This window comes from Streptomyces sp. NPDC029152, from assembly GCF_055564355.1.
Window position 1 is genome coordinate 1 of sequence record NZ_JBVHWR010000001.1, and the last position, 57671, is coordinate 57671.

Consider the following 57671-nt stretch of genomic DNA (forward strand, 5'->3'; position numbering starts at 1 on the left):
AAACGCCCGGTTACATTCCGAACCCGGAAGCTAAGCCTTACAGCGCCGATGGTACTGCAGGGGGGACCCTGTGGGAGAGTAGGACGCCGCCGAACAATCATTGGGAGAACCCCGCACCTCACGGTGCGGGGTTCTCTGCGTTTACGGGCCCTTTTCAGGCGTGCAAGCGGGGCCGAAAGGCCCCGCTTCGGTCACAGGCGGCCCGCGGCCTTCAGCTCCAGATAGGCGTCGGCCAGGGCGGGTGCCAGTTCGTCCGGCGTCGCGTCGACGACCGTCACGCCGTGCCGGCGGAGCTGGTCCGAGGTGCGACGGCGCTCCGCCTGGGCCTGTGCGGCGGCGGCAGCCTCGTACACGGCCTCGGTGTCGCCGCGGGCCTTGGCCATCCGGGAGATGTGCGGATCCGCCACCGACGCCAGGAGGACCGTGTGGCGCTGAGTCAGTTGCGGCAGGACGGGGAGCAGTCCTTCTTCGATCGGTGCCGCGTCGAGCGTCGTCAACAGCACGATCAGGGAGCGTCGAGGGGCCGAGCGGAGCGCGGTCGCGGTGAGGCCACGCGCGTCGGTCTCCAGCAGTTCCGGCTCCAGGGTCGCCATCGCGTTGACCAGGGAAGGCAGCACGTCGCCCGCCGTCCTGCCCTGGACCAGGGCGCGTACCCGGCGGTCGTAGGCGAGGAGGTCGACGCGGTCGCCGGCGCGGGAGGCCAGGGCGGCCAGGAGCAGCGCGGCGTCCATGGAGGCGTCGAGGCGGGGGGCGTCGCCCACGCGGCCGGCGGACGTGCGGCCCGTGTCGAGGACGAGCAGGATGTGCCGGTCGCGTTCGGGGCGCCAGGTGCGGACGGCGACAGTCGACTGGCGGGCTGTGGCGCGCCAGTCGATGGAACGGGTGTCGTCGCCGGGGACGTACTCGCGGAGGCTGTCGAACTCCGTGCCCTCGCCGCGGGTGAGCACGCTGGTCCGGCCGTCGAGCTCGCGCAGGCGCGACAGCTTGGACGGGAGGTGCTTGCGGCTGGTGAACGGGGGCAGGACGCGTACCGTCCAGGGGATCCGGTGGGCGCCCTGGCGGGAGAAGAGGCCCAGGGGGCCGTACGAGCGGATCGTGACGCGGTCCGTCCGGCGGTCGCCGCGGCGGGTGGGCCGTAGGCGCGTGGTCACGCGACGGCGTTCGCCGGGGGGAATCGTCAGGCGGTGGCGGGAGGCCGCCGTCTCCGTGCCGGGTTGCCAGCTGCTGGGTGGCCAGGCGTCGCGGAGGTGGGCGCGGAGCGGGCGGTGGGAGGGGTTGGAGACGGTCAGGGTGACGTCGGCGCTCTCGCCCAGGCGTACGGAGGTGTCGCCGGAGCGGGTCAGGCGCAGGTGTCGTACCGGGGCGGCCAGGGCGTAGTCGCAGGCGCAGGCCAGCGCCAGCGGGGCGTTGACCGCGAGGATGCCCGTCCAGCCGGGGTCCCAGATGCCGACGGGGACGGAGCCGAGGGCCGCGAGGAGCGCGACGCGTCCGGTGAGTGCCATCAGCGGGGGACGGGGACGTGGGCGAGGATCGCGTTGATGACGGAGTCGGCGGTCACGCCCTCCATCTCGGCCTCCGGGCGGAGCTGGACGCGGTGGCGGAGGGTGGGGAGCGCGAGGGCCTTCACGTCGTCGGGGGTGACGTAGTCGCGGCCCGTCAGCCAGGCCCATGCCCGGGAGGTCGACAGCAGTGCCGTGGCTCCGCGCGGGGAGACGCCGAGGGTGAGGGACGGCGACTCGCGGGTGGCGCGGCAGAGGTCGACGACGTAGGCCGTGATCTCCGGGTGGACCGTCGTCCTGGCGACCTCGGCGCGGGCCGCTTCCAGGTCGGCGGCGTCCGCTACGGGGCGTACGCCGGCGGCGCGCAGGTCGCGCGGGTCGAAGCCCGCGGCGTGGCGGGTGAGGACGTCGATCTCGTCCTGGCGGGAGGGGAGCGGGACGGTCAGCTTGAGGAGGAAGCGGTCCAGCTGCGCTTCCGGCAGGGGGTAGGTGCCCTCGTACTCGACCGGGTTCTGGGTCGCGGCGACCAGGAACGGCTCGGGGAGCGGGCGGGGGGTGCCGTCGACGGTGACCTGGCGTTCTTCCATGGCTTCGAGGAGGGACGACTGGGTCTTCGGGGGCGTGCGGTTGATCTCGTCGGCGAGGAGCAGGTTGGTGAAGGCCGGGCCGGGCTGGAAGGAGAACTCGGCGGTGCGGGCGTCGTAGACCAGGGAGCCGGTGACGTCGCTGGGCATCAGGTCGGGGGTGAACTGGACGCGCTTGGTGTCGAGCTGGAGCGAGGCGGCCAGGGCGCGGACCAGGAGGGTCTTGGCGACGCCGGGGACGCCTTCGAGGAGGACGTGGCCGCGGCACAGGAGCGCGACGACGAGGCCGGTCACGGCGGCGTCCTGGCCGACCACGGCCTTGGCGATCTCGGCGCGCAGGGCCTCGAGGGCGGCGCGGGCGTCGCCCGGCTCCCCGGTCCGCCCGGCGTTGTCAGTGGTCGGGTCCATCATGGACGGCGTACCTCTCTTTCGAGGGCGTCGAGTTGGTCGGCTAGGGCTATGAGCGCCGCGTCGTCGCCGGGCGGCGGGCCGTGGAGGAGGGTGTGCAGGGACTGTCCGTCGCCGTGGAGGTGGGCGGACAGCGCGGGGAGCAGGGCCTCGGGCGCGTGCGCCTGGGCGACGGGGACGCCTACGAGGGGGGCGAGGCGGGTGCGGGTGGCGGAGCGAAGAGCGGTGGCGGCGCGGTCGCGGGCGTTGGCCTTGCGGTAGAGGCGGGCACGGCCTTCGGTGGTCTCGGAGGCGCGGATCGCCACGGGGAGCTGTTCGGGCACCAGGGGGCCGAGTCGGCGTGCCCGCCACAGGGCGGCGAGGGCGGCGGCGATGAGGAGTTGCAGGGTGCCCCAGAGCCAGCCGGAGGGGAGCAGGTCGAAGAAGCCGCGTTCGTCGTCCGGGGCGGGGGCGTCGGAGAGCGAGGGGAGGTACCAGACCAGGTGGGGGCGGGAGCCGAGGAGCTGGAGGGCGAGCGAGGCGTTGCCGTGCTCGTCGAGGCGGTTGTTGCGGAGGATGTCGTCTGCGCCGAGGACGATCGTGTCGCCCGGGGTCGCTTCGCCGGACGCTGCCGGTGTCTCGGGGATGCGGAGCAGGGTGGCCAGGCGCTGGCTGGGGTAGCAGACGTCCGCCCGCAGGTGGGTGCTGGTGTAGCGGATGCCGCCCGTGTCGGCGGTGCCCGCGCGGCGGGCGGCGGGCAGGTCGCAGCCGGGGGACAGCGTCGAGCCGAAGCTGAGTACGGGGTCGGCGGTGACGCCGGGGGCGAGCCGTTCGACGGAGGAGCCGCCGGGGGCGACGAGGACCGTACGTCCGCCGGAGCCGGCGGTCGCGGAACGCAGCTCGGTCTGCTGGTGTTCGGTCAGCAGGTCGGGAACGGCCACCAGCAGGGTGGTGTCCGGCCCGGCCGCGGCGCGGGCGTCGTCCAGGGTGGTGACCACCCGGGTGCTCACGCCCCGGTCGGCGAGGAGTTCGGCGACGGCCCGGCTGCCGTAGGGGTCGGCGGAGCGCGGGTCGAGTTCGCCGTGCCGGGCGTCGGAGCGGACGACGGCGATCGCGACGGCGCCGGCGAGGAGCAGCACGAGCGCGAGCGTGACGCCGCGCGCGCGGGTCCACAGCCGGCGGGCGGTGGGCGGGGCCGAGGTGGTGGGGAGCGTGGCCTCGGTGGTCATCCGGCGGCTCCCGGGCGGGTGTTCGAGCCGTCCGCGTTGTCGGGGGCGCTGCCGGCCAGGTGCGGTGTGCTGTGTTCCAGGTCGCGGTCGAGGTCGGCCAGGCGCCGGTACGACCGTTCGGTGCCGGGCCGGCCGCCGTATGCGACGTCGTCGAAGTCCCGGGCCGCGGTGCGCAGCCGGTCGCCGTGGGCGGGCAGGGTGCGGCCCGCTTCGATGGCCGCCTCGTCGGCGGTGCGGCCGGGGCGGACGTCGAGGAGGGCGCGTTCCTCCAGGGCGCGGACGACGGCCCGCATGCGTTCCTGGACGGCCTGGTTCCAGTGGCCCTGGGCGGCGTGCGCCTCGGCGGCGGCGCGGTGGTCGGCGGCGCTGCGGGGGCGGTCGTCGAACAGGGCGGGGGCGGAGGCGGGTGTGCGGCGCGGGGTGCCCAGGCGCCACCAGAGGGCGCCGAGCACCGCCAGGACGGCCACGATGACGGTGATCAGGCCGAGCGTTCCTCCGGGCGTCGCGGTGGAGGCCCTGCCGAACAGCTCGTCGATCCAGTCCCAGAGGGTGTTCAGGGCCCGCTGGAACCAGCCGGGGTCGTTCTCGTGGTACATGCGCTTGGACAGCTCGCGGCGCGCCGCCTCCCGGGCGGGGTCGCGTGGAGTCGTCACCGGCGGTTCGTCGCCGGAGCGTGCCAGGGACAGCACGGGGGTGTCGCCGGCGCGCAGCAACGTCCGTACGGCGGCGCGTGGCAGCACCTCTGTGAGAACTCCCCCCGCCGGTCTCACCGCATCAGCTCCCCGGGACGGCGCCGGGGCCGCCGGGGCCCTGGGTGCCGGCGGCGCGGGCCAGTTCGAGGTCGAGGGCCTCGCGGCGGATGCGCTGGTCGATGTAGAGGAGCACGGTGACGCCCGCCGTGATCGGGAAGGTGATCATGGAGCCGATCACCGAGCCGATGCCGCTGACGACGAGGAAGGTCCAGCCGAGGTCGCCGCCGCCCTCGAGGAACCCGCTGACCCCGTCGCCGCTGAGGGCGGCGGCGAGGAAGGTGAAGGGGATGACGATGATCGACGCGACGACGTTCGCGATGACCGTCGCGAGCAGCTGGATGCCGAAGATCCGCCACCAGGAGCCGCGCACCAGCTTGGTCGAGCGGCCCATCGCCTTCTTGATGCCCTGCTTCTCCAGCATCAGCGCGGGGGAGGCCAGGGAGAAGCGGACCATGAGCCAGACGGCGACGAGGCCGCCCGCCATGAAGCCCAGGACGGTCAGGGCCACGCCCGCCTCGCCGCCCGCCGTGGCGGTGACGAGGAGACCGGGCAGCATGCCGGTCAGGAGGAGGCCGGCGACCATCAGCAGCAGCAGGATGATCAGGCCGAACAGCTTGACCACCTGTGGGCGGGCGTCCCGCCAGGATTCGCGGGTGGTCACCGGCCTGCCGAGGACGGCGCGGCTGGTGACGGTGGTGAGCAGGGCCGTGGCGACGACGGTGCCGATCAGGGAGATCAGGAAGATGACGCCCGAGTTGACCGTGGTGGCGGTGAGCGCGTCGGCGAGTTCGCTCAGGGTGGCGTCGGGGTCTTCGAGGACCTCGGAGCCCGTGTCGTCCAGGACGAGACCCTGGAGGAGCACGACGATGATCTCCGTGAAGACCGCGACGGTCAGCGAGATGCCCAGGACCGTGCGCCAGTGGGTGCGCATGGTGGAGACCGCGCCGTCGAGGATCTCGCCGACGCCGAGCGGGCGGAGCGGGATCACGCCGGGCTTGGCCGCGGGCGGGGGGCCGCCCCAGCCCGCTCCCCAGCCGTAGCCGGGGCCGCCGTGGCCACCGCCCTGGCCGCCGTGCCCGCCCGGGGGCGGGGCGCCCCAGCCGGAGCGGGGCGGTGGGGGAGGCGGGGTCTGGCCGGGGCCGGTGGGTGCGGACCACCGGCCGGGTGGCGGCTGCTCCTTGGACCACTTCGTGCCGGGGCCCGTCGGTTCCGTGCTCGGCCGGTCCGCGGGCTCGTCGGTTCCCGGGCGGTCGGCGGGACCGGGCGCGCCGGGCTCCTGCCCGTCGGACGGGGCGGATCCGGGCGAGGTCCAGCCCGGAGTGTCGTTCATCGTCGCTCCTTCACGGTGCCCTTCCGCGGTCGTGGCGGCGGGTTGGCAGCCATCGTGCCATGGGGCGGTCGGCTGTGGACCGGGCGAGGTGGGGCAGCGCCCCTTCAATGGTCCGCCGGAATGGGGGCAGACTGACCGCATGGCTGATCTGTACGCGCAAAGCGGCGAGGACAAGCGGCCGACCGGGATACCTGCCCTCCGCTGGGAGGAACCCCCCGAGGGCCCGGTGCTGGTCCTGCTGGACCAGACGAGGCTGCCGGCCGAGGAGGTCGAGCTGGTCTGCACGGACCCGACCGCGCTGGTGGAGGCGATCCGCTCGCTCGCCGTGCGCGGGGCACCGTTGCTGGGCATCGCGGGCGCCTACGGGGTCGCGCTCGCCGCCGTCCGGGGTTTCGAGGTGGAGGAGGCCGCTGCCGCGCTGGCGGCGGCACGCCCCACCGCGGTGAACCTCGCGGTGGGCGTGCGCCGGGCGAAGTCCGCCCACCAAGAGGCGCTCGCCAGGACCGGCGACACCGGGCAGGCCGCCACGGCGGCGCTGGCCGCGGCACGGGCGCTTCACGCGGAGGACGCCGAGGCCAGTGCCCGGATGACGGAGCACGGGCTGGCGCTGCTGGACGAGCTGCTGCCCGCCGGCGGGCACCGCGTTCTCACGCACTGCAACACCGGGTCGCTGGTGTCGGGCGGTGAGGGGACGGCGTTCGCGGTGGCGCTCGCCGCGCACCGGGCGGGGCGGCTGAGGCGCCTGTGGGTGGACGAGACGCGTCCGCTGCTGCAGGGCGCCCGTCTGACGGCCTATGAGGCGGCGCGCAACGGCATTCCGTACACCTTGCTCACCGACAGCGCGGCCGGTTCGCTGTTCGCGGCGGGTGAGGTGGACGCGGTGCTGATCGGGGCGGACCGGATCGCGGCCGACGGCTCGGTGGCGAACAAGGTGGGCAGCTATCCGCTCGCGGTGCTGGCGCGGTACCACCACGTGCCGTTCATCGTGGTGGCGCCGGTGACGACGGTGGACGCGGAGACGCGGGACGGGGCGTCCATCGAGGTCGAGCAGCGCCCCGGCCACGAGGTGACCGAGGCCACGGTTCCCCAGGCCCCGGTGGCGGGACCGGGGGGCGGGATCCCGGTGGCCCCCCTGGGGACGCAGGCGTACAACCCGGCGTTCGACGTGACGCCGCCCGAGCTGGTGACGGCGGTCGTCACCGAGCGGGGCGTGGTCTCACCGGTGACGCGGGAGGCTCTCGCGGTGCTGTGCGCCGGGTCGCGGGGGCCGGCCACCGGCTGAGGGGGCTCCCCGGAGCGCCCGTGGGGGGCGGGCGAGCGGTGCCTGCGGTGCGTAGTGCGCCGCGGACGCGCTGTGAGACGGGCCCGTCCCGGGGCGGCAGCGGTGGAGCGGGGCAGACAGTGACGGCTCCGTACGACTATCGTCACAGGCCAGTGACCTCGCTCACCAGCACCTCTGTCGCTGTTACGAGAATGGGATGATGTCGTTTATGAAGGGACGAGTCCTTGTCGTCGACGACGACACCGCACTGGCCGAGATGCTCGGCATCGTGCTGCGTGGTGAGGGTTTTGAGCCGTCTTTCGTAGCCGACGGCGACAAGGCGCTGGCCGCCTTCCGTGAGACCAAGCCCGACCTGGTGCTGCTCGACCTGATGCTGCCCGGTCGGGACGGCATCGAGGTCTGCCGCCTGATCAGGGCGGAGTCGGGTGTGCCGATCGTGATGCTGACGGCCAAGAGCGACACCGTCGATGTGGTGGTGGGGCTGGAGTCGGGCGCCGACGACTACATCGTGAAGCCGTTCAAGCCGAAGGAGCTGGTGGCCCGGATCCGGGCGCGGCTGCGGAGGTCGGAGGAGCCGGCTCCGGAGCAGCTCGCCATAGGCGACCTGGTGATCGACGTGGCGGGGCACTCCGTGAAGCGGGACGGGCAGTCGATCGCGCTGACGCCGCTGGAGTTCGACCTGCTGGTCGCGCTGGCCCGCAAGCCGTGGCAGGTGTTCACCCGTGAGGTGCTCCTCGAGCAGGTCTGGGGCTACCGGCACGCGGCCGACACCCGGCTGGTCAACGTGCACGTGCAGCGGCTGCGTTCCAAGGTCGAGAAGGACCCGGAGAAGCCGGAGATCGTGGTGACCGTCCGTGGTGTCGGTTACAAGGCCGGACCGAGCTGACGTGAGCCAGGACAGTGCCGCTTCGGCGCCCGGCCGGTCCGGGGACCGCGCCGGGCGGCCTGTCGGCCACGGGTCCGGGCGCTCGCGCTGGGCGCGTCTGCTCGAGGGCGGGCTGCTGCACGGCGGGGTCCAGGGCAGTCCGGTGCTCCGCCTGTTCGTGCGCTGGGTACGGCGTCCGCTGCTGCCGGTGATGCGGCTGTGGCGGCGCAACATCCAGCTCAAGGTCGTCGCCACCACGCTGCTGATGTCGCTCGGTGTGGTGCTGCTGCTGGGCTTCGTCGTGATCGGGCAGGTCCGCAACGGTCTGCTGGACGCCAAGGTGAAGGCGTCGCAGAGCCAGGCCACCGGCGGGTTCGCGGTGGCCAGGCAGAAGGCCGAGGAGGCGGCGAGCACGACCGGTGACGAAGGCGCCCCCGGGGACGGCCGCCCGCCGCAGAACGTCATCCAGTGGATGAGCGACCTCGTGAAGTCGCTGTCCAGCGGTGGTCAGGGCGCCTTCGACGTGGTCACGCTCCCCATGGGCGGGGACAGCGGCAGCGGGCGCGGCCCGCGCGCCTCCGGCCTGGTCAACTGGTCGGCCAGTGTGCCCGAGGAACTGCGGGAGCGGATCGACGGCGACCCGGCGGCGGCCCAGAGCTACACGCGGATCGTCTACGACTCCGACGAGCCGTCCCAGCCGGGCCTGGTCATCGGCAAGCAGGTCAACGACCCGAACGGTGAGCCGTACCAGCTGTACTACCTCTTCCCGCTGACGCAGGAGGAGAAGTCGCTCAGCCTGGTCAAGGGCACGCTGGCGACGGCCGGGCTGTTCGTCGTCGTCCTCCTGGGAGCCATCGCCTGGCTGGTGGTGCGTCAGGTCGTCACGCCCGTGCGGATGGCGGCGAGCATCGCCGAGCGGCTGTCCGCCGGGCGGCTGCAGGAACGGATGAAGGTCACCGGTGAGGACGACATCGCGCGGCTCGGCGAGGCCTTCAACAAGATGGCGCAGAACCTCCAGTTGAAGATCAGCCAGCTCGAGGACCTGTCGCGGATGCAGCGGCGGTTCGTCTCCGACGTGTCGCACGAGCTGCGGACGCCGCTGACGACCGTGCGGATGGCGGCCGACGTCATCCACGACGCGCGCGTGGACTTCGATCCGGTGACCGCGCGGTCGGCGGAGCTGCTCGCGGACCAGCTGGACCGGTTCGAGACGCTGCTGGCGGACCTGCTGGAGATCAGCCGCTTCGACGCGGGCGCCGCGGCGCTGGAGGCGGAGCCGATCGACCTGCGGGAGGTCGTGCGGCGGGTCGTGAGCGGGGCCGAGCCGCTCGCCGAGCGCAAGGGCACGCGGATACGCGTCGTCGGCGACCAGCAGCCCGTGGTCGCGGAGGCGGACGCCCGGCGTGTGGAGCGGGTGCTGCGCAATCTCGTCGTCAACGCCGTCGAGCACGGCGAGGGCCGGGACGTCGTCGTACGGCTCGCCGCGGCCGGCGGTGCGGTCGCCGTCGCGGTGCGCGACTACGGTGTCGGGCTCAAGCCCGGCGAGGCCACCCGGGTCTTCAGCCGTTTCTGGCGGGCCGACCCGGCGCGCGCGCGTACCACCGGTGGTACGGGGCTGGGCCTGTCGATCGCGCTGGAGGACGCGCGGCTGCACGGCGGCTGGCTGCAGGCCTGGGGCGAGCCGGGCGGTGGTTCGCAGTTCCGGCTGACGCTGCCCAGGACGGCGGACGAGCCGTTGCGGGGCTCGCCGATACCGCTGGAGCCGGCGGACTCACGGCGCAGACGCGGGCTGAACGACGCCGGTCCCCGTGAAGCGGGCCAGGCGCACGGTGCGGACAAGGCGGCCACCGTCCCGGCGCAGGCCGCGCTGGGCCAGGAGTCCTCGGCGTCAGCCCGGGGTCCGATACCACCGCGGTCGTCCGCCACCGCCACCGCCGATCCGACGGCGCTGCCCGGCAACGGAGCGCGTGTGGTGCCGCGGCCCGTCCCGGGCGCCCGTGAACAGGACGGCGCACCCGGGCCGGAGGCGGCGGGCCGCCCGGACGCCGGGCCGGAGGAGCCGAGCAGGCGAGGGGAGGCATCTCGTGGGCGCTGACCGCGAGGGGAGCGGCCGGCGGACGCCGACGCGGGCGGTGACGTACGCGGTCTGCGGCGTCGTACTGCTGGGAGGGTGTGCCTCCATGCCGGACAACGGGGATCTGCGGGGCGTGGAGTCCACGCCCCGGCAGGACCCGCAGGTGCGGGTGTTCGCGATGCCGCCGGCGGAGGACGCGTCGCCGTCGGAGATCGTGCAGGGCTTCCTGGAGGCGTTGACCAGCAACGACCCGCACTACGAGACGGCCCGCAAGTACCTGACGGGTGACGCGGCGAAGACCTGGCGGCCGGAGCGGTCCACGACGGTGCTCGCGGGCGGGGCCGGCACCGAGGCCGACCACTCGGCGAGCCGTGCGGACGCCGACGAGTTCTCGTACTCGGTCACGCTGACCGGCACCAGGGTCGCCACGGTGGACGCGCAGCAGTCGTACTCGCCGGCCGCCGGCCAGTACCGCGAGCCGGTGCACCTGTCCCGCGACCCGAAGAGCCGGCAGTGGCGCATCGACCGCCTGCCGCAGGGCGTCGTCATGGGCAAGTCCGACTTCCAGCGCACCTACATGTCCGTCAACAAGTACTACTTCGCCTCGAACACCGTCCCGCAGGCCGGGGCCGGTACGGGTGGGCGGCCGGCGGCCGTCGCCGATCCCGTCTACGTGCGCCGCCTCGTGGACCCGCTGACCCAGGCCGTGCGCTCGTTGATCGGCGGGCCGACGAGCCTGCTGGGACCCGTGGTCAGGTCGAGCTTCCCGGCCGGCACGGCGTTGGCGGACAACGTCGACTCGCTGACACCCGACGACCGCAACACGCTGGAGGTGCCGCTGAACGCCAAGGCCGCCGGGGTCGGTGCGGACACGTGCGACGAGATGGCGGCGCAGCTCCTGTTCACCCTCCAGGGCCTCACCCCCGCCGTGGACGAGGTGGAGCTGACCTCGGGGGACAAGCGGCTGTGCTCGCTCGGAGAGGACCGGGCCGAGTCGGTCGCGACGCGCGGTTCGGCCCAGCAGCCGGACTACCTCTACTTCGTGGACACCAAGCACCGCCTGGTGCGGATCGCCGCGGGCAGCACCGCGTCCCACCCCGAAGCCGTGCCCGGGGCGCTGGGGGAGGGCACGAAGGCCCTGCGGTCGGTGGCGGTCTCGCGGGACGAGCACAGCGCGGCCGGCATCGGCTTCGACAACAAGACGCTGTACGTCGCCCCGCTGACGCCGGACAGCTCGCTCGGGGACCCCCTGCTGGTCAGCGCGGGCAAGACGGAGGCGGACCGGCTGACGCCGCCCAGCTGGGACGCCCGGGGCGACCTGTGGGTCGCCGACCGGGACCCGGAGAATCCCCGGCTGCTGCTGTTCGAGGAGGGCGCGGGCGAGCCGGTGCAGGTGCGGATCCCCGGGCTGGACGGGCGTGTGCAGGCCGTGCGGGTGGCGGCCGACGGGGTGCGGATCGCGCTCGTCGTGGAGAAGGACGGCGAACGGTCGCTGCTCATCGGGCGGGTCGAACACGACGGACGGGCCGGCGAGCGGTCCACGGTCACCGTCGTCGGACTGCGCTCCGCCACGCCCGAGCTGGAGGAGGTCACGGCCATGTCCTGGGCCGGTGACAGCCGGCTCGTGGTGGTCGGGCGCGAGCGCGGGGGCGTCCAGCAGATCGGGTACGTCCAGGTCGACGGCTCCACGCCGGAGGCGTCGGTGCCGGCGGCGCTGACCGGGGTGAAGGAGATCGCCGCGACCGAGGACGAGCGGCTGCCGCTGGTGGCGTACTCGGAGGACCTGATCGTCCGGCTGCCGTCCGGCATGCAGTGGCAGAAGGTGACGGAAGGGACGGCGCCGGTCTATCCGGGCTGAGGCGGCGGTCCGGTGCCGGCGCGTGTTCACCCGGGCGGGTGACGCTGGTCGCTCCCGGGGCGGAGTTGTCCCCAGGGAGCGCCCGGGAGTTCTCCACAGGCCTGGCCGAACGGTGCGGGCGTCGGCACGGTGGTGGCCATGCGCGGGTGGTGGCAGGACCTCGGCGACCTGGTGCTGCCGGCCGAGTGCGGAGGCTGCGGCAGGGCCCGCACGGTGCTGTGCCCGCGGTGCCGTACGGCGCTGGGCGGGGGAGCGCCGTGCCGGGTCCGTCCCGACCCGGAGCCGCCCGGGCTGCCGGTGGTGCACGCGGCGGCGCGGTACGCGGACGAGGCGCGGGCCGTGCTGCTGGCCCACAAGGAACGTGGTGCGCTGGCCCTCGCCGGGCCGCTCGGCACGGCTCTGGCCGGAGCGGTGCGGGCCGGGCTCCGGGAGGCGTGCGCGGGCGGTGGGGCGCTCTTCGCGGGTGTGCGGGAGCCGGTGCTGCTCGTGCCCGTGCCGTCCGCGCGCCGGGCGGTGCGGGCGCGTGGTCACGACCCGGCGCGCCGGATCGCCCTCGCGGCTGCGGGCGAACTGCGGCGGACCGGGACGTCCGCCCGGGTGTGCGCCGTGCTGCGGCAGCGGCACGGCGTGGCGGACCAGTCGGGGCTGGGCGCCCGGCAGCGGCGGGACAACCTCGCCGGCGCGCTGGCGGTGGTCCCCGGCGGGGCCCGGCTGCTGGGCGGCCGCGGGCCGGTCGTCCTCGTCGACGACCTGATGACCACGGGGGCGTCCCTGGCGGAGGCTGCGCGTGCCGTGCGGGAGGCGGGTGGGGTTCTGGATGAGCGGGGGACGGGGGCGGACACGTACAGGACGGCGAGAACGGCTGTGTATTCGTCGGCGGCATGGGAAGGCAGAGAGGAACGGAGGAGCGGGCCCCGAATGGAGGGTCCGGGCGGAGGCGATGACGTGATCCGGGAAGTGATCTGCGCGGCCGTGGTCGCGGCTTCGCCAGCCGCTTTCGAAATAAACCGGAACTGATCGAATACTTGCTTCGTTGCAGGTAATGAGAGAGCCAATTCACCGGAACGGAGGTAGGTCGCGGTAGAGGGTGACGACATCCGTCCGGGCGAGATATGTTCGGTTGTGAGGTAAAGCCGCAGGCCACACCTCTCCGATCCGAATGCCGTGCTGCGGGTTCAGCCGTCATCACCCGCACCGGTGGAGTGGATACCTCGCCCGCGGGGGAGGAGGTGGAAGTCACCGAGTCCGAGGTTCCGGGACAACTGGAACCTGGTGCAAAAGGGAGATGCTCCGCCGCCGAAGCGGAGCGATCCGGGAACGGAGTTCTGCGTGGACATCGTCGTCAAGGGCCGCAAGACCGAGGTGCCCGAGCGGTTCCGGAAGCACGTGGCCGAGAAGCTGAAGCTGGAGAAGATCCAGAAGCTCGACGGCAAGGTGATCAGCCTCGACGTCGAGGTGTCCAAGGAGCCCAACCCCCGACAGGCCGACCGCTGTGACCGAGTGGAGATCACGCTCCGCTCCCGCGGTCCGGTGATCCGGGCGGAAGCAGCGGCGAGCGATCCGTACGCGGCGCTCGACCTGGCGGCGGAGAAGCTCGACGCCCGGCTGCGCAAGCAGCACGACAAGCGCTTCTCGCGGCGCGGAGCGCGCAGGATCCCGGCCGCCGAGGTCGCCGACCACGTCCCCGGTGCCGCGACACTCAACGGGAACGGTGACATCGTCCCGGAGGAGACGCAGGACGGTGTCCCCACCAGGAAGATCGGCTCGCTCGAGGTCCAGGGCGACGGCCCGCTCGTCGTCCGCGAGAAGACCCACGTGGCCGCGCCGATGACCCTCGACCAGGCGCTCTACGAGATGGAACTGGTCGGGCACGACTTCTATCTGTTCGTCGACTCCGAGACCAAGGAACCCAGCGTCGTCTACCGGCGGCACGCCTACGACTACGGCGTGATCCACCTCACGACGGACACGATGGTCACCCAGGCGCACGCTCCCGAGGCGGGCGATGCGCTCGGTGGTTGATCACGTCGGGTGAGAGTCGGACCGGTGCCCCTGGAGCGCGCGTGCGCCCCCAGGGGCACCGGCGTGCGACGGTGCGCGAGGTGTGCGACCCCTGCGCCGTCCGCTCTGTCACCTCCGTGCCGACGCGGCATGGAATCATGGCGGCAACCACCCAACCGGTGGGTCGTTGCCTTGGGTTGGCGATGGCGCAGGACCACAGGCCACAGCCTTCAGGGGGAGGAACGATGGCGGACAGTTTCGGACCGATGCGGGGCGGGGGCGCCGACGACGGCGTCGCCGGCATGGGCCCGGACGCGGGGTCGTCACGCGAGGAGCCGATCAGGGTCCTGGTCGTGGACGACCACGCCCTGTTCCGCCGCGGCCTGGAGATCGTGCTCGCGGCCGAGGAGGACATCCAGGTCGTCGGGGAGGCCGGGGACGGCGCGGAGGCCGTGGAGAAGGCCGCCGACCTGCTGCCGGACATCATCCTGATGGACGTGCGGATGCCCAGGCGCGGGGGGATCGAGGCCTGTACCTCCATCAAGGAGGTGGCCCCCAGCGCCAAGATCATCATGCTGACGATCAGTGACGAGGAAGCCGACCTCTACGACGCGATCAAGGCGGGCGCGACGGGATATCTCCTCAAGGAGATCTCGACGGACGAGGTGGCGACCGCCATCCGCGCGGTGGCCGACGGACAGTCGCAGATCAGCCCGTCCATGGCGTCGAAACTCCTCACCGAGTTCAAGTCGATGATCCAGCGGACCGACGAGCGCAGGCTCGTGCCCGCACCGCGCCTCACGGACCGCGAGCTCGAGGTGCTCAAGCTCGTCGCCACGGGAATGAACAACCGGGACATCGCCAAGGAGCTGTTCATTTCCGAGAACACCGTGAAGAACCACGTGCGCAACATCCTGGAGAAACTGCAGCTGCATTCCCGGATGGAGGCCGTGGTGTACGCGATGCGGGAGAAGATCCTCGAGATCCGCTGACACCGGCGTCGCGGCACGCCGGCACGGCGGTGCGGATCAGGCGAGCAGGAGCGACAGCTCCCTGGTGAGCGGCTCGCGCAGGTCCGGCGCGTCGACCCGTTCCACGCGTACGTCCGTGCAGTCCACCCAGCCCGCCGCCTCGACCAGCGCCCGGGCCACCGCCGGGGCCGCCTTGGGGCCGTCCAGGGTGACCTGCCTGGCGACCAGCGTGCGGCCCTCGCGTGCCGGGTCCACCCGGCCGACCAGCCGTCCGCCGGCCAGCACCGGCATCGCGAAGTAGCCGTGCACCCGCTTCTGCTTGGGCACGTAGGCCTCCAGGCGGTGGGTGAAGCCGAAGATCCGCTCCGTGCGCGCGCGTTCCCAGACCAGCGAGTCGAACGGGGACAGCAGCGTCGTGCGGTGGCGGCCGCGCGGGGGCGTCTCCAGGGCCGCCGGGTCCGCCCAGGCCGGCTTGCCCCAGCCTTCCACCGTCACCGGGACCAGGCCCGAGTCGGCGATCACCGCGTCGACCTGCTCGCCCTTGAGACGGTGGTAGTCCGCGATGTCCGCGCGCGTGCCGACGCCCAGGGAGCGGCCGGCCAGCCGGACCAGCCGGCGCAGGCATTCGGCGTCGTCCAGCTCGTCGTGCAGCAGCGCGTCCGGGACCGCGCGTTCGGCCAGGTCGTACACGCGCTTCCAGCCGCGGCGTTCGACGCAGACCACCTCGCCGTACATGAGCGCGCGCTCGACGGCGACCTTCGTGCCCGACCAGTCCCACCACTCGCTGGTCCTCTTCGCCCCGCCGAGATCCGTCGCGGTGAGGGGGCCCTCGGCGCGGAGCTGCTCGATGACCTGGTCGTAGGCACCGTCGGGGAGGTGGTGGCTCCAGTGCGGGCGGTTGCGGTAGGCGCGGCGGCGGAAGGCGAAGTGGGGCCACTCCTCGATGGGGAGGATGCAGGCGGCGTGGGACCAGTACTCGAAGGCGTGCGTGTCCGTCCAGTAGGCCTTCTCGACCGTCCCGCGGCCCACCGCGCCCAGGCGGGCGTACGGGATGAGCTCGTGGGAGCGGGCGAGGACGGAGATCGTGTCGAGCTGCACCGCGCCCAGATGCCGGAGTACGCCGCGGACGCCGGCGCGGCGGTCGGGGGCGCCGAGGAGGCCCTGTGCGCGGAGGGCGAGGCGGCGGGCCTCGTCTGCGGACAGTTCCGTGACGGGGGGCGGGAGGGTCGTCATGCGTTCGCACGATAGGGGGTGGGTCTGACAGTGGGGAGGCGCGACCGCCCGCAGCCGCGACCGCCCGCAGCCGCGGCGGCCCGCAGTCACGGCGGTGTGGTGCGGCGGGCCGTGGTCACCGCGGGGCGGTCAGCGGTGGGCCGGCAGGTAGGGGGCGGTCGAGGGGAGGGAGAGGTCCGAGGGGAGGAGGGAGGCTATCCAGCAGTCGCGACGGGTGCCGTTGTTGTCGATCGCGGAGCGCAGCGTGCCCTCCATGGTGAAGCCGAGGCGCTGGGCCACCGCGCGGGAGGCCGTGTTGCCGACCTCGGCACGCCACTCCAGACGGTCGATCGACCGCTCGGTGAAGGCCCAGCGGGCCACGGCGGCGGCCGCCTCGGTGATGTAGCCGTGCCCGCGGTGCTCCTTGGTGCCCCAGAAGCCGATCTCGCCGACGCCCGGGGAGCGCATGGTGACGCCGAGCATGCCCGCCAGGTCACCGGAGGGCAGGAAGAGGCCGAAGGTGAACATCGAGTCGTTCGCCCAGCCGTCGGGGACCACCTGCTCCGTGAAGCTCCGCGCGTGTTCCGGGAGGTAGGGCGAGGGGATCGTCGTCCAGCGCTGGATGTCGGGATCCTGGCAGGCGGCGTGCACGGCCTCGGTGTCCCGGGGGCCGACCGTGCGCAGGACGAGACGGCCGGTGGTGAGCGTCAGGGGTTCCATCGGCCGATTCTGCGGGGCGACCCGCGGCGGATGCCATCTTTTTGCCATGGGTGAGCGAGTGGTCGCTTTTCGCGCAACCGGTCGGCGGGTGCGGCACCATCCGCAGGCCTCGCACGTTGAACCCGGTGACGGCGACCGGAAGCAGGATGGAGGAGCGCGCGGTCCCCGCTGCGGCAGACCTCCCGGGGCGGCGGGGTCCTCGCATACGATGGCCGTTGCTCAGTCAGTACATGGAAACCGACCGTCCCAGGCCCGACCGGCAAGGAGACCAACCCCCGTGTCCGTCCTCTCGAAGATCATGCGTGCAGGCGAAGGCAAGATCCTGCGCAAGCTGCACCGCATCGCGGACCAGGTCAACTCCATCGAAGAGGACTTCGTCGACCTCTCCGACGCCGAGCTGCGGGCCCTCACCGATGAGTACAAGCAGCGCTACGCCGACGGTGAGAGCCTGGACGATCTGCTGCCGGAAGCCTTCGCCACCGTCCGCGAGGCCGCGAAGCGCGTCCTCGGCCAGCGCCACTACGACGTGCAGATCATGGGCGGCGCCGCCCTGCACCTGGGGTACGTGGCGGAGATGAAGACCGGCGAGGGCAAGACCCTGGTCGGCACGCTGCCCGCCTATCTGAACGCCCTTTCCGGCGAGGGCGTCCACATCGTCACGGTCAACGACTACCTGGCCGAGCGCGACTCCGAGATGATGGGCCGCGTCCACAAGTTCCTCGGGCTCGAGGTCGGCTGCATCCTCGCCAGCCAGACGCCGGCCCAGCGGCGCGAGATGTACGCCTGCGACATCACCTACGGCACGAACAACGAGTTCGGCTTCGACTACCTGCGCGACAACATGGCGTGGTCCAAGGACGAACTCGTCCAGCGCGGCCACAACTTCGCGATCGTCGACGAGGTCGACTCCATCCTCGTCGACGAGGCCCGTACGCCGCTGATCATCTCCGGTCCGGCCGACCAGGCCACCAAGTGGTACGCGGACTTCGCCAAGCTGGTCACGCGCCTGAAGAAGGGTGAGCCGGGCAACCCGCTCAAGGGCATCGAGGAGACCGGCGACTACGAGGTCGACGAGAAGAAGCGCACGGTCGCCATCCACGAGTCCGGCGTCAGCAAGGTCGAGGACTGGCTGGGCATCGACAACCTCTACGAGTCGGTGAACACCCCGCTCGTGGGTTATCTGAACAACGCCATCAAGGCCAAGGAACTCTTCAAGAAGGACAAGGACTACGTCGTCCTCGACGGCGAGGTCATGATCGTCGACGAGCACACCGGACGTATCCTCGCCGGCCGCCGCTACAACGAGGGCATGCACCAGGCGATCGAGGCGAAGGAAGGGGTGGACATCAAGGACGAGAACCAGACGCTCGCCACGATCACCCTCCAGAACTTCTTCCGCCTCTACAAGCGCCACGACCACAACGGCAAGGAGCTCCCCGGTCTGTCCGGCATGACCGGTACGGCGATGACGGAGGCCGCCGAGTTCCACCAGATCTACAAGCTCGGCGTGGTGCCCATCCCCACCAACCGGCCGATGGTCCGCAAGGACCAGTCGGACCTGATCTACCGCACCGAGGTCGCCAAGTTCGAGGCGGTCGTCGACGACATCGCCGAGAAGCACGAGAAGGGCCAGCCGATCCTCGTCGGCACCACCTCGGTCGAGAAGTCCGAGTACCTCTCGCAGCAGCTCAGCAAGCGCGGCATCCAGCACGAGGTCCTCAACGCCAAGCACCACGAGCGCGAGGCGTCGATCGTCGCCCAGGCGGGCCGCAAGGGCGCCGTCACGGTGGCGACGAACATGGCCGGCCGCGGTACGGACATCAAGCTCGGCGGCAACCCCGAGGACCTCGCCGAGGCGGAGCTGCGCCAGCGGGGCCTCGACCCCGAGGAGCACATCGAGGAGTGGGCCGCGGCCCTGCCCGCCGCCCTGGAGCGGGCCGAGCAGGCGGTCAGGGCCGAGAAGGAGGAGGTCGAGAAGCTCGGCGGCCTCTACGTGCTGGGCACCGAGCGGCACGAGTCGCGGCGCATCGACAACCAGCTGCGCGGTCGCAGCGGCCGCCAGGGCGACCCGGGTGAGTCCCGGTTCTACCTCTCCCTGGGCGACGACCTGATGCGCCTGTTCAAGGCCCAGATGGTCGAGCGCGTCATGGCGATGGCCAACGTCCCGGACGACGTGCCGATCGAGAACAAGATGGTCACCCGCGCGATCGCGTCGGCCCAGTCGCAGGTCGAGACGCAGAACTTCGAGACCCGTAAGAACGTCCTGAAGTACGACGAGGTGCTCAACCGGCAGCGCGAGGTCATCTACGGCGAGCGGCGCCGTGTCCTGGAGGGCGAGGACCTGCAGGAGCAGATCCACCACTTCATGAACGACACGATCGACGCCTACGTCCAGGCCGAGACCGCCGAGGGCTTCCCCGAGGACTGGGACCTCGACCGTCTGTGGGGCGCCTTCAAGCAGCTCTACCCGGTGAAGGTCAGCGTCGAGGAGCTGGAGGAGACGGCCGGTGACCGGGCCGGGCTGACCGCCGAGTTCATCGCCGAGTCCATCAAGGACGACATCCGGGAGCAGTACGAGGCGCGGGAGGCGCAGCTCGGCTCCGAGATCATGCGCGAGCTGGAGCGCCGGGTCGTGCTCTCGGTCCTGGACCGCAAGTGGCGCGAGCACCTCTACGAGATGGACTACCTCCAGGAGGGCATCGGCCTGCGCGCGATGGCGCAGAAGGACCCGCTGGTCGAGTACCAGCGCGAGGGCTTCGACATGTTCCAGGCCATGATGGACGGCATCAAGGAGGAGTCCGTCGGCTACCTGTTCAACCTGGAGGTCCAGGTCGAGCAGCAGGTCGAGGAGGTTCCCGTCGAGGCCGCCGCCCCCTCGCTGGAGAAGGCCCCGCAGGACGTCGTGCCGGCCCAGGCCGGTGCGCGCCCGGAGATCCGCGCCAAGGGACTCGACGCGCCGCAGCGCCGGGACCTCCACTTCTCCGCCCCGACCGTGGACGGCGAGGGCGGTGTCATCGAGGGCGACTTCACCACCGACGAGGAGCCCGCGCGGACCCCGTCCGACGGCCTCACGCGCGCGGAGCGCCGCAAGCAGGCCAAGGGCGGGCGGCGCCGCAAGAAGTGACGCCGCGGCGGTGGGAAGGGCCGGGCACCCCTGGGGGGCCCGGCCCTTCGGCCTGTCCGGTGCCCGTGCCCGCGGTCAGGCGTCTTCCGTCCGCGGCCCGCGGCGGCCGCCCAGTTCCACGGCGGTGCAGCGCCAGCGCAGGTCCTGGCCCTGCTCCAGGCGGAAGGCCATGGCGCGCAGCTGGTCGCCCGCGCCGATGCGGGCGAAGACCTCCAGCGCGCCCGGCCGTGCCTCGTAGTAGCCGATGTCGCGGACGACGGGGAGGGTGCCGCGGGTGCGCAGCGGGCCGCGTTCGGCGAGCCTGGCCAGTTCGTCGTAGGCGCGGCCGGCGGTGTGCCGGAGCATCGAGTGCACGGGACGCCGACCGCTGAGCACGTCGAGGAGGAGCTCCGCGAAGTGATCGGTGGGACGGAGCTGCGGGACGGGCCGGCGGGGGACCTGGGCGGGGACGACCGGGGCGGCGGAGGCCGTCGGGACGGCCGTGGTGGACGGGGTCCGGGCGGGTGCGGCGATCCGGCGGGCGGCGGCCGAGACGCGGTCCGGGACGGGGGCGGTGGCGGCCGCGCGTGCGTTCGCCCTCGCCGTGCCGCCCGGGCGGGCTGTCACCGGGCGGTTGTCGGCCGGCCTCGTGCGGGCGCGCGCGGACCGGCTCGGAGAGCCCGGAGGCCGTCCGCCCGGCGCCGCGGTCCGCACGCCGCTCCCGCCGGGCCTGCGGGGCGGTACGCCGCCCGCCGGACGGGGCGGCGGGGCGACGGCGGCACCGGGCACGGGCGTGCGGGAGGCCGGGCGGGTCCTGGTCATGACCTTGCGCAGGGGCGGCACGGTCGGTGTGGGCTGCATGGGGTTCCCCGTTCGGTGACCCGGATAGTACCGGGCGGTAACTTCGTGGTCGGGGATCTTGTACGGGGTGGCGGGCGGGGACGGCAAGGAGACGGAGGGCCGGGCCGGGGTGGCCGGGAGGTTCACCTATCCGAGTGGCCGGGGCCATGGGAACGGCCGGAACGGGGCGGACGTACCGGGTGAGTTCCGGGGACGGAAGTGGACGTGTGCGGCACGCTCGGCGGGCGCCCGAAAGGGGACACCGCACGTATCCTGAAGGCCCTCCGGCGGACCACCGGCCGGTTCCCGGCCACCGGTTCCTGTTCTGCCGGTTCCCGACCACGAAAGCGGCCCGTCATGCGTGTCTACGTCCCCCTGACCCTCTCCGGTCTCGCCGAGGCGCACAGGACGGGGCACCTGGGGGCAGGGCCGCTCGTCGCCTACGCCGTCACGCCGGCGCTCCGCGAGTGGGTCCTCTCGGACGACATCGAGGAGCTGGAGTACGCCGCCCTGAGCCGGGCCGCGCTGGCCTCGCTGCGGCTGCTGGCGGCGGACGCCGGGGCCGCGCGGCGCCGGGTCGTGGTCGCGGCCGACGTACCCGACGGCGCGGCGTCGGCCGGCCCGGACCGGGGGGCCGGTCCGGCGGCGCTGGGCGAGGTGCGGGTCGACGGGGCCGTGCCGCTGGCCAAGGCGGCCGCGGTGCACGTGGACTCCGCCGACGCGGAGCCGGACGTGGCCGCCGCGGCCGAGGCCCTCGCGGCGGCGGACGGCGGGGACGACGACGCCCAGTTCGTCGTGGACGGGGCGGAGGACCACGAGCTCCTCTGGTACGCGACGCAGGAGATCCCGAACCTGGTCGGGTCCGGCGGCTGACCGGCGGCCTTCGCCGGCCGTCTTGACCGTCAGCGGCGACGGGTACGTTCTCCGGCATGGGGACACGGACAGGGGCGCACATCGTCTGGGACTGGAACGGCACGCTGTTCCACGACAACGACGCCATCATCGGGGCGACGAACGCGGCGTTCGCCGAGTTCGGGCTGAGGCCGATCACGCTCGAGCAGTACCGGGCGCTGTACTGCGTGCCGGTGCCGAAGTTCTACGAGCGGCTGATGGGACGGCTGCCCACGGACGCCGAGTGGGAGGTCATGGACGCGGCCTTCCACCGGTACTACACCGAGCACCGGGTGCGGTGCGGGCTCACCGCGGGCGCGGCGGAGCTGCTCGCCGGGTGGCGGGCGGCGGGGCGCAGCCAGTCGATCCTCAGCATGTACGGGCACGAGGAGCTCGTCCCGTTGGTCAGGGGGCTCGGGATCGAGGCGCACTTCATGCGCGTCGACGGGCGGACCGGGCCCTCCGGGGGCAGCAAGGCCGAGCACATGGTGCGGCATCTCGCCGCGCTGGGACCGGTGGTGGAGCCCGCCCGGACGGTGGTGATCGGGGACGCCGCGGACGACGCGGTGGCCGCGCGGCACGTGGGGGCGCGGGCGGTGCTGTACACCGGGGGGTCGCACAGCCGGGCCAGTCTCGTGGGGGTGGGGGTGCCGGTGGTGGACACGCTGGGGGAGGCCGTGGCGGAGGCGGAGCGGCTGGCGACGGCGGCGTGAGTTCTCGAGGGGGCCGGGGGTCCGCCGTGGTGCCCTCGGACGAGGGGTGCCCGGTGCGGGTGCCGGCCGGGCGGGCGGGCCGCGTGGCCCGGCGCTGACGGGGTGCTTCCCCCGGAGGGGGTGACCCCCGGCGCCCACCCGTGCCGCCCCCCGGGGGTACCCCAGGCCGTTCATGCGCCGGGGGAGGCGCGACTGGCCGCGGCCACGTCGGCACGGCGGCTGCGGGCAGCCGCGGCGGCTCGGCGGTGGGGGGCGTCGTGGCGTCATGACTGTGCAGAACGTCCAAGTCATCGGCTCTGTTTTGTACACATGCGGCTCGTGACGGATGCCCTGCCGGGGGCGATAGCCTTGTGGCGTGATCAGCGCGATAGCTCGCGGGGGCACCGGCGCCCCTGCCCTGCGCCCGGTGAGCACGGACCACATCCGTGACCGGGCGGCGGTCGCTGGTCTTCTTCGCGGGCGGGGCGGGGCGTCGAGAGCCCCCGGTACGACGCCGCGCACTCCCCGGACGGTGACCGCGAGAGCGACATCACACCCGGCGAGCGCGTCGACATCGGCCGATATGCCCCCGCTCCTCTCGCCTTGCGGCATACCGTCGGAACGGACCGGACACCCCGGGTCCCGACGTCACACCGGAAGGCCGGAGACCGTACTTCCTTCTACGTCACGCAACGGCGCGCGACAGGAGCCAGAGGACAATGCAGACCAAGCTGGACGAAGCCAAGGCCGAGCTGCTCGAGAGGGCCGCGCGGGTAGCTGAGAACAGCCCGGTCGGGGGGCACCTACCGACTGGGACGACGGACGAGGGCACCCCGGACACCCCGGGGATCCAGGGCACCCCGGACCACGCGTCCGTGTTCGCGTTCCTTCGGCGCTACTACCGGCACACCGCCCCGGAGGACCTGACCGACCGCGACCCGGTCGACGTCTTCGGAGCCGCCGTCTCGCACTACCGGCTGGCCGAGAACCGTCCGCAGGGCACCGCGAACGTGCGGGTCCACACCCCGACGGTGGAGGAGAACGGCTGGACGTGCAGCCACTCCGTCGTGGAGGTGGTCACGGACGACATGCCCTTCCTCGTCGACTCCGTGACCAACGAGCTGACCCGCCAGGGCCGCGGCATCCACGTCGTCGTCCACCCCCAGTTCGTGGTCCGCCGCGACGTCACGGGCAAGCTCGTCGAGGTCCTCCCCGGCCCGCCCGCCGACGGCCTGCCGCACGACGCGCACGTCGAGTCCTGGATCCACGTGGAGATCGACCGCGAGACCGACCGCGGCGACCTGAAGCAGATCACCGCCGACCTGCTCCGCGTCCTCAACGACGTCCGCGAGACCGTCGAGGACTGGGGCAAGATGCGCGACGCGGCCGTCCGCATCGCCGAGGGGCTGCCGGCCGAGCCCGCCCCCGGCGACCTGAGCCCGCAGGAGGTGGAGGAGGCCCGCGAGCTGCTGCGCTGGCTGGCGGACGACCACTTCACCTTCCTGGGCTACCGCGAGTACCAGCTGCGCGGCGACGACTCCCTCGCGGCCGTGCCCGGCACCGGGCTCGGCATCCTGCGCTCCGACCCGCACCACGCGACCGACGAGAGCCACCCCGTCAGCCCGTCCTTCGAGCGGCTGCCGGCCGACGCCCGCGCCAAGGCCCGCGAGCACCGGCTGCTCGTGCTGACCAAGGCCAACAGCCGGGCCACCGTGCACCGGCCGTCCTACCTGGACTACATCGGCGTCAAGAAGTTCGACGAGCAGGGCAACGTCGTCGGTGAGCGGCGCTTCCTCGGCCTGTTCTCCTCCGCCGCCTACACCGAGTCCGTCCGCCGCGTGCCGGTCATCCGGCGCAAGGTGGAGGAGGTGCTGGAGCGGGCCGGCTTCTCGCCCAACAGCCACGACGGGCGGGACCTGCTCCAGATCCTGGAGACCTACCCGCGCGACGAGATGTTCCAGACCTCGGTCGAGGAGCTGGAGCCCATCGTCACGTCCGTGCTCTACCTCCAGGAGCGGCGCCGCCTCAGGCTCTACCTGCGCCAGGACGAGTACGGCCGCTACTACTCGGCCCTCGTCTACCTCCCCCGCGACCGCTACACCACCGGTGTCCGGCTGCGGATCATCGACATCCTGAAGGAGGAGCTCGGCGGCACCAGCGTCGACTTCACGGCCTGGAACACCGAGTCGATCCTGTCCCGGCTGCACTTCGTGGTCCGCGTGCCCCAGGGCACCGAGCTGCCGGAGCTGTCCGACGCCGACAAGGAGCGCATCGAGGCCCGCCTCGTCGAGGCCGCCCGCTCCTGGGCCGACGGATTCGCCGAGGCGCTGACCGCCGAGTTCGGCGAGGAGCGCTCCGCGGAGCTCATGCGCCGCTACGGGTCGGCCTTCCCCGAGGGCTACAAGGCCGACCACGGCCCGCGCTCCGCGGTGGCCGACCTCGGTCACCTGGAGCGGCTCGACCAGGACCGGACGTTCGCGCTGAGCCTGTACGAGCCGGTGGGTGCGGTGCCCGAGGAGCGCCGGTTCAAGATCTTCCAGAAGGGCGGCTCGGTCTCCCTCTCGCAGGTGCTGCCGGTGCTCAGCCGGCTCGGCGTCGAGGTCACCGACGAGCGCCCGTACGAGCTGCGCTGCGCGGACCGTACGACGGCCTGGATCTACGACTTCGGCCTGCGCATGCCGAAGGCCGTCGCCGGCGAGTACCTCGGCGACGACGCGCGCGAGCGGTTCCAGGACGCCTTCGCCGCCACCTGGACCGGCCAGGCGGAGAACGACGGCTTCAACGCCCTCGTGCTCAGCACCGGGCTGACCTGGCGGCAGGCCATGGTGCTGCGCGCGTACGCCAAGTACCTGCGGCAGGCGGGCTCCACCTTCAGCCAGGACTACATGGAGGACACCCTCCGCAACAACGTCCACACCACCCGTCTCCTCGTCTCCCTGTTCGAGGCGCGGATGTCCCCGGAGCGGCAGCGCGCCGGGCGCGAGATCGTGGACGCCCTGCTCGAAGAGCTCGACGCGGCCCTCGACCAGGTGGCGTCGCTCGACGAGGACCGGATCCTGCGGTCCTTCCTCACCGTCATCAAGGCGACGCTGCGGACGAACTTCTTCCAGCGGACGAGCGGCGGCGAGCCGCACGACTACGTCTCCATGAAGTTCGACCCGCAGGCCATCCCCGACCTGCCCGCGCCGCGCCCGGCGTTCGAGATCTGGGTGTACTCGCCGCGCGTCGAGGGCGTGCACCTGCGCTTCGGCAAGGTCGCGCGCGGCGGTCTGCGCTGGTCCGACCGCCGGGAGGACTTCCGCACCGAGATCCTCGGCCTGGTCAAGGCGCAGATGGTGAAGAACACCGTCATCGTGCCGGTCGGCGCCAAGGGCGGCTTCGTCGCCAAGCAGCTGCCCGACCCGAACGTGGACCGCGACGCCTGGCTGGCCGAGGGCATCTCCAGCTACCGCACCTTCATCTCGGCGCTGCTCGACATCACCGACAACATGGTGGCCGGCGAGGTCGTGCACCCCGCGGACGTCGTCCGGCACGACGAGGACGACACCTACCTCGTCGTCGCCGCCGACAAGGGCACCGCGAAGTTCTCGGACATCGCCAACGAGGTCGCCGAGTCCTACAACTTCTGGCTCGGCGACGCCTTCGCCTCCGGCGGCTCGGCCGGCTACGACCACAAGGGCATGGGCATCACCGCCCGCGGCGCCTGGGAGTCCGTCAAGCGGCACTTCCGGGAGCTGGGCGTGGACACCCAGAGCCAGGACTTCACGGTCGTCGGCATCGGCGACATGTCCGGTGACGTGTTCGGCAACGGCATGCTGCTCAGCGAGCACATCCGCCTGGTCGCCGCCTTCGACCACCGGCACATCTTCATCGACCCGACGCCGGACGCGGCCGTCTCGTACGCCGAGCGCCGCCGCCTGTTCGACCTGCCGCGCTCGTCGTGGGAGGACTACGACACCTCGCTGCTCTCGGCCGGCGGCGGCGTCTTCCCGCGCACGGCCAAGTCCATCCCGCTGAACGCGCACATCCGCGAGGCCCTCGGCATCGAGGCCGGCATCACCAAGATGACCCCGGCCGAGCTGATGAGGGCCATCCTCACGGCCCCGGTGGACCTGCTGTGGAACGGCGGCATCGGTACGTACGTCAAGGCGTCCACCGAGTCCAACGGCGACGTCGGCGACAAGGCCAACGACGCCATCCGCGTCGACGGCGGCGACCTGCGGGTCCGGGTCGTCGGCGAGGGCGGCAACCTGGGCCTGACCCAGCTGGGCCGGATCGAGTTCGCCCGCACCGGCGGCAAGATCAACACGGACGCCATCGACAACAGCGCGGGCGTGGACACCTCCGACCACGAGGTGAACATCAAGATCCTGCTGAACGGTCTCGTCAAGGACGGCGACATGACCGTCAAGCAGCGCAACAAGCTGCTCGCCGAGATGACCGACGAGGTCGGCGCGCTGGTCCTGCGCAACAACTACGCGCAGAACACGGCGATCGCCAACGCGCTCGCCCAGTCCAACGACATGCTCAACGCCCAGCAGCGCTTCATGCGCCACCTGGTGCGCGAAGGCAGCCTGGACCGGTCCCTGGAGTTCCTGCCCACCGACCGCCAGATCCGCGAACGCCTGAACGCCGGGCAGGGCCTGACCGGCCCGGAGACCGCCGTCCTGCTGGCGTACACGAAGATCACGGTCGCCGAGGAGCTGCTGCACACCTCGCTGCCCGACGACCCGTACCTGAAGGGTCTGCTGCACGCCTACTTCCCGACGGCGCTGCGCGAGCAGTTCCCCGACCAGGTCGACAGTCACCCGCTGCGCCGTGAGATCACGACGACGGTCCTGGTCAACGACACGGTCAACACGGGCGGCACGACGTACCTGCACCGGATGCGCGAGGAGACCGGCGCGTCGCTGGAGGAGATCGTGCGGGCGCAGACCGCGGCCCGGGCGATCTTCCGCGCCTCCCCGGTGTGGGACGCGGTGGAGGAACTGGACAACAAGGTCGAGGCCGCCGTCCAGACCCGCATCCGGCTGCACTCGCGCCGGCTGGTCGAGCGCGGCACGCGCTGGCTGCTCAACAACCGGCCGCAGCCGCTGGAGCTCGCCGAGACGATGGACTTCTTCGCCGAGCGCGTCGAGCAGGTCTGGGCGCAGCTGCCCAAGCTGCTGCGGGGCGCGGACGCGGAGTGGTACCAGCACATCTACGACGAGCTGACCGCCGCCGGTGTCCCGGACGAGCCGGCCACCCGGGTGGCCGGGTTCTCCTCGGCCTTCCCGACGCTGGACATCGTCTCGGTGGCCGACCGCATGGGCAAGGAGCCGCTGGACGTCGCCGAGGTGTACTACGACGTCGCCGACCGGCTGGGCATCACCCAGCTGATGGACCGGATCAGCGACCTGCCCCGCGCCGACCGCTGGCAGTCCATGGCCCGCGCGGCGATCCGCGAGGACCTGTACGCGGCGCACGCGGCGCTCACCGCGGACGTGCTGGCGGCGGGCGACGGCACGTCGACGCCCGAGCAGCGGTTCGAGCTGTGGGAGCAGAAGAACGCGGCGATCCTCAGCCGGGCCCGCACCACGCTGGAGGAGATCAAGGGCTCGGACGCCTTCGACCTCTCCAACCTGTCGGTGGCGATGCGGACGATGCGGACGCTGCTGCGGTCGCACTCGTGACGGCCTAGCCGCGTCGGGCGCCCCCGGGTCGGTGGACCCGGGGGCGTCTTCATGTCCGGCCTGTGGTGATATGCCGGATAAGGTGGCCGGGTGACTGGGTGCTCCGGGACGACGCGTGCCGCGCTGCCGCGAGCGAGGGCCGTCCCGGCGGCCGTCTCCTGGGCGGCCGCCGCACTCGTCCTCCTCCTGCTGCTCCTCGTGGTCCGCCGACTGCCCTGGGTCGGTGACCTCGGCATGCACGCGGCCACCGTCGAACGCCTGCGGCACGGCCTCCTCCACCCCGGCAACCCGCTGGTCGACGCGGACACGCCGAGCCCGTACTACTCGCCGTGGACGGTGGTGCTCGGCTGCGTCGCACGGGTGAGCGGGCTGTCGGTCTTCGTGGTGCTGCGGCTCGGTGCGCTGGTGGCACTGGGACTCCTGGTGACGGGTGTGCGGCGGTACGTCCGCACGCTGAGCGCGCGACCGGCCGCGCCCGCGCTCGTGCTGCTGTGCCTGGTGTTCCTGTGGGGGACCACCCTGTTCACCTGGAGCGGCTTCCTCGGCCTCGACTCCCTCGCGCTGACGGTGGCGTACCCGAGCGTCCTCGCCCTCGCCCTCGCCTTCCACCTCTGGGCCCGGCTGGCGCGGGCGGTGCGCGACGCGGGTGACGGCGGGCCGGCCGGGTGGGGGGTCTGGGCGGCACTCGGCGTGCTGTGGGCGGTCGTCCTGCTCTGTCACCAGTTCTCCGGGGTCGTCGCCTCGCTGGGCGCCCTCGCCACGGTGGCGGCGGCGCGGTGCGGACGGCGGGTGTGGGCGCGGCTGGGGGCCGGGCTCGCGGCGGGGGTGGTGGTGCTGTGGGGATGGCCGTACTACGACTTCTTCGCGCTGCTCGGTGCCAGGGACGGGCTGGAGGCGGTGCACCGGTCGCTGTACCGGGACCTGGCCGGGCGGTACTGGCTGGTGCTGCTCGGGGTGGCGGCGCTGGGCGCCCGGTGGCGGCGCGACCGGCGGGACGCCCTGGTGCTGTTCTTCGCGCTGGGGACGGTGGTGTTCGCGGCGGGCGGGGCGAGCGGGCACTGGTCGTGGGGGCGGGCGCTGCCCGCCGCGCTGATCCCGGCGCAGGTGGCGGCGGGGCTGGAGGCGGTGGAGGCGGGGCGGCGGGCGGTGCGGGCGGGGTGGGCGTGCGCGCTCGGGGCGGCGCTCGCGGTGGGGGCGTGGACGCAGGCGGGGACGCTCGGGTACGTGGCCGGGCGGGGGGTGCTGCCGGAGGCGGTCGCGGAGAAATACCGGGAACCGTGGGCCGGGTACCACTGGATCACGCCGTGGGTGGGGTACGGGGACGTGGTGATGGCGCGGAGGTCTCCGTCCCGGCAGATCCCGGCGTACGGGGCGTACACCGTGGCTCCCGGGTATCCCGACTTCTTCCTGGGGGACGAGGGGGAGCGGATGGCGGCGGTGCGGAGGTACTTCGCGCCGGGGACGGGGGAGGGGGCGCGGCGGGGGATCGTGCGGGCGTACGGGGTGCGGTGGGTGGTGGACCGGGGGGACGGGCTGAGCGGGGCCGCGGGGCTGCGGGTCGTGGAGCGGGGCCCCGGGGGGCAGGTGCTGTACGCGGTGGTGGAGGCGGAGGGCCCGGGGGCGCGGTGAGAGGGGGCGGGCGGGTGCGCGTGCGCTGTGGGCCGGGGCGGGTCAGCGCAGGACGGCGGTGGCCAGTTTCCGGGCTCGTCCCAGGCGGGGGCCCGCCAGGTGGCGGGCGGCCGGGGCGAGCACGGTGGCCGTCGGGCCCACCGGCTGCCAGCGGAGCTGGAGGCGGCCCGGGTCGTGGCCTTCCGGTTCCACGGTCACCCGGTGGGGGGCCAGGCCGGCGCGGTAGGGGACGCGGGCGGTGAGGGACGGGAAGGACAGCGGGGCCAGGAGGATGCCCGTGTGGGTCTGTCCCTGGTGACGCAGGCGGAGCACGGGGTGCCGCACGCCCTCGAAGCCGTGCAGGGGAAGCCGCGCGGTCGCCAGGTCCAGGCGGACCCGCCCCTCGAAGACGCCGGGGCGGACGGGGGAGAGACGGAAGGCGACGGTGAGACGCCGGTGGCCGGGGGAGAGGTGGAGGGCGGCGCGCTGGGGGCCGACCGGCAGGCGCAGTGCCGGGTCGTAGGTGCGGACCGTCAGGTCGACGGAGGCTCCCGGACCCCGGTCGATCCCCGTGATCTCGTGGCGGAGCAGGGCGGTGAAGAACGGGCGGGTGTCCGGTTCCAGGTCCGTCAGGTCCAGTTCGCGCCGGGCCCGCCCGGTGTCCGGGACGCGCTCGCCCCAGTAGGCGCGGCCGTCGGCCGGGTCCGGTGTGATCCGGCGCGGTGCCACGGCCTGGCCGAGACCGCGGGCGGCGTGCCGCAGGTCGGACAGGCGGCGGTCGCGGACGAGCTGGAGCACGACCCGCTCGGCGCGCGGCAGCCGGGCGTACGCGCCCGGGGAGAGTGTGTCGAGGTACGGGACCATGATGTCGGCGAAGGACGACAGCCACCCCTCGTCCCGGTACGGCAGGTCACCGGCGTACATCCGGAAGTCGTGCTTGAGGAACTTGAAGTCCTTGTCCTCGCGCAGCGTCTCGCGGCCGCTCCCGGTCAGGAAGGCGTCGATGAGCCGCTGGACGTGCACCCGGTCGCGGACGTTGTCCAGCCGGTGGCGCTGGTTGGAGATCGAGGCGGTGCGCGCGTCGGCGTACGGCTCCACGTACCAGAGGTAGACCGGGTCCGGGACGATGGTGAACCTCCTCGCCAGGCAGTAGGCCTGCGCCGAGAAGAGCTGGTCCTCGTAGTGGATGCCCTCGGGAAAGCGCAGGCCGTGCCGGTCCAGGAAGGAGCGGGCGTACATCTTGCTGGTGGCGAGGTGTTCGAAGAACAGCCGTGGGTCGGCCTCGACGCCGTCGAGCGTGCGGCGCTCGGCGACGAGGCGCGGCATCCACGTCGTGCGGTGGCCGTTGTCCACGCGCACCCGCCGCACGGCGCCCATCGCGAAGTCGAGGTCGTGTTCGCGGTGGGCGGCGAGCAGGACCTCGACGGCGCGGTCGGGCAGCTCGTCGTCGCTGTCCAGGAACATCAGGTACGGCGCCCGCGCGATGTCCAGGGCGCGGTTGCGCGGAGCGCTGCAGCCGCCGCTGTTCTCGTCCAGGCGGAGGTAGACGATGCGGGGGTCGCGCGCCGCCAGTTCCCGGGCCACGTCCGGCGTCGCGTCGGTCGAGTGGTCGTCGCTGATGATGATCTCGATGTCGGAGTGGGTCTGGCGGCGCAGCGACTCCACGGCCCGCGGCAGGCGCGCGGCGTCGTTGTAGACGATGACCGTGACGCTGACGTCGGGTGTCCCGGTGCTCATGCGATCTCCTCCGGACGGGGGGCCGGGGTCCGTTCGGAGACCGGTACCACCGGTGGCAGCGTCCGCTCGTCCTCGCCGAGGAAGACCCGGCGTACGACGCGTTCGGCGGCGCGGCCGTCGTCGTACTCGCAGAAGCGGCGCCGGAAGGCGGCCCGCGCCTTCGTCGCGCGCTCGTCGCGCCAGGCGTCGGTGGCGAGGATCTCGGTGAGCTCCGCCTGGCTGCGGGCGACCGGGCCGGGCGCCTCGGCCGTCAGGTCGAAGTAGACGCCGCGGGTGGTGCGGTACGTCTCCCAGTCGTCGGCGTGGATGACGATCGGGCGATCGAGGTTGGCGTAGTCGAACATGATCGACGAGTAGTCCGTGACCAGGACGTCGGCGGCCAGGCACAGGTCCTCGACCGGGTCGTAGGACGAGACGTCGATGATCCGGCCGGTGCGGCGCAGGCCGGTCAGCGGGGAGGTGAAGCCCTCGTAGAAGTAGTGGCCGCGCACCAGGAGGATCGTTTCCTCACCGAGGTGGTCGGCGAGCGTGGCGAGATCGAGGCGCGGGGTCCAGCCGGCCTCGTAGTCGCGGTGCGTGGGCGCGTACAGGACCGCCCTGCGGCCCGGGGCCACGCCGAGGCGTTCACGGACGGCGCGCACCTCGTCGGCGTCCGCGCGGTAGTAGACGTCGTTGCGCGGATAGCCGTGGTCCAGGGAGATGTGGCGGGACGGGTAGGCCCGCTGCCACATGCGCGTGGAGTGGCTGTTCGCGCTGACGCTGTAGTCCCACTTGTCGACGCGGTCCAGCAGGGCCCGGAAGTCGAGGCCCCGGGAGGCGGCGGGGTACGGCATCTGGTCCAGGCCCATGTGCTTGAGCGGGGTGCCGTGGTGGGTCTGGAGGTGGACGCTGTCCGGGCGCTTGACGACGGCGTCCGGGAAGTTGACGTTGTTGACGAGGTACTTGGCGCGCCCCAGCACCTCCCAGTAGCGGCGGGTGCCGGGCAGGACGTGGTCGGTGCCGGGCGGCAGCAGGGCCGCGTTCGCGGCGGTGACGACCCACACCGGGTGGATGTCCGGGGCCAGCTCGGCGAGCTCGGCGGCGATGGCGGCCGGGTTGCAGGACACGCCGCGGTTCCAGTAGGCGGAGAAGACGGCCAGACGGGGATCGACCGGGTCGGCCAGGGCCCTGCGGTACTGGAGGGTGCGCAGCCCGGTGCCGGCCCGGCGCCGGCCCGTGCGCACCGCGGAGCGCACGCCGCGGCGCACGCGGTTGGTCTTCTGCAGGGCGCGGTACGCGCGGTAGGCGCCGTCCTCCAGCAGCGACCGGCGTACGCCCTCGAGGCCGGCCGGGGGCCGGTGGCCCTCGGGGCGCCGGCGCCGGGCGGCCAGGGACGCCCGGCGGAAGAACTCCCGCGCGACGTCCTCAGGCATCCGGCCGCGGGCGAAGGCGCGCAGGCAGTCGCGGACCATGAGGTCGTACAGGACCCCCTGGACGGCCGGGCGGCCGGCGGCGAGGTCGAGGAGGGTCTCGTAGCGGTCGACGAGGGCGTACCGCTCCTTCGCCGGGACGGGCGGGAGGCTCTCGGGACGCAGCCGGCGGTCCTCGAAGGCGGGGTGGGGCAGGCAGGCGACGCGGTCGGCGAGCAGCAGGGCGGCGTTCGCGGCGAACGGCTCGGCGTCGGTGGTGAGCAGGCGCTCGTGCTCCCGCCAGAAGCCGGCGCGCACGGCGCGGTTGCCGAGCAGCGGGGTCAGCCTCAGCAGTCCGGCGCACTCGTCGAGGGTGAGGGGGCCGCCGCCCGCGCGGGCGAGGCGCGGGCCGTCCGGGGAGGGCAGGCCGGAGGTCCGCCAGGTGCTGCGGGTGTGGTCGAACAGCAGCACGTCCACCGGGCCGGCGAGATCGGCGGTGTGCTCGGCGACGATGCGCGGGGCGCCGGCCGGCAGCCCGTCCTTGGCGTGGACGAAGTGCAGCCAGCGGCCCGTCGCCCGCGCCGCCCCGGCGGCACGGGCCGCGGCGTCCCCGGTCCCCTCCGGCAGGGGCACCACGGTGAACGCGGGGGCGTGCCGTCCGGCGGTCTCGCGGGCCCAGTCGCCGACGGCGGCGACGATCACCTCGACGCCGGTCAGCGGGTGGGCGTCCAGGGAGTCGAGGAGCGCGGGCAGGTGGTCCTGGACGTTGGGGCCGTGGACGACGACGCTGAGTCCGGGGGTCTCGGGCATCGCGGGACTCCTTCGTCCGACGTCTCCCCCGCTCCTGTCCGGCCATGGTGCCACCGAAGGGACAAGAGGGCTGATTGCGGATGGTCCGTACGGGGGAGAGGGCGTTTACGGGACCGCCGCGGGAGCCGCCCCGGGCCCGGCCGCCGGCTTCGGGACGGGCTTCGGCGCCGACTTCGCCGGGCCGCCTCCGGTGAACTTCTCGTACTCCCTCAGCACCTCGTCCGTCGGCCCGTCCATGCGCAGCTCGCCGCGCTCCAGCCACAGCACCCGGTCGCAGGTGTCGCGGACGGACTTGTTGTTGTGGCTGACCAGGAACACGGTGCCCGCGCGCTCGCGCAGCTCCCGGATGCGCTGCTCGGACCGCTTCTGGAACGAGCGGTCGCCGGTGGCCAGCGCCTCGTCGACGAGGAGGACGTCGTGGTCCTTGGCGGCGGCGATGGAGAAGCGCAGCCGGGCCGCCATGCCGGAGGAGTAGGTGCGCATCGGCAGGGTGATGAAGTCGCCCTTCTCGTTGATCCCGGAGAAGTCGACGATCTCCTGGTACCGCTCCTTGATCTGCGTCCGGGACATGCCCATCGCCAGGCCGCCGAGGTGGACGTTGCGCTCACCGGTCAGGTCGTTCATCAGGGCCGCGTTGACGCCCAGCAGGGAGGGCTGGCCGTCCGTGAAGATGCGGCCGTTCTCCACCGGCAGGAGGCCCGCGACCGCCTTGAGCAGGGTCGACTTGCCGGAACCGTTGGTGCCGACGAGTCCGATCGCCTCGCCGCGGTACGCCGTGAAGGACACGTTCCTGACCGCGTGCACCCGGCGCACGCCCGCCGCCTTCTCGGTCTTCCCGCGGCGCAGGATGCGGTTGAGGGCGGCGGTCGCGGAGCCGCGTCCGGCACCGGTGCCGTTGACCCGGTAGACGATGTCGACGCCGTCGACGACGACGGTGGGGACGCGCTCGTCCGCCTGCGGGGTGGTGCGGGGGGTGTCAGCCACGACCGTACGTCTCCTCGGCCTTCCAGAAGTAGATGAAGCCGCCGATCCCGGCGGCCAGCGCCCAGCCCACGGCCAGCGCCCACACGTGGTCCGGCAGCATGCCCCCGCCGAAGCTGTCGATCAGGGCGTAACGCATCAGGTCGATGTAGACGGCCGCGGGGTTGACCTGGAGCACGGTGCCGACCCAGGAGGGCAGGCCGCTGTCCGGGCCGGTCATCTGGTGGATGCTGAACATGACGCCCGAGCCGTACATCCAGGTGCGCAGCAGGAACGGCATCAGCTGGGCCATGTCGGGGATCCTGGACCCCACCCGGGCCATGATCAGCGACATGCCCGCGTTGAACGCGAACTGGAGTACCAGCGCCGGGACGGCCAGCACCCAGGACAGGGCGGGCGGCACGCCGAAGGCGAGCAGGATCAGGACGAGGGCGGCCATCGAGAACAGCAGCTGCTGCAGCTGCTGGAGGCAGAACGACACCGGCAGCGCGGCCCGCGGGAAGTGCAGGGCGCGCACGAGACCGAGGTTGCCCGAGACGGCCCGGGTGCCCGCCATGAGCGAGCTCTGCGTGAACGTCCACACGAACACGCCGGTGACCAGGAACGGGACGTAGTCGTCCACGCCCCGCTTGGTGTTCATCAGCACGCCGAAGATGAAGTAGTACACCGCCGCGTTCAGCAGCGGCGTCATCACCTGCCAGACCTGGCCCAGCTTCGCCTGGCTGTACTGGGCCGTCAGCTTGGCCGTGGCGAAGGCGCCGATGAAGTGCCGGCGCTCCCACAACTGGCGCACGTACGCGGGAAGGGACGGCCGGGCGCCGCTGGCCGAGAGGCCGTGGCGGGCGGCGAGGGCCGCGAGGTCGTGGCCGGCGGCGTCACCGGCCGCAACGGTGCCGGCCGGTGTCGGGGGCGGTGTGTCGAGGACCTGGCTCACATCCGTGGCTTTCGCTCGGGGAGGGGGAGCGGCGCCCCGCGTTCATCCGCGTGGCGGCGCACGTTCATCTACGTCGGGACGGGACCGTATCGTCGTGACGTGAGCGTAGGGCGCGACGACGTCGGAACGCAACCGTCCCGTCGTGACGCCTCTATGCTTGGCTCGCATGACGACCGACGCCGCTGCCGAGGAACCCCAGCCGCGCCCGCGCCGCCGCGCTCCCGCCGGGGCGGCGGTGCTCCGCGAGGACGTGACGGAGGCCATCCGGGCGGCCGTCTTCGAGGAGCTCGCGGCCGTCGGTTACGCCCGGATGTCCATCGAGGGGATCGCGCGCCGCGCGGGGGTCGGCAAGACGGCCGTGTACCGGCGCTGGCGCTCCAAGCTGCACCTGGTGCTCGACATCGTCTCCGCGCTCGCCGTGCAGGGCCTGCCCGCGCCGGACACCGGCTCCCTGGAGGGCGACCTGCGGCTGCTCTACGAGGTGACGTCGCGCGCCCTGCGCCACCCGGTGGCCTCGCAGGTCATCCCGGACCTCCAGGCGGAGGCGGCGCGCAATCCGGACATCGCCGAGGCCCTGCAGAAGACCGTGCGGGAGGGCCAGGACGGGGTCGCCAGCAAGATCCTCGCGGCGGCTCGGGAGCGCGGCGAGCTCGGCGCCGGCGTCGACACGGACCTGGCGCTCGACCTGATCTCGGGGCCGCTGTACTGGCGCTCGGTGGTCGTCCGGGGCGGGAAGCTGCCGAAGGGGTACCTGGGGGCGCTGGCGCGGGCGACGGCGGAGGGGCTCAAGGCGCTGTGAGGCGGTGGGCCCGCCCGCGGGGGCCCGCCCGTGGGGGCCCGCCCGGCCGCCCGGTCCGGTGATCGCCCGGCCGCCCGGTCCGGTGACCGTCCGGGCGGCCGGGCCCCGTCCCGGGCCCTCGTGCTGGATGCACCCGGGTCAGGGCCCGGTGCGGCGAGAGGGCGTGCGGGGCGTCACGAGGCGGGCGGGGGCCCGGCGACGGGGCCTAGGACCGTGCCGCCTCCGGGTGCAGCCGGACCCAGCCCTCCCATGCCGAGGTGATCATGTCCTCGACGCCGTACTTGGCCTTCCAGCCCAGCTCGGCGGCGGCCCGGTCGGCCGAGGCGACCACGCGGGCGGGGTCGCCGGGGCGGCGGGGGGTGACCGTGGGGGGCTGGTCGTGGCCGGTGAGGGCGTTGATGCGGTCGATCATCTCCCGGACGGAGACGCCCTCGCCCCGGCCGATGTTGAGGGTGAGGGAGCGGCCCGGGGACGCCGTCAGGGCGCGGGCCGCGGCCACGTGGGCGTCGGCCAGGTCCACCACGTGGATGTAGTCGCGGACGCAGGTGCCGTCCGGCGTCGCGTAGTCGTCGCCGAAGACGCGCGGGGCGGCGCCCTCGGTGAGCTTCTCGAAGACCATCGGGACGAGGTTGTGGACACCGGTGTCGGCCAGCTCGGGGCCGGCCGCGCCCGCCACGTTGAAGTAGCGCAGCGACGCCGTGGACAGGCCCGTCGCCCGCCCGGTCGCCCTGACCAGCCACTCGCCGGCCAGCTTGGTCTCCCCGTACGGCGACATGGGCGCGCACGGCGTCTCCTCGGTCACCAGGTCGACGTCGGGCATGCCGTACACGGCCGCGGAGGAGGAGAAGACGAAGGAGGGGACGCCGGCCGCGGTGACCGCGTCCAGCAGGACGCGCAGGCCCTCGACGTTCTCGCGGTAGTAGTGCAGCGGCCGGTCCACCGACTCGCCGACCTGCTTCTTCGCCGCGAGGTGCACGACGCCGGTGACGGCGTGGTCGGCGAGGGCGCGTGCGACGCGCTCGCCGTCCAGGACCGAGCCCACCACCAGGGGCACGCCGTCGGGCACGCGCTCCGCGGTGCCGGAGGACAGGTCGTCGTACACCACCGTCCTCTCGCCCGTCCCGGTCATCGCCCGGACGACGTGCGATCCGATGTATCCGGCGCCGCCGGTGATCAGCCAGGTCATTGCGGCCGTCCCCTCGTCAGTGGTCCTCGCTCGGCCTCGGTCTCCCGAAGGCTTCAACGGTCGTGATCCGTCGTTCGGTTCCCGCGCGGGTGCCCCACCCGGTCCTCCCGGCCTCAGGAAGGGGCGGCGGAGGACTCGGGGGCGTAGGCGTCCAGGGCGGCGGTGAGCCGGTCGAGGCGGGTGCGCAGGTCCTGGACCTCGGCGAGGTCCAGGCCGGTCGCCGCCGCGATCCGGCGCGGCACCTCGGCCGCCCGCCCGCGCAGTGCCAGGCCCTCCCCGGTCAGGGACACGTCCACCGACCGCTCGTCGCGCGCGCTGCGTTCCCGCCGGACCAGACCGGCCGCCTCCAGCCGCTTGAGCAGGGGCGACAGCGTGCCGGAGTCGAGCCGCAGGTGCTCGCCGAGCCTCTTGACCGGCAGTTCCCCGTGCTCCCACAGCACCAGCATCACCAGGTACTGCGGGTAGGTGAGTCCCAGCTCCTTGAGGACCGCACGGTAGACCCCGCCGAAGGCGCGCGAGGCCGCGTTCAGGGAGAAGCAGATCTGCTGGTCCAGCCGGAGCCAGTCCGTCGCGGGCGTGGTCATGCGCCCCAGGGTAGCCGACGGCCTGGGTGCGCCATTTAGTTGTGCACAACTTAATTGCGTGCTCTACTGGTGGCCGTCAGCAGTCGCCACGACGCTTCTCCGCAGAGAGGGACGGTTCTCCCATGGACGCGCTCTACACCGCCGCCGCCACCGCCACCCACGGCCGTGACGGCCGCGCCGTCAGCTCCGACGGCAAGCTGGACCTCGCCCTCGGCATTCCCGTCGAGATGGGCGGCGACGGGCGGGGCACCAACCCGGAACAGCTGTTCGCCGCCGGGTACGCCGCCTGCTTCGGCAGCGCCCTCGGACTCGTCGGCCGGCAGGCCCGGGTCGACGTCACCGACGCCGCGGTGACCGCCGAGGTCGGCATCGGCAAGTCCGGCGGGCAGGGCCAGGGCTTCGCGCTCGCCGTCACCCTCCGCGTCGAGCTGCCCGAGGGCGTGGACGAGGAGACCGGCCGCAAGCTGGTCGAGCAGGCCCACCAGGTCTGCCCCTACTCCAACGCCACCCGCGGCAACATCCCGGTCGAGCTCGTCATCGAGTAGGCGCCGGCGCCCGGCCGCCCCCGACCCGCGCCAGCACCTCCCCCGTCCGCTCGCTCCACGCCACCACCACCGCCTCCTCGGGCACCGGGTGCCGGCGCGTCAGCAGCAGCCAGCGGACGTGGTAGCGGCGCACGACGGCGGCGCGCACGGCGCGTGTCGAGCCGGGGGCGAGGTACGCCTTCACGTCGGCCACGCGCCGCCTGCGCTCCCGCTCGTCCAGCGAGGGGTCCGGCCAGGCCGGCGCCGCGAGGTTCGGCCCGTACCCGGCGATGGCGTGACCGGCGTAGTAGCCGTCGGTGATCACCACCTCGCCGGGTCCGATGTGCCGGGCCGCCCACGCGTACGTCGGCCAGTCGGGCGGCTGCGCGAAACCGACCGGGTCCAGCGGGCGCGGCACCACCGCCCCGGCCTGGACCGTGAGGAAGCCCAGCAGGGCCCCCGCGGCCACCACCGTGCCCAGCAGCCGCCGCCACCGCCCCCACGGCCGGGGGGCCGCCAGCTCGATCGCCGCCGCGAACTGCAGCGGCACCAGCGTGAGCCCGAGGATCCTGCCGTAGGTGTAGTGGCCGCTGAACCAGCCGTACGCCACCACCGCGCAGTCCAGCGCGAACATCAGCACCAGCGGGTCCCGCGCCGAGCGGCGCCCGCGCAGCCACAGCGCCGGCAGTCCGAGCAGCGCCAGCCAGAACTCCCCGGGCAGGTCCAGGTACAGGACGCGGTGCATCCCGTCCACGCTGTCGTCGCCGGCCAGCGCGAGCACGTCGAAGTACGGCCAGCAGACCGCCGGCAGCAGCGCCACCGCCCCCGTCAGCGCCCACCGCCCCAGGACCGCACGGCTCCGGCCGCGCTGCCACCCCGCCACCAGTGCCGCGCCGCCCAGCACCGCCGCCACCGACGTGATCGGGTGGACCAGCAGCACCAGCCCGTACAGGACGCCCAGCCCCGCGTATCCGCCGAAGCCGTGCAGTCCGCTGGGCCCCACGTACCGCACCCGGCGCGCGTCCCGCGCCCGTGCCCCGGTCAGCGCCCAGGCCCAGAAGGTGAGGCCGATCGCGAACGCCGACGGGTAGCCGAGGTTGCCGGTCATCGACATCAGCCCCAGGTAACCGCTCCACCAGGCCCGCTCGGTGCCCCACAGCAGCGTCATCGCGCCCAGCGCCAGCACGGGCGCCCACGGCCGCGGGGTCAGCACCCGTACGAAGCGGTTCAGGCCGGTCAGCAGCACCACCAGGTTCAGCGGCCCGGCGAGCCGCACCACCTCCCAGCCGCCCAGCCCCGCGAACCGGGCGAACAGGCCCTCGGCCACCGCGTACGGCGAGTAGTAGGCGCTGCCCGCGCCGGGCAGGTCGGCCATCGGGTGGCGCGGACGCAGGAGGTCGGCCTTCAGGCGTTCCACCACCGCCGCGTGCTGGCCGGCGTCGCAGCACAGCGGCACCCGCCAGTACGCCAGCGACATCACCAGGAAGAACAGGAAGCCGACGGCCTGGAACGGGGTGGGACGCCAGGAACGGCCGCCGCGCAGCGCCGTCGCGCCGCGCACGCTCCGCCGGGCGAGGGCGCCGGCGCTCACTGGACGACAGGGAAGGGGGACATCCGGGGCATTTGCCGTATGTTCCCGCCGACGTCAACAGCTTGACGTCACTTCACCCCAACAGGTGAGAACCGGGTTCAGCCGGCCACACGCGCCCGGTCGGCGTGCCCTTGCGCGGGCAGCGGCACCCGGCCCGGCGACATCGGCTCCAGCAGCAGCGGAACGCCCACCACCGGCAGCAGCCAGGCCAGCACGATCAGCCGCTCGCCCCAGATGTTGACGTCCGGGTGCGCGGCCTGGGTGAGGAACCCGGTGAACGCCGCCGCGACCAGGAAGACACCGGCCGGCCCCCCTCGCCGCAGCGCGCCCCACGCCCCGGCGCCCAGGGCCGCGGCGAACAGCGGCTCCCACGCCTGCCGGCGCAGCCACTCCACCCAGAAGTTGCCCTGCAACTGCCAGAACTCCGGCCACGGGTCCTTGCGGTCCGGCCGTGCGAAGTGGCCGGTGAGCAGGTCCTGAAGGCTGTCGGACTCGGACGGGTAGTGCAGCAGCCGGGCCAGCGCCACCGTGACGAGCGCCCCGGCCAGACCCACCGCCGCGAGCGCCGGCACGTCCCGGCCCGGGGGCCGGCCCCGCCGGTGCCGCCGCAGGGCGAGGGCCGCGCCGGCCGCCGCCAGGCACAGCCCGAGGAACAGCGCCTGGGAGTGCTTGACCGCGAACAGCGCGAGCAGCGACCCGGCGACCAGGACGAGTCCCGCCCGCCGGCGTCCCGTCCGCAGCACCAGCGCACAGCCCCACACCGCCGCCAGGGTCAGCGCCATCAGCAGACCCTCGGTCATCGGGCGCATGGCGGTCGTGCCGCTCGGCAGCACGTAGTACAGGGCCTGCCCGGTCAGCGCGAGCGGCACCGGCACGGACAGCGTGCGCAGGACCAGGAAGGCGAGGACGCCGCCCGCGCACGCGATGACCACGCTCGCCGCCCACAGCCCCCACGTCACCCCGAACGCGGTGACGAACGGCACCAGGAACACCGGGTAGCCGGGCCGCACCTCGAAGATCCGCATGAAGCGCTCCGGCATGTACGGCACGGTGTGCCCGCCGGTCTGCCCGGCCGCCAGCCGCGGCTCCACCAGCCCCCACTCCCGCGCCCGGCAGTCCGCCACGACCCGGTCGGTCGGGTCGGGGCGGTGGAAGCGGACCACGTGCACGCTCTGGTCGCGGCGGGCCACCGACGCCCGGCTCGCGCACACGTAGTCGATGGTGGCCGACGCCGCCCCGCGCTTGCTCTCGCCGGACAGGCTCAGGGCGTACGCCAGGTAGTTCTTGGTGTCGGGCGTGTCCCGGCCGGTGACGTTCGCGAGCTGGAGCAGGGCGAACACCGCGGCCAGGACCAGCACCCAGGTGCGCGGCCTCACGAGAACGTGAGCAGGTCGCGGCCGGCCGCGGGGACGGCACGGGCGGCGGGGACCGCGACCGCCGGCGCCGGCGCCGGCATGGCCTCTCCCAGCATCAGTGTCCGGACGACCCGCTCGGCGGCCCGCCCGTCGTCGTACTCGCCGAACCGCGCCCGGAACGCGGACCGCAGCCGCGCCGCCTCCTCGTCCCGCCACGCCCCGGACTCCAGCAGCCACACCAGCTCCCGGTAGGAGCGCGCCACGTGGCCCGGCGCCTCGGCGGTGATGTCGAAGTAGGCGCCGCGGCTCGCCGCGTAGGCGCCCCAGTCGTCGGCGTGGACGACGATCGGCCGGTCCAGGAGCGCGTAGTCGAACATCAGGGCGGAGTAGTCGGTGATCAGCAGGTCGGAGGCGAGCATCACGTCCTCGACGTGCGGTTCGTCCGTCGCGTCGACGACCACGCCCCGCCGGTGCAGCTCGGACAGGCCCATGCCGCGGGCGTGGCCGGTGGCGAGCGAGGGGTGCAGCCGGACCACGAGGGTGTGGTCCTCGCCGAGGTCGGCGGCGAGGCGGGCCAGGTCGATCCGGTCGACGTGCCCGCCCCGCCGGTAGTCGCGGCGGGTCGGCGCGTACAGCACCACCGTGTGGCCCTCGGGCACACCGAGCCGCTCGCGGACCCGGCGGCCGTGCTCGGGACCGGCGCCGACCAGGACGTCGTTGCGCGGGCTGCCGGTCCGCACGGACGTGAAGTGGCACGGGTACGCCCGCTCCCACACCAGCTCCGAGTGCCGGTTGGCGACCAGGCTGTAGTCCCAGCGGTCGGCGCGGCGCAGCATCTGCGGCACGTCCAGGCCGAGCCGGGCACCCGGCTTGCCCAGCAGGTCGGCGCCCATGAACTTCAGCGGGGTGCCCTGGTGGGTGTGGATGTGGACGCTGCCGGGACGCTTGGCCAGCGAGCCGGGCCAGTTGACGTTGTTGACGAAGTACGTGGCCCGCTCGGTCACCCGGCGGTAGGCCGCGCTGCCCAGGACCACGTGCTCCGTGTCCGGCGGCAGCAGTGCCGCGTCCTCCTCGTCGCGCACCACCCACACCCCGCGCAGGTGCGGCGCGACCTCGCGGGCCTTGTGGTAGATCGCCGCGGGGTCGCCGAGCACGCCCCGGTGGGAGAACGCCGAGTACACGGCGAGGTCCGGGTCCAGGGGGCGGCGGGTGTTCACCGCGGAGCGGACCCGGCCCAGGCGCCCGGCGGCCGCGCCGCCCGCCTGCCGCGTCCGCCGCACCAGTTCCCGGCCCGCCCGCCCGGACCGCCGCCGCAGCCGGTACGCCGTCCAGCCCCGCTCCAGCACCCGCAGTCCGGCCGGGGTCCTGACCCCCTCCGGCCGGTGGGCGCGGAACATCTCGGCGGTGCGGCGGAAGAACTCGGCCCTGTCGGACGGGGGCAGCCGGTCCGGCTTGGACAGGATGTCCAGGCAGTGCTCGCCCATCTTGGCGTGCAGGAACGGCCGCCAGCGGGCCAGTTCGGGCCGGGCGTCGACGAACGCGAAGACCCGCTCGTACTGTTCGTGGATGTCGAAGTGCTTGCGGCTGGTGGTGGACAGGATGTTGCCGCTGCGCCGCTGCCGGTAGTTGAGGCAGATGCGGTCCAGCGTGGCGATCCGCCCGGCGCTGAGCATCACCGGGAACGTCCAGGGCGTGTCCTCGTAGTAGCCCGGCGGGAAGGTGAAGCCCTCGCGCTCGGTGAAGCCGCGCCGGTAGACCTTGTTCCACACCACCATCAGCAGGTCGAGGATCTCCGGGCGCTCGGCGGCCGTGAAGGTGCCGTCGCCGGCCTCGGCGAGGACCCGGGCGAGGACGTTGCGGCGGGTGCCGCCCCACCAGTAGGTGCGCGCGTAGTCGAAGACCAGGACGTCCGGGTCGTCCGTCTCCGCGAGCCGGTCGGCCATCGCGCGCAGGGCGCCCGGGGTGAGGGTGTCGTCGCTGTCCAGGAAGAACAGGTAGTCGCCGGTGGCGTGCGGCATCCCGGCGTTGCGGGCCCGGCCGAGGCCGACGTTCTCCTCCAGGTGCAGCACGCGCAGCCGGTCGTCGCGGGCCGCGTACTCGTCGAGGATCGCGCCGCAGCCGTCCGGCGAGCAGTCGTCCACGGCGATCACCTCGATGTCCCGGTAGGACTGGTCCAGGACCGAGTCGAGGCACTCGCGCAGGAAGCCCTGCACCTTGTAGCAGGGGATGATGACGCTGAAGCGGGGCACTGCGGGGTCAGCTCCTTACGAGGGGGGCGGCGGCGGGGGCCGGGACGCGCTCGGCGAGCGGGGTCACGGGCGCGATCGCCTCCGGCGGCTCGCCGAGCAGCACCCGGCGCACCACGCGCTCGGCGGCCCGGCCGTCGTCGAACTCGCAGAACCGCTCCCGGAACGCCGCCCGCAGCGCCGCCGACCGGGCGTCCGCGTACGAGCCGTCGCGGAAGACGCGGGCCAGTTCCTCGGGCGTGTGCGCCACCGGACCGGGCGGCGCCGCCGGCAGGTCGAAGTAGACGCCGCGGATCTCCCGGTACACGTCCCAGTCGTCGGCGTACACGACGATCGGCCGGTCGAGGTTGGCGTAGTCGAACATGATCGACGAGTAGTCGGTGACCAGCGCGTCGGCGGCCAGGCACACGTCCTCGGAGGAGCGGTGCCCGGTGACGTCGATGACCCGGCCGCCGCCCTCCCGCCGGCCGCCCCGGTCGTAGAAGTAGTGGGCGCGCAGCAGCACCACCACGTCCTCGCCGGCCGCCTCGCAGAACGCCTCCAGGTCCAGGCCGCCCGCGCCGAACCCGGTCTCGTGGTCGCGGTGGGTGGGCGCGTACAGGACGGCCGTCTTCCCCTCGGGCACGCCCAGTTCGCGCCGGACGCGGGCGACGTCGTCGGCGGTCGCCGTGTAGTAGACGTCGTTGCGCGGATAGCCGTACTCCAGGTGCTCGTACGAGCCGGGGAAGGCGCGCTCCCACGTCTGGGTGGAGTGGCGGTTGGAGGACAGGTTGTAGTCCCAGCGGTCCACGCGGCCCAGCAGCTTGGCGAAGCTGCCGCTGGCCGCCGCCACCACCGGGTACGTCGACTGGTCCACGCCCATCGTCTTCAGCGGGGTGCCGTGCTGCGTCTGCAGGTGCACGCTGCCGGGGCGCTTGACGACGCCCTCGGCGAAGTTGGCGTTGTTCACCAGGTACGTGGCGCCGGCCAGCACCTCCCAGTAGCGCCGGCTGCCGATGACGGCGTGCTCGACGTCCTTCGGCACGGTGTGTTCCCGGCCGGGCTCGACCAGGAACACCCCGCGCAGGTGCGGGGCGAGTTCGCGGGCCTTGGCGTGGATCGCGGCCGGGTTGCAGGCGTAGCCGCGGCCCCAGTACGCGCAGTACACGACGAGGTTGGGGTCCAGCGGGCGGCGCAGTCGGCGCCGGTAGAGCAGCCGGGTGCGCAGGCCCCGCGGGCGGGGCAGCCGGGCGAGGACCCCGGCCGCCGCGCGGTTGGCGGCCCGCAGGGAGCGGAACGCCGTGTACGACCCGGACGCCAGCAGCCGGTGCTGCACGCCGAGCCGGCCGCCCGGCGCGCGGAAACCGGCGGGACGGTGGCGCCGGTACAGGCGGCTCGCCCGGCGGAAGAAGGCGCGGCGCCCCCGGGTCAGCCGCCTCGGGTGGGCGGCCGTCTTCAGGACCAGGGCGAAGAGCTGCTCGAACAGAGGTCCCCGCCGCTCGGCCGGCAGCCCCCGGCCGGCGGCGTACGCGAGCGCCAGCTCGGCCTGGTCCAGCAGCTCGGCGTGGTGCTCGCCGGGCTGGTTCAGCCGGCTGCCCTGGCGGCGCACCAGGTGCCGCACGACGACGGAGCGCAGCACCGCCACGCGGTCGGCGTCCGCCGCGGCCCGGGTGGCGAAGCCGATGTCCGTGTAGTGCCCGGCGGGGAACTCCAGCCGCCGTTCGACGAGGAAGGCGCGGCGGTAGACGGCGCTCCACGCGGGCAGCCGCACGCCGGCCAGGTGCGGGGCGCGGCCGGGGGCGAAGGCCCCGTCCGGCGCCTTCGCCAGCAGCGGGGCGGCCGGGTTGACCGGCTCGCCCTCCCACCAGGGGACGCGCTCGTGCTCGAAGTACAGAACATCGATGCAGGGGCCGCAGGGGTCGCCGCCGGTCTCCGCCAGCCGCGCGTCCAGCGCCGCCAGCGCGCCCGGCACCAGCACGTCGTCGCCGTCGAGGAACAGCAGATAGGCGCCGGTCGCCGCCCGCGCCCCGGTGTTGCGCGCCCCGGCCACGCCCGCCGACGGCGGCGAGTGCACGGGCGCCACCCGGGAGTCCCGCGCGGCGCGGTCGGCGGCGATGTCCGCCGCGGCGCAGTCCGGGGCGTCGCAGACGGGGATCAGCTCGAAGTCGCCGAAGGACTGGGCGAGGACCGAGTCCAGCGCCTGGGACAGCCGTCCTGCGACCCCATGGGACGGGACGATGATGCTGAAGCGGGGCATTCTGCTCTTTCTCTCGTTGTCCTGGTCCGACGGGAGACCCCCGCCGCTCGGACCGCCTGCCGGCCCGGCCGTCCGGTCGGCCGCCAGGTGGGCGGCCGGGTCGGAGTGGGCCGCGACGAGCTGCGGGGCATGCGGACTCCCGGTGGACGAACGGCGATCAGAGGCTGTCGGTGACGGTGCGCGGCCCGGCGGGCTGCGGCACGGTGACGAGCGGGGGCCGGGAGAGGGCCGCCGACGGGGGTCCCCCCGCTCGAGCGGATTCGAGGGTGGGGGAGGGCGGGGCCGGGCGCCGTTCGGCGGGCGGGACGACCGGCGGGAGGTCCGCTTCCCCGAGCACGACACGGCGGACGACGCGCTCGGCGGCGCGGCCGTCGTCGTACGGGCAGAACCGCTCCCGGAAAGCGGCCCTGAGCCGGTCGGACCGCGGGTCGCACCACCGGCCGTCGGCGAAGACGCCGATCAGTTCGTCCTCGTCGCACGCCACCGCGCCCGGCGGGAAGGAGCGGAGGTCGACATAGGTGCCGCAGGCCGCCTCGAAGGCCTCCGGTTCGTCGGCGTGGACCACGATCGGCCGGTCCAGACCCGCGTAGTCGAACATCAGTTCCGAGTAGTCGGTGATCAGCGCGTCGGAGGCGAGACACAGCCCTTCCACGCTCGGGTGACCGGTGACGTCGACGATCCGGTCGTGGCGGGCGGTGGTGAGCGGACCGCCGTGCCGGGGGTGGGCGAGGGCCAGCACCATGAAGCGGGGGCCGAGACGGGTGACGACGCGCTCCAGGTCGAGGCCCGCGCGCTGGGTGCGGCGGTAGTCGCGGTACGCGGGCGCGTACAGGAGCGCGACGGTGCCCTCGGGGATGCCGAGCGTCTCGCGCAGCCGGGCCACGTCCGCCGCCGTCGCCCGCTGGAACACGTCGGTGCGCGGGCGGCCGTACTCCAGCGTGGTGTAGCGGCCCGGGTGCACGCGCTCCCAGATCAGGGTGGAGTGGCGGTTCGCGGAGACCACGTGGTCCCAGGTGTCCGCGGTCTCCAGGAGCCGGTCGACGTCGACGGCGCGGGCGGCGGCCGGGTGTTCCCGGAGGTCCAGGCCCAGGTGCTGCAGGGGCGTCCCGGCCTGCGTCTGGATCACCACCTGGTCCCGGCGCTTGACGAGGCCCGCGTCGAGACCGGTGTGGTGCACCAGGTACCGGGAGCGGGCCAGTGCCGTCCAGTACGCGGCCGTGTCCGGGGTCAGCCGGCGGATGCCGGTCGGGACCGTGTGGTGGTGCGCGGGGCGGGCGGCCCACGCGGTGCCCACGTGCGGCGCGAAGGTGCGGAACGCCTCCTCCAGCGCACCCGGGTCGCCGCCGTACCCCCGGCCGTCGTCGGCGGCGAAGACGGCGCGGTCGGCACGCAGGGGGAGGCGGCGCTGGATCCGGTAGTGCAGCCGCAGGGCGGCGGTGCGTGCCGCCCCCAGCAGCTTGACGGAACCCTTCAGCGTCCGGCGGCGCAGGGCCGACACCAGCCGCAGGGCCTCGTAGGTGCGGCGCAGGCCCAGGCGGAGCAGGGCGTGGCGCAGCCGGGCGGCCGGCGGGACGGGGGCGCCGGGGACGCGGTAGCGGCGGCAGTGGACGCGGGCCCGGCGCACGAACTCGGCGCGCAGGGAGCGCGGGAGGCGGTCGGGGCGGGTGAACACCGTCACCAGGTGGTCGGCCATGCGGCGGAACAGCACCGGCCGCCAGCGGGCCAGTTCCGGGTCGGACTCGACGTACGCGAAGAGCCGGTCGTACTGGGCGAAGACGTCGAGGTGGCGCTCGCCCGGGGTGCGCAGGATGCTGCCCCGGCGGCCCTGCCGGTAGTGCACGCAGACCCGGTCCAGGGTGGCGAGGGACTCCGCGGCCATCAGCACCGGGTACGACCACGGGGTGTCCTCGTAGTGGCCGGGCGGGAAGGTGAAGCCCTCGCGCTCGGCGAACTCCCGCCGTACGGCCTTGTTCCAGGCCACCATCAGCAGCTTCAGCAGTCCCGGCCGGTCGGTCAGCCGGAACGGTGCCGGGCCCTGCTCGGTGAGGTGCGCCGCGGCCCGGTTGCGGACCGTCTCGCCGGTCGCGTACGCGCGGGCGTAGTCGTAGACGAGGACGTCGGGCTCGCCGGTCTCCTTGATCCGGTCGGCGATGCTCCGCAGCGCGTCCGGGGCGAGGGTGTCGTCGCCGTCGAGGAAGACCAGGTAGTCGCCGGCCGCCCGCTCCATGCCGGCGTTGCGGGCCGGGCCCAGGCCCCCGTTGCGGGGCAGGTGCACGGGCCGCACCCGCGGATCGCGCTCGGCGAACTCGTCGGCGATCTCGCCGCAGGCGTCCGGCGAGCAGTCGTCGACCACGATCAGTTCGAGGTCCGGGTACGACTGGGACAGCACCGAGTCCAGGCACTCGTGCAGATACGCCTGAACCTGGTACGCGGGGACGATGACACTGAACCGGGGCACGGGGACATCCATGGGTCGGCGCGGGCGTACGGCCCGGCAACGGCCGAGGGAGTGACTTGGTTACGGCCCCTGCGACATCCGGGGGACCACGCGCACGTGGGAGAGGGGGCGGGCCGGTGACCGGCCTGCCCCCTCAAGGGTGAGACGGATACGGCTACTTGACGGCGCCCGCCATCACGCCGGAGACGAACTGCCGCTGGAACGCGAAGAACACGGCCAGCGGGATCACCATGGAGATGAACGCGCCCGGCGCCAGCACGTCGATGTTGTTGCCGAACTGCCGTACCTGCGTCTGGAGGGCGACCGTGATCGGCTGGCTCCCGGAGTCCGAGAAGATCAGCGCGACCAGCATGTCGTTCCACACCCACAGGAACTGGAAGATGCCGAGGCTCGCGATCGCGGGTCCGCCGAGCGGCATCACGACCCGGACGAACAGCCGCAGTTCGCCCGCACCGTCGAGCCGGGCCGCCTCCAGCAGCTCCCTCGGGATCTCCGCGAAGAAGTTCCGCAGCAGGAACACCGCGAACGGCAGTCCGAAGCCCACGTGGAACAGGATCACGCCGACGATCGAACCGAACAGGCCGATCTTGCCGAAGAGTTCGGCGATCGGGATCAGCGCCACCTGGACGGGGACGACCAGCAGCCCGACCACGGCCAGGAACCACCAGTCGCGGCCCGGGAAGTCCATCCACGCGAACGCGTAGCCCGCGAGCGAGCCGATCACGACGACCAGCACCGTCGCCGGGACCGTGATCAGCACGGTGTTGACGAGGGAGGAGGTGATGTCGCCGTTCTCCAGCAGCTCCTCGTAGCTCCGGAAGGTGAGCTGCGACGGCTCGGTGAACACCTTCCACCAGCCGCTGGCCGCCATGTCCTTCGGCGTGCGCAGCGAGGACAGCAGCAGGCCGATCGTCGGGACCAGCCAGAACAGGCCCACCACGATCAGGAACACCCGGACCAGGCCGCCGCTGACGCCCTCGGCGAGCCGCGAGCCCAGCGACGGCTTCGCCCCGGCGGCGGTCCCGGGCGGCTCGGCCGCCGCCCCGGTGAGAGAACCCGCGTCCGCGGTCATCGCCGCACCTCCCGCCGCAGCCGCCGTACGTTGAACCACATCACCGGGATGACCAGCAGCAGCAGGAACACCGCGATGGCGCTCGCGATGCCCGGCTGGTCCGAGGCGAAGCCCTTGCGGTACAGCTCCAGGGCGAGCACGTTCGCGTCGTCCTGGGAGGAACCGGGGGCGATGATGAACACCAGGTCGAACACCTTCAGCACATTGATCATCAAGGTGACGACCACGACCGCGAGGACCGGCGCGAGCAGCGGCACCGTGATTCGCCGGAAGACCTGCCACTCGTTGGCGCCGTCCACCCGGGCGGCCTCCAGGAGCTCCCGGGGCACGCCCGCCAGCCCGGCCGCGATCAGCACCATGGCGAAGCCCGCCCACATCCACACGTACGACCCGATGATGGCCGGGGTGACGAGCGAGGGGCCGAGCCAGTCCAGGCCGTTGTAGGGCTCCTCGAAGTTGTCGGCGGGCAGCCTGAGCAGTGCGCCGTCGGCCGCGGCGGGCAGCGTGAACGTGCCGTCGTCGGCGGCCTTCGTCGACGCGACGACCTCGCCGTCCTTGACGGCCTCGATCCTCATGCCGGCGTAGCCCAGCTCGGCGGCGTCGACGCCGCCCAGCTTCCCGACGCCCTTGCCGCGGGTGAAGTCCTGCCAGGTGGTGCCGGTCACCTTCCCGTCCTCGGGCCGGGCGGGCGCGGCCTTCTTCGCGTCGTCCGGCATCTGGTCGGGGGCCACGCCGACCAGGGGGAGCGTGACGACCCGGCCGACGCCGACCGGCTCCTTGGTGACGAACGCGCCCCCGCCGGCCGCCTTCAGCGGCGACTCGCGGCCCGGGTGCGCCTTCGGGAACGCCGACGACTCGGCGAAGGTGTCGTGCACCCCCACCCACACCGCGTTCGCGACGCCCTTCTCCGGCGCCTGGTCGTACACCAGCCGGAAGATGATCCCGGCGGCCAGCATCGAGATCGCCATCGGCATGAAGACGACCAGCTTGAACGCCGTTCCCCAGCGCACCCGTTCGGTCAGCACCGCGAAGACCAGTCCGAGAGCGGTGGCGACCGTCGGCGCGAACACCACCCAGATGACGTTGTTCTTCAGGGCGGTGCGGATGCCGTCGTCGGTGAACAGCGCCCGGTAGTTGTCGAATCCGGCGAAGCCGTCACCGGACTGGTCGTAGAAGCTGCGGATCAGCGAGTACCCGATCGGGTAGACCACGAGCGCGCCGAGCAGCACCAGGGCGGGCAGCAGGAACAGGGCCGCCACGGTCCTGCGGGTTCCGGTCACGCTCTTGCGCGACTTGGGGGCGGCGGGGGCCGGTGAGGTCCCCGCCGCCGTTGCCGACGCCATCCGTCAGCCTCCGTAGGCGGCGGCCGCGTCCGCCTCCAGCTTCGCCGCGGCGCCCGCGACGTCCTTCGGGTTCTTCAGGAAGTCCTGCAGCGCCTTCCACTCGCCCTTGCCCGGGGTGCCGCCGAAGGCCTGCGGGGCCTGGTCCGACATGTCGAAGCGGAAGTCGTCGCCGGCCGCGATCAGCGCCTCGGCGATCTTCTTCTGCACCTCGTTCGGGTACACCGACGCGTCGAGGCTCTTGTTCGGCGAGAGGAAGCCGCCCAGCTTCGCCTGGACCGCCGCCGCGTCCGGGGAGGCCAGGAAGGTGGCCAGCGCCTGCGCGGCCTTCGAGTCCTTCAGGATCACGGCCGCGTCGCCGCCGGAGACGACCGGCGCGGTGCCGCCGACGGACGGGAAGGGGAAGACCTTGGCGTCCGTGCCCACCTTCGCTTTCGTCTCGCCGATGTTGACCTGCGCGAAGTCGCCCTCGTAGACCATGCCCGCCTTGGGCTGGTCGCCGCCGGTGAAGGTCTGCGTCACCGAGGCCGGGAACTCCGTCTGCAGCGCGCCGGACGCGCCGCCCGCCACGTAGTCCTTCTTGCCCCAGATCTCGGCGAGGGTGGTCAGGGCCTTCTTCACGGACGGGTCGGTCCACTTGATCTCGTGCTTGGCCAGCTGGTCGTACTTCTCCGGGCCGGCCTGCGAGAGGTAGACGTTCTCGAACCAGTCGGTGAGGGTCCAGCCGTCCGCGCCGCCCACGGAGAACGGCGTGACGCCGGAGTCGTAGACCGTCTGCGCGGTGGTGAGGAGTTCGTCCCAGGTCTTGGGCTCGGAGGCGCCCGCGTTCTCGAAGACCTGTGCGTTGTACCAGATCAGGGACTTGTTGGCGGCCTTGTAGTAGACGCCGTACTGCTTGCCGCCGACCTTGCCGATGTCCTGCCAGCCCTGCGAGTAGTTCTTCGTCAGCTCCTTGGTGGCCTCGGGGCCCAGCGGCTTGGCCCAGCCCTTGTCGACCGCCTGCTTGATGGCGCCGGGCTGCGGGAGCATCGCCACGTCCGGCGGGGCGCCGCCCGCGATCTTCGAGCCGAGGAAGTTGATGATCGGGTCCTGGGCCGGCACGAAGGTCACCTTGGCGCCGGTGCGCTTCTCGAACTCGGCGAGGACCTTCTTGAAGTTCTTCTGCTCGGTACCGGTCCAGACGGCGGCGACCTCCAGGCTCTCGCCGTCCAGCTCGGGGAGGACGAGGGCGGCGGGCTTCTCGGTGCCGCCGTCCCCGCCGCTCCTGTCGCCGTCCCCGTTGTCGTCGTCGCCGCCGCACGCGGTGAGCGAGAGCGCGAGTGCCCCCGCGGCCAGGGCGGCGGCCGCCCTGGCGGACCTCTTGACGGTTCCGCGTGTCCGGATGGTGCTGCTCGTGCGCATCACTGCCCCGTTCTTCGTTCCTCGTCGAACGCCTGGCGCTGTCCCGTGCGCTCTGGTGTACGCCAGGGGGATGAGGGCGGCAAGAGCGCACCCGCGCCCAACCCGAAGATCGTGACCGCGTCGTGACTCACCGCCCCGGCCCGCGGGCCCGGCCCGTGCCGCCGGACCGCGCGGCCCGGCCCGAGCGCCGACGCCGGGCGTCAGAGGAGCGACGGCACCTCCGGGGCGGCGACTTCCCGCGCCGCCCGCTCCAACGCACTGGCCAGCAACGCCAGATCCGTGGGCCCGTTCCCCAACTCCCTCACGGGCCGCCGGGCGGGCGGATCACCCATCCGGTGCCACTCCAGCGCCACGACGGTGGGCCGCAGAGTCGCCGTACGGGGGATCCGCCCCGTGACCCGGCCCGCCTGGAACGCCACGCTCCGTCCGTCCGCACCGGCCAACCGCCCCCGTCCCGGCAAGGGTTCGTCCGGTCCCGGCGCCGGCGCGTCGAGCACGACGCGCAGCGCCGCCCGGCGGGCCGGCTCCGTCTGGGCCGTACGGCCCCCCGGTCCGGCGGCCGCCACCAGGTGCACCCCGAGCCGGTCGCCCTCCCGCGCCACCGCCTCCAGCGCCCGCATCACCGACCCCGCCGCGGGCCGCCCCGGCGACCCGAGCGGAGGCGTGACGAGCGCGTCCAGGTCGTCCACGACGACCACCAGCCGGGGCAGCGGCGGCACCGCCCCGGCCCGGCGCCGGGCCGCGCCGGGCCGCAGCCGCAGCGTCGAACTGGGCGGCGAGTCGATGTCCCCCGCGCCCGGCACCGCCCCGGGCCCGCCCGCGGCCGTGCGCTGGCTGACCATCCGCCCCGACACCTCGCGCCCGGTGTGCCACTCGGCGAAGTCGGACCGCCCGAGCAGCTCGGCCCGCCGCTTGAGCTCGGCGCTCAGCGACTGGGCGAACTCCCGCATCCGGACGGGGTCGTCGGCGGTGAGGTGCGTGGTGACGTGCGGTACGTCCGTGCAGACGCGCAGGCCCTCGCCGTGGGCCTTGCCCGCGCCCACGGTGTCCCGGCCGTCCATCAGGACGATGCCGAGCCGGTCGGGGCGTTCGGCGGAGGCGAGCGAGGCGACGACCGCCCGCAGCAGCTCCGTACGGCCGCTGCCGGGCGGGCCCTCGATCAGCAGGTGCGGCCCCTCGGCGGCGAGGTCCACCGCGACCGGGCCGCGCGGTCCGGCACCCAGCACGGCGTGCGCGCGGCCCCCGAGGGCCTCCGCGTCGTCGGCCGCGTCCGCCCAGCGGGCCATCAGGGACGCCGGGGTGGCCCGGGCGAGACCCAGCTCGTCGAGGAGCCGGGCCGCCTGGGGCAGCGGCGCGGACACGCGCGCGTGCCGCTCGCCCGCCCCGCCGTCGGTGCGCAGCGGCGCCAGGGCGCGCGCGAACCGCTCCGACCAGGCGAGGGAGACGGCGTCCACCGTGCCGACGATGCCGTGCCCGACCGGGCCGCCGGGGGACGACCCGCCGCGCGCGACGCGCAGCAGCCGCAGCGTCGTCGCCACGTCACCGCTGAGCAGCGCCACGGCACCGCAGTCGCGGAAGACCGGCGACGCCGCGCAGGCCGCCTCGTAGGTCTGCGTCACCGGAGAGGTCGGGGAGGCGGCGGCCGTCTCGGCGAGGCACACGACGTGGATGCCGGCCCGGGGCCCCTCCAGGGCCAGCCGCGTCATCACCTCGCGCGCGTCGGCGCCGCCGGGGTCGCCGTCCACGACGACCACGGTGTACGGCCCCGCGAAGCCGCCGGCCAGGTCGCTCCCGTCGTCCGCCCGCGCCCAGGAGGGCCGCCGGGCGGTCCCCGCGGCCGCTCCGGACCCCTCCGGCGCGTCCGGTCCGCCGTGTCCGTCCGGGCCGCCGTGCCGCAGGTCCTGGGCGGGAGCCGTCGGCTGGGCCGGGATCGCGCCGGCGGTGGCCGGCGGCCGGGTGCCGTTGCGGGCGTCCGTCAGGTGGTCCTCCAGGCGGCGCAGGAGTTCCTGGGCGCGGGCCGTGGCCTGGTCGCGGTCGTAGGCGAGCAGCAGGCGGCAGTCCTGGCCGTGTCCCGGGCGCACCTGCGGCAGCCAGCCCAGCCACGACCACTCGGCGGTCCGCTCCGCGAGCGGGCGGGAGCGGTCCGCGCTGATCAGGACGATCTCCAGCAGATCGGGGGAGTGCAGCGCGGCGAGCTGGGCCAGCACCGCGCGGGCCAGCCCGGCGAGCCGCGCGCGCGGGCCCGCCAGGCCGAGCGCCCCGGCCTCGCGCAGCCCGACCGTCACCGGGACCGCGGGCAGCGGCGCGTCGGCGCCGGGCGCCATCCGGTCGGCCGTACCGAGCCGCACGGCGAGCGCCTCGGGATGCCCCGGCCCGCGCTCCCACAGCCGCGGCCCCGGTCCCAGCGCCGTCAGCAGCAGCGAGGCGGGGTCCGGCCACGTCTCCGGCACGAGGGAGGCCCCGGCGGCCGGTGTCTCCCGCTCCGGACCGGCGGCCTCCTCGTCGTAGGCGTACGCGTCGGGCCCGACGGCGTCCTGCGCGCCCCCGCGCCCGCCGGCCAGCCGCCGCGCCCACGCGCCGAGCCCTCCGCGCCTGCGCACGCCCTGCGGCACGTCGGTCCCCCGCAGCGGTGTCCCCTTGCGGCCGCCGCCCGCCGTGCCGGACACCTCCGCGTGGCCCCAGCCCGCGGCGGTCGGCCCCGCGGGAGCGCTTCCCGCCCCGGGAGCCCCGGCGCGGGCGACGTCCACCCCGGCCGCCCCGGTCCACGGGCCGGCCGTCCCCGGCAGCGGACGCGGCGCGGTGCCGGGCCGCGCGTCCCCCGGGAGACCGGTGCCGTGGCCCTCGACGCGGGGCGCGGTGCCCCCGCCGGGCACCGGCGCCGGGCCGGCCGGTGCCGCGGCGGTGCCGTACGCCGCCGTGCCGTGGGCGTGGTGCGTGCGCTCGCCGGGGACGTCCGCCCCGTCGCCCGCGCGCCCGTGGGCCGCCCGGTCCCCGGCGTCGGCCGCTGCGCCGGGCACGCGCACGTACCCCTCGCCGTCCGGCGTCGTCGTCACCCGTGTCCCGGCTCCCCGGCCGGCCGGGACCAGCCGCAGCGCCGACTCGCCGATCCGCAGCAGCGCCCCCGGCGCGAAGCGCACCGGACGCTCGCCGACGCGGACGCCGTCCAGGGTGGTGCCGTTGGTCGAGCCGAGGTCGGCGACCGAGACGCGGCCGTCGGCGGCGACGGTCACGGCGCAGTGCATCCGGGAGACGTCCGGGTCGTCGAGCGCGACGTCCGCGTCGGCGGACCGGCCGAGCCGGATCTGGCCCCCGTGCAGCAGGTGGACGCCGCCCGCGTCGGGTCCGGCGACCACGTGCAGCTGGGCCGGGGCGTCGGCGGGCTCGGCGTGCGGGTCGGGCTCGCCCGGGGCGCCCAGGCGGAGCACGGCGCCATCGATCAGCGGGGGCTCGCCCAGGGTGCTGCGCTGGGCGTCGAGCCGCTGCGCGCCGGCGTACAGGACCACCTGGCCGGAGCCCGGTCCGTCGCCGCCGGGGACCGCCGAGGCCAGTGCGGAGGCGACCGTGGCCAGAGCCGTCCCGGCCGGCGCCGTGACCAGCACGTCGCAGCTCGCGGCGTGTGCGCTGTCCCCCGCGGACACGTGCGGGCCCAGCGGATCTACGACGGTCAGCCGGATCTGCATCGCCGTCAGCGGTCCCTTCGCGCGGGCGCCCGCGATCGCTTTGGGACGAAGACCTCTCTGCGCGGTCCCCCACCGCGGACTTCCCCCACCGCCACACGAGCACGTCGGCCAGTACTGGAGGCATCCTCGCACCTGCCGCCGACAACGTGCCCGTCCGCCGCCATCGAATGATCTTGATTGGTCGGCTCTGCCCGCAAAAGTGCCTGACGGATGGCCTGCCGCTGATCGGGGAGCGACCGCTTGAGATCGGTCACGTCCGGGCCCGGCAACCAAAGGGACCAGGTCACGCGTCCTTCCTTCGCACACGCGCCGGAAGCGGAACGCGGGAGGTTCCGGCGGACCGACGGGAACCCCGGGAACCCCGGGAACCAGGGGAACCACAGGAAGACGACAGCCCGGGCCGCGCACCGCGGCACTACAGTGGGCCGGAACAGCCAGCAAGCAAACAGGGAGCGCATGACGTGCGGCCGGTAGGCAGCAAGTACCTCCTCGAGGAGCCCCTCGGTCGCGGTGCCACGGGCACCGTCTGGCGAGCCCGCCAGAGGGAGACCGCGGGCGCCGAGGCGGCCGTGGCCGGACAGCCCGGCGAGACCGTCGCGATCAAGGTCCTCAAGGAGGAGCTCGCGAGCGACGCCGACATCGTGATGCGCTTCCTGCGGGAGCGCTCCGTCCTGCTCCGGCTGACCCACCCCAACATCGTCCGGGTCCGCGACCTGGTCGTCGAGGGCGAGCTGCTCGCGCTGGTCATGGACCTCGTCGACGGCCCCGACCTGCACCGCTACCTGCGCGAGAACGGGCCGTTCACGCCCGTCGCCGCCGCGCTGCTCACCGCGCAGATCGCCGACGCGCTCGCCGCCAGCCACGCCGACGGCGTCGTCCACCGCGACCTGAAGCCGGCCAACGTCCTGCTGAAGCAGACCGGCGGCGAGATGCACCCGATGCTCACCGACTTCGGCATCGCCCGCCTGGCGGACTCGCCCGGCCTCACCCGCACCCACGAGTTCGTCGGCACGCCCGCGTACGTCGCCCCGGAGTCCGCCGAGGGCCGCCCGCAGACCTCCGCCGTCGACGTCTACGGCGCCGGCATCCTGCTGTACGAGCTGGTCACCGGCCGCCCGCCGTTCTCCGGGAACTCCGCCCTCGAGGTGCTGCACCAGCACCTGAGCGCCGAGCCGCGCCGTCCCTCCACCGTCCCCGACCCGCTGTGGACGGTCATCGAGCGCTGCCTGCGCAAGAACCCCGACGAGCGCCCGAGCGCCGAGAACCTCGCCCGCGGCCTGCGGGTCGTCGCCGAGGGCATCGGCGTGCACGCGGGCAGCGCCCAGATCGCCGCCGCCGAGAACGTCGGCGCGCTCCTCGCCCCCGACCCGACCCCCGCGCAGGTGCCCGGCACCCCCGGCGCCGCCGACCCGACGCAGGTCCTGCCGCAGAACCCGAACGGCGCCTACGACCCGAACGGCGCGACCAGCGTCCTGCCGCACACCGGCGGCCCCGCGGGCGCCGCCGACCCCACCGCCGTACTGCCGAGCCGCGGCGCGGCCGACCCGACCGCCGTCATGCCGCCGGTGCCTCCGGGACAGCCGGGACAGCCGGGAGGAGCGCAGGGCGGGCAGGCCGGCGGGCCCGAGGACCCGCACCCGTGGCAGAACCAGCTGCGCGCCGCCCGCGACCGCAACGAGCAGACGCAGGTGCAGTACCTCGACCCGAACGAGGACCCGCTGCGCCGCCGCCCCCAGCGCCAGGTCGCCCGCCCGCAGCAGCAGCCGCGCCCCCAGCAGC

The 57671-nt window shown here is 73.7% G+C and carries 38 protein-coding genes and 1 rRNA gene (1 of these 39 running past the window's edge); 16 read left to right on the forward strand and 23 right to left on the reverse strand.

Features of this window, described 5'->3' with window-relative positions:
• A 5S ribosomal RNA gene (gene rrf, locus ACZ4V6_RS00005) occupies positions 1 to 95 on the forward strand; the annotation flags it as partial.
• A gap of 96 nt (positions 96 to 191) precedes the next feature.
• Here the strand turns inward: rrf and ACZ4V6_RS00010 are convergent.
• Genes ACZ4V6_RS00010 through ACZ4V6_RS00030 form a run of 5 tightly spaced genes read right to left on the reverse strand, consistent with a single transcriptional unit; the run spans position 192 to position 5781 of the window.
• The gene (locus ACZ4V6_RS00010; RefSeq protein WP_467821461.1) at positions 192 to 1502 is read right to left on the reverse strand and encodes a DUF58 domain-containing protein; all 1311 of its coding nucleotides are present in this window, start codon (positions 1500 to 1502) and stop codon (positions 192 to 194) included.
• On the reverse strand, positions 1502 to 2491 hold the full coding sequence (locus ACZ4V6_RS00015; RefSeq protein ID WP_467821462.1) for an AAA family ATPase: 990 nt from the start codon (positions 2489 to 2491) through the stop codon (positions 1502 to 1504). Before ACZ4V6_RS00015 ends, ACZ4V6_RS00010 begins: the two co-directional genes overlap by 1 nt.
• Positions 2491 to 3699 carry a DUF4350 domain-containing protein gene (locus ACZ4V6_RS00020; protein WP_467821463.1) on the reverse strand — a complete coding sequence of 403 codons (1209 nt, stop codon included), beginning with the start codon at positions 3697 to 3699 and terminating at the stop codon, positions 2491 to 2493. The genes ACZ4V6_RS00015 and ACZ4V6_RS00020 overlap by 1 nt, the downstream gene beginning before the upstream one ends.
• Positions 3696 to 4439 (reverse strand): DUF4129 domain-containing protein, encoded by a 744-nt coding sequence (locus ACZ4V6_RS00025; protein ID WP_467821464.1) that lies wholly within the window; start codon positions 4437 to 4439, stop codon positions 3696 to 3698. The genes ACZ4V6_RS00020 and ACZ4V6_RS00025 overlap by 4 nt, the downstream gene beginning before the upstream one ends.
• Before the next feature lie 34 nt (positions 4440 to 4473).
• Complete coding sequence (locus ACZ4V6_RS00030; RefSeq protein WP_467821465.1) at positions 4474 to 5781, reverse strand: DUF7847 domain-containing protein; 1308 nt, start codon at positions 5779 to 5781, stop codon at positions 4474 to 4476.
• Positions 5782 to 5920: 139 nt separating this feature from the next.
• On the opposite strand from ACZ4V6_RS00030, the gene mtnA reads away from it, so the two are divergent.
• The 7 genes from mtnA to ACZ4V6_RS00065 all read left to right on the forward strand — a co-directional run bounded on the left by mtnA (position 5921) and on the right by ACZ4V6_RS00065 (position 14853).
• On the forward strand, positions 5921 to 7063 hold the full coding sequence (gene mtnA, locus ACZ4V6_RS00035) for an S-methyl-5-thioribose-1-phosphate isomerase (RefSeq protein ID WP_467821466.1): 1143 nt from the start codon (positions 5921 to 5923) through the stop codon (positions 7061 to 7063).
• Positions 7064 to 7259: 196 nt separating this feature from the next.
• Positions 7260 to 7949 (forward strand): two-component system response regulator MtrA, encoded by a 690-nt coding sequence (gene mtrA / locus ACZ4V6_RS00040; RefSeq protein ID WP_003975799.1) that lies wholly within the window; start codon positions 7260 to 7262, stop codon positions 7947 to 7949.
• Position 7950: 1 nt separating this feature from the next.
• Complete coding sequence (gene mtrB / locus ACZ4V6_RS00045) at positions 7951 to 10023, forward strand: MtrAB system histidine kinase MtrB (RefSeq protein ID WP_467821467.1); 2073 nt, start codon at positions 7951 to 7953, stop codon at positions 10021 to 10023.
• On the forward strand, positions 10013 to 11860 hold the full coding sequence (locus ACZ4V6_RS00050) for an LpqB family beta-propeller domain-containing protein (RefSeq protein ID WP_467821468.1): 1848 nt from the start codon (positions 10013 to 10015) through the stop codon (positions 11858 to 11860). Before mtrB ends, ACZ4V6_RS00050 begins: the two co-directional genes overlap by 11 nt.
• A 138-nt stretch (positions 11861 to 11998) precedes the next feature.
• The gene (locus ACZ4V6_RS00055; RefSeq protein WP_467821469.1) at positions 11999 to 12877 is read left to right on the forward strand and encodes a ComF family protein; all 879 of its coding nucleotides are present in this window, start codon (positions 11999 to 12001) and stop codon (positions 12875 to 12877) included.
• A 312-nt stretch (positions 12878 to 13189) separates the two neighbouring features.
• Positions 13190 to 13882 (forward strand): ribosome hibernation-promoting factor, HPF/YfiA family, encoded by a 693-nt coding sequence (gene hpf, locus ACZ4V6_RS00060; protein ID WP_467821470.1) that lies wholly within the window; start codon positions 13190 to 13192, stop codon positions 13880 to 13882.
• Positions 13883 to 14106: 224 nt separating this feature from the next.
• A complete protein-coding gene (locus ACZ4V6_RS00065; protein WP_385468202.1) occupies positions 14107 to 14853 on the forward strand; it encodes a response regulator in 747 nt (248 codons plus the stop codon).
• Between the two features lie 36 nt (positions 14854 to 14889).
• Here ACZ4V6_RS00065 and ACZ4V6_RS00070 read toward each other — a convergent pair whose 3' ends face one another.
• Both ACZ4V6_RS00070 and ACZ4V6_RS00075 read right to left on the reverse strand, forming a co-directional pair.
• A complete protein-coding gene (locus tag ACZ4V6_RS00070; RefSeq protein ID WP_467821471.1) occupies positions 14890 to 16065 on the reverse strand; it encodes a winged helix-turn-helix domain-containing protein in 1176 nt (391 codons plus the stop codon).
• Positions 16066 to 16194: 129 nt separating this feature from the next.
• Positions 16195 to 16764, reverse strand: a complete 570-nt coding sequence (locus ACZ4V6_RS00075; protein WP_467821472.1) for a GNAT family N-acetyltransferase — start codon at positions 16762 to 16764, stop codon at positions 16195 to 16197.
• A 277-nt stretch (positions 16765 to 17041) separates the two neighbouring features.
• Between ACZ4V6_RS00075 and secA the strand changes: the two genes are divergently transcribed.
• Positions 17042 to 19888 (forward strand): preprotein translocase subunit SecA, encoded by a 2847-nt coding sequence (gene secA, locus ACZ4V6_RS00080; protein WP_467821473.1) that lies wholly within the window; start codon positions 17042 to 17044, stop codon positions 19886 to 19888.
• A 75-nt stretch (positions 19889 to 19963) separates the two neighbouring features.
• Here the strand turns inward: secA and ACZ4V6_RS00085 are convergent, their stop codons facing one another.
• Positions 19964 to 20494, reverse strand: a complete 531-nt coding sequence (locus ACZ4V6_RS00085) for an Rv3235 family protein (RefSeq protein ID WP_467821474.1) — start codon at positions 20492 to 20494, stop codon at positions 19964 to 19966.
• Positions 20495 to 21064: 570 nt separating this feature from the next.
• Here ACZ4V6_RS00085 and ACZ4V6_RS00090 point away from each other — a divergent pair.
• The 4 genes from ACZ4V6_RS00090 (at position 21065) to ACZ4V6_RS00105 (ending at position 29591) form a co-directional block, all read left to right on the forward strand.
• Positions 21065 to 21580, forward strand: coding sequence for a DUF6912 family protein (locus tag ACZ4V6_RS00090; RefSeq protein WP_467821475.1), 516 nt, complete (start codon positions 21065 to 21067; stop codon positions 21578 to 21580).
• Positions 21581 to 21636: 56 nt separating this feature from the next.
• The gene (locus ACZ4V6_RS00095) at positions 21637 to 22311 is read left to right on the forward strand and encodes an HAD family hydrolase (protein WP_467821476.1); all 675 of its coding nucleotides are present in this window, start codon (positions 21637 to 21639) and stop codon (positions 22309 to 22311) included.
• Between the two features lie 698 nt (positions 22312 to 23009).
• On the forward strand, positions 23010 to 27962 hold the full coding sequence (locus ACZ4V6_RS00100; RefSeq protein ID WP_467821477.1) for an NAD-glutamate dehydrogenase: 4953 nt from the start codon (positions 23010 to 23012) through the stop codon (positions 27960 to 27962).
• A gap of 90 nt (positions 27963 to 28052) precedes the next feature.
• Positions 28053 to 29591, forward strand: a complete 1539-nt coding sequence (locus ACZ4V6_RS00105; RefSeq protein WP_467821478.1) for a hypothetical protein — start codon at positions 28053 to 28055, stop codon at positions 29589 to 29591.
• Positions 29592 to 29633: 42 nt separating this feature from the next.
• Here ACZ4V6_RS00105 and ACZ4V6_RS00110 read toward each other — a convergent pair whose 3' ends face one another.
• The 4 genes from ACZ4V6_RS00110 to ACZ4V6_RS00125 all read right to left on the reverse strand — a co-directional run bounded on the left by ACZ4V6_RS00110 (position 29634) and on the right by ACZ4V6_RS00125 (position 35420).
• Complete coding sequence (locus ACZ4V6_RS00110; protein ID WP_467821479.1) at positions 29634 to 31307, reverse strand: glycosyltransferase family 2 protein; 1674 nt, start codon at positions 31305 to 31307, stop codon at positions 29634 to 29636.
• Positions 31304 to 33505, reverse strand: coding sequence for a CDP-glycerol glycerophosphotransferase family protein (locus ACZ4V6_RS00115; protein ID WP_467821480.1), 2202 nt, complete (start codon positions 33503 to 33505; stop codon positions 31304 to 31306). The genes ACZ4V6_RS00110 and ACZ4V6_RS00115 overlap by 4 nt, the downstream gene beginning before the upstream one ends.
• Before the next feature lie 105 nt (positions 33506 to 33610).
• Positions 33611 to 34489 carry an ABC transporter ATP-binding protein gene (locus ACZ4V6_RS00120; RefSeq protein ID WP_467821481.1) on the reverse strand — a complete coding sequence of 293 codons (879 nt, stop codon included), beginning with the start codon at positions 34487 to 34489 and terminating at the stop codon, positions 33611 to 33613.
• Positions 34482 to 35420, reverse strand: coding sequence for an ABC transporter permease (locus tag ACZ4V6_RS00125; RefSeq protein WP_467821482.1), 939 nt, complete (start codon positions 35418 to 35420; stop codon positions 34482 to 34484). The genes ACZ4V6_RS00120 and ACZ4V6_RS00125 overlap by 8 nt, the downstream gene beginning before the upstream one ends.
• 166 nt (positions 35421 to 35586) lie before the next feature.
• On the opposite strand from ACZ4V6_RS00125, the gene ACZ4V6_RS00130 reads away from it, so the two are divergent.
• On the forward strand, positions 35587 to 36219 hold the full coding sequence (locus ACZ4V6_RS00130) for a TetR/AcrR family transcriptional regulator (protein ID WP_467821483.1): 633 nt from the start codon (positions 35587 to 35589) through the stop codon (positions 36217 to 36219).
• Positions 36220 to 36424: 205 nt separating this feature from the next.
• On the opposite strand, the gene galE is transcribed toward ACZ4V6_RS00130, so the two are convergent.
• Both galE and ACZ4V6_RS00140 read right to left on the reverse strand, forming a co-directional pair.
• A complete protein-coding gene (gene galE / locus ACZ4V6_RS00135; RefSeq protein ID WP_467821484.1) occupies positions 36425 to 37405 on the reverse strand; it encodes a UDP-glucose 4-epimerase GalE in 981 nt (326 codons plus the stop codon).
• Between the two features lie 113 nt (positions 37406 to 37518).
• Positions 37519 to 37989 carry a MarR family winged helix-turn-helix transcriptional regulator gene (locus ACZ4V6_RS00140; protein ID WP_467821485.1) on the reverse strand — a complete coding sequence of 157 codons (471 nt, stop codon included), beginning with the start codon at positions 37987 to 37989 and terminating at the stop codon, positions 37519 to 37521.
• Between the two features lie 122 nt (positions 37990 to 38111).
• On the opposite strand from ACZ4V6_RS00140, the gene ACZ4V6_RS00145 reads away from it, so the two are divergent.
• Positions 38112 to 38534 (forward strand): organic hydroperoxide resistance protein, encoded by a 423-nt coding sequence (locus ACZ4V6_RS00145; protein ID WP_467821486.1) that lies wholly within the window; start codon positions 38112 to 38114, stop codon positions 38532 to 38534.
• On the opposite strand, the gene ACZ4V6_RS00150 is transcribed toward ACZ4V6_RS00145, so the two are convergent.
• The 9 genes from ACZ4V6_RS00150 to ACZ4V6_RS00190 form a co-directional block, all read right to left on the reverse strand.
• Positions 38524 to 40104, reverse strand: a complete 1581-nt coding sequence (locus ACZ4V6_RS00150; RefSeq protein ID WP_467821487.1) for a hypothetical protein — start codon at positions 40102 to 40104, stop codon at positions 38524 to 38526. The two genes, ACZ4V6_RS00145 and ACZ4V6_RS00150, sit on opposite strands and share 11 nt — an antisense overlap.
• 98 nt (positions 40105 to 40202) lie before the next feature.
• The gene (locus tag ACZ4V6_RS00155; protein WP_467821488.1) at positions 40203 to 41480 is read right to left on the reverse strand and encodes a hypothetical protein; all 1278 of its coding nucleotides are present in this window, start codon (positions 41478 to 41480) and stop codon (positions 40203 to 40205) included.
• Entirely contained in the window at positions 41477 to 43708 is a 2232-nt protein-coding gene (locus ACZ4V6_RS00160; RefSeq protein ID WP_467821489.1) for a bifunctional glycosyltransferase/CDP-glycerol:glycerophosphate glycerophosphotransferase, read from the reverse strand. Before ACZ4V6_RS00160 ends, ACZ4V6_RS00155 begins: the two co-directional genes overlap by 4 nt.
• A 7-nt stretch (positions 43709 to 43715) precedes the next feature.
• Positions 43716 to 45941, reverse strand: a complete 2226-nt coding sequence (locus ACZ4V6_RS00165) for a CDP-glycerol glycerophosphotransferase family protein (RefSeq protein WP_467821490.1) — start codon at positions 45939 to 45941, stop codon at positions 43716 to 43718.
• A 157-nt stretch (positions 45942 to 46098) separates the two neighbouring features.
• Positions 46099 to 48399 carry a bifunctional glycosyltransferase/CDP-glycerol:glycerophosphate glycerophosphotransferase gene (locus tag ACZ4V6_RS00170; protein ID WP_467821491.1) on the reverse strand — a complete coding sequence of 767 codons (2301 nt, stop codon included), beginning with the start codon at positions 48397 to 48399 and terminating at the stop codon, positions 46099 to 46101.
• A 154-nt stretch (positions 48400 to 48553) separates the two neighbouring features.
• Positions 48554 to 49471 (reverse strand): carbohydrate ABC transporter permease, encoded by a 918-nt coding sequence (locus ACZ4V6_RS00175; RefSeq protein WP_467821492.1) that lies wholly within the window; start codon positions 49469 to 49471, stop codon positions 48554 to 48556.
• A complete protein-coding gene (locus ACZ4V6_RS00180; protein WP_467821493.1) occupies positions 49468 to 50814 on the reverse strand; it encodes a carbohydrate ABC transporter permease in 1347 nt (448 codons plus the stop codon). The genes ACZ4V6_RS00175 and ACZ4V6_RS00180 overlap by 4 nt, the downstream gene beginning before the upstream one ends.
• Before the next feature lie 3 nt (positions 50815 to 50817).
• Positions 50818 to 52212 carry an ABC transporter substrate-binding protein gene (locus ACZ4V6_RS00185; protein ID WP_467821494.1) on the reverse strand — a complete coding sequence of 465 codons (1395 nt, stop codon included), beginning with the start codon at positions 52210 to 52212 and terminating at the stop codon, positions 50818 to 50820.
• A gap of 200 nt (positions 52213 to 52412) precedes the next feature.
• Complete coding sequence (locus tag ACZ4V6_RS00190) at positions 52413 to 55892, reverse strand: FHA domain-containing protein (protein WP_467821495.1); 3480 nt, start codon at positions 55890 to 55892, stop codon at positions 52413 to 52415.
• Between the two features lie 461 nt (positions 55893 to 56353).
• On the opposite strand from ACZ4V6_RS00190, the gene ACZ4V6_RS00195 reads away from it, so the two are divergent.
• On the forward strand, positions 56354 to 57671 hold the 5' portion of the coding sequence (locus ACZ4V6_RS00195) for a serine/threonine-protein kinase (protein WP_467821496.1). It continues 389 nt past the right edge of the window; 1318 of the gene's 1707 nt are visible here — the first part of the coding sequence; it begins with the start codon at positions 56354 to 56356; the stop codon falls past the right edge of the window.

Coding starts and splice junctions, on each gene's coding strand:
- ACZ4V6_RS00130 (WP_467821483.1), top strand. CDS start 35,587: ATGACGACCGACGCCGCTGCCGAGGAACCCCAGCCGCGCCCGCGCCGC.
- ACZ4V6_RS00145 (WP_467821486.1), top strand. CDS start 38,112: ATGGACGCGCTCTACACCGCCGCCGCCACCGCCACCCACGGCCGTGAC.
- ACZ4V6_RS00015 (WP_467821462.1), bottom strand. CDS start 2,491: ATGGACCCGACCACTGACAACGCCGGGCGGACCGGGGAGCCGGGCGAC.
- ACZ4V6_RS00100 (WP_467821477.1), top strand. CDS start 23,010: ATGCAGACCAAGCTGGACGAAGCCAAGGCCGAGCTGCTCGAGAGGGCC.
- galE (WP_467821484.1), bottom strand. CDS start 37,405: ATGACCTGGCTGATCACCGGCGGCGCCGGATACATCGGATCGCACGTC.
- mtrA (WP_003975799.1), top strand. CDS start 7,260: ATGATGTCGTTTATGAAGGGACGAGTCCTTGTCGTCGACGACGACACC.
- ACZ4V6_RS00175 (WP_467821492.1), bottom strand. CDS start 49,471: ATGACCGCGGACGCGGGTTCTCTCACCGGGGCGGCGGCCGAGCCGCCC.
- ACZ4V6_RS00055 (WP_467821469.1), top strand. CDS start 11,999: ATGCGCGGGTGGTGGCAGGACCTCGGCGACCTGGTGCTGCCGGCCGAG.
- ACZ4V6_RS00165 (WP_467821490.1), bottom strand. CDS start 45,941: ATGCCCCGCTTCAGCATCATCGTCCCGTCCCATGGGGTCGCAGGACGG.
- ACZ4V6_RS00190 (WP_467821495.1), bottom strand. CDS start 55,892: ATGCAGATCCGGCTGACCGTCGTAGATCCGCTGGGCCCGCACGTGTCC.
- ACZ4V6_RS00180 (WP_467821493.1), bottom strand. CDS start 50,814: ATGGCGTCGGCAACGGCGGCGGGGACCTCACCGGCCCCCGCCGCCCCC.
- ACZ4V6_RS00075 (WP_467821472.1), bottom strand. CDS start 16,764: ATGGAACCCCTGACGCTCACCACCGGCCGTCTCGTCCTGCGCACGGTC.
- ACZ4V6_RS00115 (WP_467821480.1), bottom strand. CDS start 33,505: ATGCCCGAGACCCCCGGACTCAGCGTCGTCGTCCACGGCCCCAACGTC.
- ACZ4V6_RS00140 (WP_467821485.1), bottom strand. CDS start 37,989: ATGACCACGCCCGCGACGGACTGGCTCCGGCTGGACCAGCAGATCTGC.
- ACZ4V6_RS00065 (WP_385468202.1), top strand. CDS start 14,107: ATGGCGGACAGTTTCGGACCGATGCGGGGCGGGGGCGCCGACGACGGC.
- ACZ4V6_RS00020 (WP_467821463.1), bottom strand. CDS start 3,699: ATGACCACCGAGGCCACGCTCCCCACCACCTCGGCCCCGCCCACCGCC.
- ACZ4V6_RS00185 (WP_467821494.1), bottom strand. CDS start 52,212: ATGCGCACGAGCAGCACCATCCGGACACGCGGAACCGTCAAGAGGTCC.
- ACZ4V6_RS00095 (WP_467821476.1), top strand. CDS start 21,637: ATGGGGACACGGACAGGGGCGCACATCGTCTGGGACTGGAACGGCACG.
- ACZ4V6_RS00010 (WP_467821461.1), bottom strand. CDS start 1,502: ATGGCACTCACCGGACGCGTCGCGCTCCTCGCGGCCCTCGGCTCCGTC.
- ACZ4V6_RS00110 (WP_467821479.1), bottom strand. CDS start 31,307: ATGAGCACCGGGACACCCGACGTCAGCGTCACGGTCATCGTCTACAAC.
- ACZ4V6_RS00030 (WP_467821465.1), bottom strand. CDS start 5,781: ATGAACGACACTCCGGGCTGGACCTCGCCCGGATCCGCCCCGTCCGAC.
- ACZ4V6_RS00090 (WP_467821475.1), top strand. CDS start 21,065: ATGCGTGTCTACGTCCCCCTGACCCTCTCCGGTCTCGCCGAGGCGCAC.
- mtnA (WP_467821466.1), top strand. CDS start 5,921: ATGGCTGATCTGTACGCGCAAAGCGGCGAGGACAAGCGGCCGACCGGG.
- ACZ4V6_RS00070 (WP_467821471.1), bottom strand. CDS start 16,065: ATGACGACCCTCCCGCCCCCCGTCACGGAACTGTCCGCAGACGAGGCC.